We start from the raw sequence: 57,671 nt of genomic DNA, 5'->3' as shown, positions 1-57,671 counted from the left end.
CAATTTCATTGAACGCGAAATGACTCACCCCAACGGCGGGTTTTATTCGTCGCTCGACGCAGACTCTGAGCATGAAGAGGGGAAATTCTACGTGTGGACACTCGATGAAATCCGCGCTGTGTTAAAAACCGATACAGATTTCTTTGAAGCGGCGTACGGAATTACCGCGCGTGGAAATTGGGAGGGCAAAACAGTCTTGCAACGCGCGTTGGATGACGCCTCCCTCGCCGCCCGCTTCAAACTCGACGTGGAGGCTGTCCCCTCCAAACTAGCCGACTGCCACTCCCGGCTTTTATCTGCCCGCGCAAAACGAGTCCGCCCCGGCACAGACGATAAAATTCTCGCCTCGTGGAATGGACTCATGCTCGCGGCAATGGCAGAAGCGGCGAGGGCTTTCGGTGAGTCAGAACTCCAAACCCAATACGCCAAATTGGCTACACGTAATGCGGAGTTTCTTCTCTCTCAACTACGTCCCAACGGCAAACTCAAGCACAGTTGGCGCGATGGAAAAACAACCGACGCGGTCTTCCTCGAAGATTATGCCGCGTTGATTCTTGGTCTGCTTGAACTGTATCAAACCGACTTCAACGACACATGGTTTGCCTCCGCAAAAGAACTTGCCGACGAAATGATCGAACTGTTCAACGATCCCGCTGGCGGCTTCTTCGACACATCAAAACATGGCGAAACGTTGTTGCTGAGACCGAAAGACACGCAAGACAACGCCACGCCATCGGGCAACGCGCTGGCGTGCGAAGCATTGCTCAAACTTGCCGCATTCACCGACGAAGGGAAATACCGCGACCTCGCGGAGAAATCACTTGGGCTTGTGGTGGGCATGGCTGTCCGCTACCCCACTGCATTCGCGCGCTGGCTGTCGGCGGCAGATTTCGCCCTGGGGGAGGTGAAGCAAGTCGCAATCGTGGGTGAAGCGGGCGGCGAAGAGGTGTATGAGTTGGCGCGCGTCGTCCGATCCGCTTTTAGGCCGAACGTCATCGTCGCCGCATCCGCCTATCCGCCGTCGAACGATGCGCCGGCGCTGTTGAAGGAACGCCCGCTGAAAAATGGAAAGCCAACCGCCTATGTGTGCGAGGGATTCGTTTGCAAAAACCCCGTCACATCAATCGCGGAATTAAAAGAGTTGTTGTAAAATTAGCGCATGGACCCAATACTCACTGACAATCTTGTCAAACTTGGCATGGCAGTTTTGGTCGGGGGGCTGATCGGCGCGGAACGCGAATACCAAGACAAAGCCGCCGGCTTCCGAACCATCATTCTGATCACCGTTGGCTCGACGTTATTCACCATCCTTTCGCTCACCCTCGACCCCGGCAACACGCAAACGCGCATCGCCGCGAACATCGTGACGGGCATCGGCTTCCTCGGCGCGGGCGCGATCATCCGCGAACACGGCAAAATCGGCGGCTTGACCACCGCGGCGACGATCTGGCTCTCTGCGGCGCTGGGCATGGGCATCGGCGCGGGCGAGTTGGTGTTTATGCTGGTCTCTACAGGCGTTGTGCTGATCGTATTATTTTTCTTCCCTCTTGTCGAGCGGCGCATCGACCGCATCCGCGAAGCGCGCACGTACAAAGTGGTTATTGGATTGGGAAACGCAAAAGGGATCGAGAAGATTCAACAGGCGCTTGAAGAGTGCTCGCTCAAAGCCATCGAATCACACCAACAGAAAACGGAAAGCGCAATCACTAGCACATGGCAGGTGATCGGCTCGCCAAAAAACCAAAAGAAGTTTGTGGAGATGTTGATGAAAGATAAGTCTGTCAAAGAGTTTGATTACTAACTCGCCTTACGCAGTCTGCGGCTAACCTGCGCAACATCTGTTACTCAATCTTTTCACAAAAAACAGCGGCGCGCAAACTCTCTCACTTGCGCATCCTTGCCGAGAAATGACAACAGGCTCTCACACGAGAGCCTGTTGTTTTATTTTGTTTCCGCGCTGTTATTTGAATCTGCGTCTTCCGCATCCTGTTTGCCTTCGCTCAACCCCTCGCGAAAAGACTTGATGCCCCTGCCGAGTTCGCCGGCAATTTTGCCGATGCGCCCGGGACCGAAGAGCAGGATGACGATCACCAGGATGATGATCCATTCAGCGCCGCGTGGTAATCCAAGCATGTAGTACTCCTTTACTGATTTCGGCTGTATCGTACCACAGTCGCGATTAATTCACCATTATAGTTCGCGGCGATACAGTAAGCCCTCAATGAAGCGGATGGCGCGTCGCACCAGCGAACGCACGCGACCCAACCTGCGATATTGCTCGGGACGAACGTGTCCTTTACTGGGAAGCGGTCCCGTCCATTCGGCGGCTAGCGCGCCCCATGTGAGACCCGCGCCAAACCCCACCATCACGAGTTTTTCTCCCTCCTTGATCTGCCCTTTTTCGATCGCTTCCACCATCGCGATTGGGATGGAGGCAGTGGAGGTATTTCCGTACCGGTCGAGATTGACGACAAACCTCTCCATCGGGAGTTTGAGTCCGCGCGCCGCCGCTTCGATAATACGGATATTCGCCTGATGCGGCACGATCCATTTAATATCTTCCACTTTCAGTCCCGCCGCATCGAGCGCCTCCAGCGTGGCGGATGCCATGACGCGCGTGGCAAAGCGGAAGACTTCTTTGCCGTCCATTCTGATGCAATGCAAACCCTCATGGACAGTAGACTCGGTCGCCGGGAAGCGGCTCCCCCCAGCGGGTAAAGTGAGCAGGTCGCCGCCGGAGCCGTCTGAATGCATCACAGCAGAAAGCACGCCGCCGGGTCGTTCGCTAGCCTGTAAAACGAACGCGCCCGCGCCGTCTCCAAACAGAATACATGTGTTCCGATCTTTCCAGTTCACAAATCGGGAAAGAGTTTCAGAGCCAATGATCAGCGCGGTTTTGATCGATCCGCTGCGGATCGCCTGCGCGCCCATATTCAAAGCATAGATGAATCCCGTGCATGCGGCAAGCAGATCAAAGGCTCCCGCTTTGGTCGCGCCGAGTTGGTCTTGAATCAAACACGCGGTTGCGGGGAACATATACTCGGGCGTGGATGTGGAGCAAATGATCAGGTCAATATCTGTCGGGCGCACATTCGCCACCTTGAGCGCCTTGATCGAAGCCTCCACCGCCAACGTGGAGGTGAAGTCCGTTGCGCCAGCAATGCGCCGTTCGCGAATCCCGGTTCGTTCGCGAATCCATTGATCGTTCGTGTCGACGATTTTGGCAAGATCGTCGTTGGTCATCACCCCTTCGGGCGCCGCCATTCCCCATCCTGTTATGTGTGCGTAGGGCATTGCTTTCTCCTGCAAAAAACATGAGTCGCGGCATAAATAAATTTGCCGTCACCCAACATCATCGGTTTTTACTCGTAACGACTGATCGCCAGCGTGGCGTTATGCCCCCCGAACCCAAACGAATTGGATAAGGCATGTTTCACCGCAACGCCGCGCGCTTGGTTGGGAACGTAATCCAAATCGCACTCCGGGTCTGGCGTGCTGTAATTGATCGTCGGAGGCAACATCGACTCGCGGATCGCCTGAATTGTAAAGATCGCTTCCACCGCTCCCGAAGCGCCCAGCAAATGCCCGGTCATCGATTTTGTAGACGAGACCGGTATCGCGTACGCCTGTTCGCCAAAAACACTCTTGATGGCGGCGGTCTCGCTCTTATCGTTCAACGTGGTGGACGTGCCATGCGCGTTGATGTAGTGAATATCCGTCAGGGAAAGTTCCGCATTTTCGAGCGCCAACTTCATGGAAATTGCGGCGCCTGCGCCATTCTCCGCCGGCGCCGAGATATGGTGCGCATCGTCGGTTGTTCCGTAGCCGGAGATTTCACAGAGAATGGTCGCCCCGCGCGCTTTGGCATATTCGACCTCTTCCAGGATCAACATGCCCGCGCCCTCCCCCATCAGAAAACCATCGCGCGTCTTGTCGAACGGGCGGGAGGCGGTAAGCGGGTCGTCGTTTCGGGTGGATAACGCGCCCATCACGTTCATGCCGGCAATGGTGATTGGCGCCAGCGCCGCTTCGGACGCGCCCGCGATCATCACATCCGCCGCGCCGCGCCGAATCATTTCCACGGCTTCGCCGATGGCGTTGTTTCCAGACGCGCAGGCAGTGGCAAGCGACATATTCGGCCCGCGCGCGCCGACGCGAATGGCAAGCATCCCCGCCGCGCTATCCGAGATCATCATCGGGATCAGAAACGGGCTGACGCGGTCCGCGCCGCGTTCGCGCAGAATATCAGCCTGCTCCATCATCGTGCCAACCCCGCCGATTCCCGTCCCGATAAGCACGCCAATCCGGTCTCGATTTGAATCGTCGATCTTCAACCCCGCCTGATCAAGCGCCTGAGCGGCAGCCACCATGGCAAACTGCGTAAAGCGATCCATCTTGCGAGCCTCGCGCGCGCCAAATTCAGCGACCGCATCAAACCCTTTTACCTCTGCCGCGAACCGCGTCTTATGCTTGCTGGAATCAAAACGAGTGATCGCGCCCGCGCCCGATTTCCCGGCGAGCAAAGCGGACCAGGTTTCTTCCACAGTATTCCCCACAGGGCTGATACAGCCCATCCCCGTGACGACAACGCGTTTCCTCATTTAGTTTCTCCTTCGCCGGATTGCCTCCACGTTTCAGAAGGCATGCGCATTACAACACGCACCCGCTCAATTAGACACGTTCCCCACGCAGGGTCTGCACGGTCTTCCACGCCTGTTGCAAGTGCAACCGGTCATGATCTGCCATAAAACCCAACACTTCACCGAAGTTCGTCGGTCCAAAAATAGCATGACGCGCCGGGCGCGACCACAGTTCCTCCGGCAGAGATTTCACACGCGCCAACAACTCCACGCGCGCGTCCGCAAATTCGACGCCCGCCGCGCAGGCATTCTCCAACAAGTAATCGCGTTCGCTCGCCCATACGCTCGTTTCCGGCCGTGGAATAAACGCATCGGCTTTTTCCAGCATCAATTCAAGTTGCAGGGCGTGCACCTCGCGCTCGGTATCGCGCAAATGACAGGCAATCTCATTCATTGCCCAATCGCCGCGCGCCTGTTCGCGTTTCAAGTCATCCTCACGCAACAAGCCGAGAAAATGATTCAAGACCGCCGGTGTAGATTCCAGAATTCCCAACACCGCATCGCGGGATTTGAACGACGGCTCAAGCGCAGACCGTTCGCTGGATTCCAGCCAGAGACGCGCGTCACTCAACCGTCCTCGGCCCGCCTCGACACCCGGTGTGGAACCTGCTTCGCCTTCGATGAAAAATGTCTTCAACCCCAGCCGGTGCGCGGAGACAATATCGCGCGAGGGGTCGTTGCCCACCATGAGAATTGGTCCATCCGGCCAGCCCATGCGTCCCAACACCTCGGCATAATAGGCCGGGTGCGATTTGCTGAAATGAAAATCCTCGAAGGCCGAAACCAGTTGGAAACGCTCGGGGTCCAGACCAGCCCAGCGCAGACGCTGATGCGTTGCTTTGAGCGGGAACAACGGGTCGGTTGCGATCGCAACATGCACAGCGAAAGCCGCCGCCCAGTCCACAAACTCGGTTACGCCGGGCATCGGCGAAGTATGCGGTTGAAGCGATGGAAAGATCCTTTCGTAAAAATCCTCCAGAACCTCGCGCAAGTCGCTTGCGGGAATTCCCAGGGCGGGATAAAAATACAATTCAAAGACCTCGCGCAAACTTTTGCGCGGGTCTTCATTTTCGTTCATGCGGTTTACCCCGTTCATTAACGCCCGCAAAAGTTTATCGGATGGGACGTGACCGCACACGTGATCAGCCAATGCCTGAAAATAGGCGGGCATGAACGCCGGCAGGTTTGTGTTGAGCAGGGTATCGTCTAGGTCGAGCAACAGAGTCAATGACATGGAGTTTTTCAAGGTTGATCCCCCGTAAATCTCAGGGTTTGATTTCAAATTTGAACGGCAACGTGTGACATTCCCCGCACCCCACTTGCGGCTCTGGCGCTTGTTTCCGTGATTTCTCGCAATAGGCTGAAACCTGCACCCGGCGCATAAACGCCGCCGAAAGGGGACGCCCAACTTTTGCCGTAAGCTTCATATATTCGCAGGCGTTTGCCCGCGAAATTTCCGGCACAGGGCAAAATTTACACAAGTCGCGCGACCACATCTGTCCGGCAGACTTCAGCAGCCGGCATTCCTCCACGTTTCGACCACGGAAGTAATCGCTATAAAAATGCGGGCATTCTGCGCCAAAAGGTGTCTTCATGCTTGGTAGTATAGGCTCGAAATCTAAATAAACGATGAGCGAGCAGGCAGGATACTTACCTCAGCCGCTCGCTCACGTTGATGGCTTTTTCAGGAAGGGCTACACGCGGGTGGTGTACTCGCCGGTCTCGGTATTAACTCGAATCACATCGCCCACTTTCACAAATTGAGGGCACTGCACTTCAAGCCCTGTTTCTGTCTTGACTTTCTTCGTCACACCGGTAGCGGTGTCGCCCCTAATGGCGGTTTCGGCTTCGATCACTTTCAAATCCACTGTGGAGGGGAATTCCACATCGAGTGGGGCATCGTTGTAAAACGTGAGTTTCACTTCCATGCCTTCTTTGAGGTAGAGCGCGGTCTCGCCGAGCATCTTGGCGCTGACGGCGGGTTGCTCAAACGTTGTGTTATCCATGAAATGATAGAACTCGCCGTCGTTATATAAATAAGAGACGTTGTGAAAATCGAGCCTCACATCCTGCACCGATAAGCCGGAGTTGAAAGTCCGCTCGATGTTCGCGCCCGTGAGCAGATTCCGCGCTTTAATGCGGATATTGGCATTGCCGCGCCCCGTTTTATTGTGGCTGTAGTCCAGCACTTTGTAGAGTCCGCCATCCAATTCGAAGGTGACTCCTTTGCGTAATTCGTTGACGTCGATCATGCGCGCACTTTCCTTTTAGGGTTTGAAATTCTTTAGAAGCGGCGGGATTATACTACAAGAAAAAAGCGGAAATCAGTGACTCGTTTCCGATTCGGGGTTATCTTGCAATAACTGAACGGCATGAGGCAGGGCCGGGATCACGGCTTCCAAATTTTCCACCGCGCCTTTTGGGCTGCCGGGCAGGTTGATGATGACGCTCCGCTTGCGGATGCCGGCAACAGAGCGCGAGAGCATGGCATGTGGAGTGCTTTTGAGCGAGGCGGCGCGCATGGCTTCGGCAAGACCGGGCGCTTCTCGTTCGATGACCGCGCGCGTGGCTTCGGGCGTCACATCGCGCGGGGCAAAGCCGCTTCCGCCGGTGGTGAGGATCACGTCGAACTCGCCGGAGTCTGCCCATTGGGCGAGGGTCTCACGAATGGAGGATTCTTCGTCGGGGAGGATTAACTGCCTACGGGCGAGCCAGCCCTCCCCGTCGATACGACGCGCCAGCGCTGGACCGGACGAATCTTCGCGTTCGCCGCGCGCGGACCGGTCGGAGAGAGTCAGGATCCCAAATCGAAGCGTCATGCGCCGTTTTTCTTGATCAGGGTGAGCAAGTCGTCTGGCATGAATGGCTTGAGCAGAAAGTCGTTTGCCCCGTGTTTCAGGCACTCATCTTTCATGTTCAGCCCGGAGGTCATTATGATGCGGAGGTCGGCAAGCGTATCATGCCTGCGGATCGCCTCCACAATTTCGATGCCGCTATGCTGTCCGAGATGCACGTCCATCAAAAGCACATCGGGCATTTCGCGCATTGCCAGCGCGGGCACATCGGAATCGACATCGGCAGTGACCACTTCAAAGCCTTCCATTTTCAGAAGCGTTTGAAGGAGCGACACCATGGTGTGATCATCTTCGGCGAGGAGAATTTTTGACATGTTGTTTTACTTTACCATTTTTGCGGCTTTTAATTGCCGAAGTTGTTTTTCCGTTTTCCAGGGCAGAGCCGAGCACGTCGTCGACCGTTTCGACATACACAAACTTCATGGTGTCTTTGATCTCGTCCGGCACATCTTCCACATCCTGCTCGTTATACTTCGGCAAAATGATCGTCCGCAGACCGTTGCGATGCGCGGCAAGCACTTTTTCTTTGACGCCGCCGATCGGCAGAACCTGCCCGCGCAGGGTGATCTCGCCGGTCATCCCGACGTTCGGTTTGACCTTGCGCCCCGACGCCAACGACACCAGCGCGGTCGCCATCGTGACTCCGGCGGAGGGACCGTCTTTGGGCGTGGCGCCGGAGGGGATATGCATGTGGATATCCGACTTGTTGAAGAATTCATCGTCCAAGCCCAGCGCGCTCGCGCGGGAACGCACGTACGATAAAGCCGCCCGCGCCGACTCATTCATCACGTTGCCAATGGAGCCGGTCACTTGAAAGCCTTTGCCGCCGGGCATGCTCGTCGCTTCGACGAACAGCACATCGCCGCCGTACGGAGTCCACGCCAGCCCGGGCACCACGCCCGGGATCGAAATGCGGCGGTTGAGTTCCTCCGTCCCGTGAAAGATCGGATGGTCGAGATATTCCTCGATCAGACTCGGAACGATCTTCACTTTCTTCAGTTTCCCTTCGGCAATGCGCGTGCCAACCTTGCGGCACACCGCGCCGATCTTGCGCTCCAAATTGCGGACGCCCGACTCGCGCGTGTATTCGCGGATGATATTTTGCAAAGCATCGTCGGAAAATGAAATTTCGTTCTCGCGCAAACTGTTCTCGCGGATCTGTCTCGGGATCAAATATCCTTTGGCAATGGCGATCTTTTCTTTTTCGGTATACCCCGAAAGCGAAATGATCTCCATGCGGTCGAGCAACGGACGCGGGATTGTCTCCAGCGTATTGGCGGTGGTCACGAAGAAGACCTGCGAAAGATCGTAGGCAACTTCGAGATAGTTATCGCGGAATTCGCTGTTCTGCTCCGGGTCGAGAACTTCGAGCAGAGCCGAAGCCGGGTCGCCGTGAAAATCGAACGTGAGTTTATCAATTTCATCGAGCATGAAGACCGGGTTGCGCGATTCGATCCGGCGCAGCGATTGCAAGATGCGCCCCGGCATCGCGCCGATGTACGTGCGGCGATGCCCGCGAATCTCGGCTTCGTCGCGCACGCCGCCCAGCGAGGCGCGCACGAACTTGCGCCCCATCGCGCGCGCAATAGATTGACCCAGCGAGGTCTTGCCGACCCCGGGCGGTCCCACAAAGCAAAGGATCACGCCTTCGCGCTCGCGTCGAATCGTATCGTCCGACGGCGTTTTTATTTCATCTTTGCGGTCGAGCCGCAATTTGCGAATGGCAAGAAATTCCAGGATGCGTTCTTTGACGTCTTCAAGTCCGTAATGGTCCTGGTCTAAAATTTTTCGCGCGTGCGCAATTTCAAGATTATCGTCTGTGGCTTTCGCCCACGGGATCGCCACCAGCCAATCGAGATACGTGCGGATGACTCCGTATTCCGCCGCGGCAGTCGGCAGACGCGACAAACGTTCCAACTCACGGGACGCCTGCTTCGCCGCCTCCTCGGGCATTTTCGCCTCTTCGATCTTTTTGCGAAACTCATCCACTTCGGCGGCTTGTTCGTCTTTTTCGCCCAATTCTTTTTGAATGGCTTTCATTTGCTCGCGCAGGAAGTAATCGCGTTGAACTTTTTCGATCTCGCCGCGCGCCTCGTTTTGAATCTTTTGCCCCAGCGAAAGCACTTCGGCTTCGCGCACCAACAAGCCGACCAATTTTTTCAATTTCTCGGCAACCGAATCAATCTCGAGGATTTCTTGCGCGTCTTTCAATTCCATGCGCTGAAAGTTAGCGATCGTGTATGCGGTTTGCAGGGGGTCTTCCACAGAGGTGATCGAACCTGCCAACTCCTCCGGGAAAGAGGGGATCATTTGGGTGATCTGTTGGAATTGGTCGCGGGCATTACGCGCCAGCGCGTCGATCTCCAACCCTTGTTCCACATGCTCGGGGGCAAGTTCAATACGCGCCTTGAGATAAGGCTCCTCTTGCACAAATTCGCCAAGTCGAAAACGAGCCATCCCCTGCACCAGCAAGCGGATCGTCCCATCGGGGGCGCGCAAAAGCCGATGGACTGTGGCAATCGTCCCGATCCGGTATAGATCCGCTGGCGAGGGGGTTTCCAACTCGGGGTTGGTGGCCGCCACAAGTCCAACCAGTTTATCCCCGCCTACCACTTCATCGACCAAGCGAATCGAGCGCGGCTGACCGACCGTCAATGGAACTGCCGTATTCGGGTAGACCACCACGCCGCGCAATGGCAAAATAGGAAGCACATCCGGGAATTGCCCCCGCTCAGAAACCTCGACGGGTTCATCTTTGTTGCCGCCCTCTTTTTTCGGCGAGCGCGAAAACAGCGATGGCATGATCATGGAAAGCAATTCATCGTCCGTATCGCCGATCCACGTATAGAGTTCGTTGAAGTTGGAGTTCCAGCGCGAGGCAGGCATGATGTTATTCATCCGCCTTGTTGTATGGTTGATGTTTTGTTTTTGGGAGGATAATCGTAAGCAAGCCGTCTTTATATTCCGCCGACGCCGACTCCATATTCACCGGAACGATGAGTTCCACGTCGATCTCAAATTTTCCTGAAAGGATTTCCATCTGATGATAGGCTCGGCGCCCGGCCGGATCGGGGCGAACGCCTTCGATTCGCAACAATCGATTTTCCGCCGCCACGGTGAAGTCTTCATCGCGCATCCCCGCAATTTCAACCTTCACGATGAAGTCGTCTTCTGTCTCGTACACATCGGTGGGCGGATGCCACACGCTCGAGCGCACCTGCCAGTGAATGGCATGCAGGATGTCTCGGCGAACTTCGATGGTGGAGGGATAGGATTTACGAACAATCGTGGTCATGGCGCACTCCTTGCCGGAACCGGCAGTAACCGCTGAATATCATGTTTGGAGGCGCCCCCGGAGGGAATCGAACCCGCAACCGACAGCTTAGAAGGCTGGCGCTCTGTCCATTGAGCTACGGGGGCGTTGTAACTCTATTGTATTACGTCGCGCTCAAGGATGCAAATCACGCCAAGCGGTTCCCCTGAGAGACTGTTTCCTACATCACCCTTTAGAACACGGGCGCCATGGATTTCACTGATGCTCACGAAAAAACCGTGATCCAAACCTTCATCCGTGGTGTCCCCGTGAAATCCGCGCACAAAAAGACGGTGAAACTGAGACAAAGATCAGGACGCGGACGGACGGATGCCTTTATACACGCGCGGGCCAGCGAGGGTTCGCAAGATCGTTTCAGGCGGGCGGTTTAACCGCGCGCCTAAATCCTTGGAAGACATCGGTATGTTGCCGTTCGTCAGAAACAGGCGGAACACCGCCTCCACGAGAGCCGTCTGTTCGGTGAGAAAGTCCGGCTGTTTGACACAGTGCGACATCAAAGCGTTCTGGACGCCTTCCACCTGCTTCACTTCGGCGGTAATCGGGTCCACCCAGTCGATGACTTGACCCTCTTCCACATCCATAAAGGCTTCACGATGCTCGGCGCAAAGCAAAGACCGCAGGTATACATGCCAGTCGCGCTCGTTTTTCTTCCACCACTCGAAATCGATATGGAACGGGGTTTCTGCTGTCGGCTTAACAAGGCTGAACCGTTTTGCTTCGGTCATGCTATTCTCCCTCGCTCATCCGGAAATGCAGGTCGCCAACGTGAACGAACTCAGGTTTACTCGCCAACAAAGCCAGCAAGGGAGCGGGCGGCGTTCGGCGGACAATATTCACCGCAGAATACAACTCTTGCGCATGCACATGCCCTTGCGGGGTTAATTTGGAAAGCTCGCGAGTCAAATCCGCAACCAGTTTTTCAAAAGAACGCCTTGAATCCTGCTTCCACAATGTATCCACCGCGTCGAACGAAGGGATGGCGAACGCCATGCGTTCATTGAATTCGGCAGAGACGGCTTGTTTCAACATGGCGAAAACGATGCCCCCATCCGCGCCGACGATGGCTGTGCGCATCCAATCTTTGGTGGCGCGATACGTCCGCGCTTCGATGACGACTTCGCCGGGCGCATCGCCTCGGCGGATTCGCACGAGACTGCCCGGTATCAGCCCATTGGCTTTGTACCACTCGCGCAGACCGAAGACATAGCGATTCTCACGCACGACCCACGCGGGGATTCTCTGACGCGTCTTCCCATCAACCAGCGTAAACCGAACCCGGGGAGTCTCGTATGCGGTTGGGAAAAACGATCGAACGCGCGCCGAGACGGGCAAAGTCCCGGCCCGGAGATGAGGGTAGATGAGCGCGATCGAAACTTCCTTGAGGTGAGAATCGGGTTTTTCCTCCACCTCACTTAACTCATCGTCCAGTTGCGCTTCCAGATCGAGCATTTGTTGATCGAGCAAAGCGCGATCATGCTCGACGGGATGATATTGCAAGAACGCCGGCGTGTTACGCACTTCTTCGGGTTCCAAGCGTTTGAGGAACCACAACACTTCACCGGCGGGACCCACTTCGTCGAAGCGGCCGTCTTCTTGCAACGCAAGATTGAGAGAGAATTCAGCCAATTTGGGATTCACGCCGTCCGGCAAAGCAACATCCTTGAGAAGCGCGGAGGCGGGCAGCGGTTCGCCACCGGACATATCCAGCACGGCTTCCGCCAGATTGAGGTTGCCCTCGTTCACATCCACCAGCAAGGCGCGGGGGAACCACCTGCCCGCAATTCGGATCAACTGGTCGTCGTCGCCGAATGCCGCCTCAAGTTTCCCCTCGATCTCGCTTCCATGTTCTTGCATGATCGCATCGGGTTCAAAGCCTTCGTTCTCAACCGTGACGGGCTTATCGTTCAACAAATGAGTTGGCAGATTCGACGCAAACATACGACGGGCGCCATCGTCGAAGTCTACAGTGAGGACGTTAAACCCGCTTCTTTCTGGATGTATGCCGGCTCGCACCTCGGAGACTTTCCCATGCTTCCATGCCAGCGCGGGGAAGACGAGCGCCTCGCCCACCTGATGAGAATCTTTCGGGAAGTAGACCTTTCCGCTCCCCTCTTGTTGTTTGCGGACCGCGGCGCGTTCAGCGCGGTTGCGCTCGTGGATCAACACCAGCGCGAGTTCGCGCGCGGTGAGAGGGGTCTCGTGTTCAAATAAATAGTTGTGCAGGAATTCAACGTCTTGCCGGGTGATCTGAATTTCAGCCCATGTATCGAGGGATTCGAGTAAGTTGCTTACCATACCATGCCTTGAGGAATTTTTTTCGGCGCAAATCGTTTTCGCCGGGCAGTATTATACCGTACCTTAAGTGAAGATGTATAATTTCGCCATGAATTTTACGCTGGCGCAGGCATTGCGCGTTGACGAATCGAATTGCATCGCATGTGTCGGGTCGGGCGGAAAGACGACCGCGCTGTTTCAACTGGCGAGGCAATGGAAGCCGCCGGTGATCGTCACTGCCACGTCGCATTTGGGGGCGTGGCAGATTCCGCTTGCAGACAGGCACATTGTTGCGACCTCTCAAAGCGATTTGGTGAATCTCAAAAAAGATTTAGACGGGGTCATGTTGATTACAGGCGAAGCAAAGGACGACAAATTTCAACCTGTGAACCATGAAATTATTGAATCGCTTCGTGAATTATGCTTGCAACATTCCATTCCGCTCCTGATCGAGGCGGATGGCTCGCGGCAAAGACTGTTGAAAGGCTGGGCGGAGCATGAGCCTCCCATCCCTGATTTTGTTGAGCATGTTGTGACTGTTGTCGGGTTATCAGGCTTAGGCAAGCCATTGACCGAGGAATATATCCATCGTCCAGAAATATTTGCAGAATTAAGCGACACAGAAGTTGGACAGATCATCGAATCGAATTCATTGACTCGCGCCCTCTTGCATGACAAAAGTAGTTTGAAAAATACTCCCGCCCATGCGCGGCGGACTGTTTTATTCAATCAGGCAGATACTCCCGAACTGCAAGCCAGCGCAAGGGCAATGACCAAGATGTTGCTTTCTAAATATCACTCCGTTGTCATTGCAAGTCTGGAGCAGGGAAAAATCTTCGCGGCGCACGAGCCTGTCGCGGGGATCATTCTCGCGGCGGGAGAATCTTCGAGATACGGCGAGCCGAAACAATTATTGGATTGGAAAGGCGAGCCGTTCGTGCGCGCGGTGGCGAAGAGAGCGCTCGAGGCGGGGCTTTCACCGCTGGTTGTTGTCACAGGCGCAAACGCGGAACAAGTTGAATCGGCGGTGAAAGATTTGGCTGTGAAGATCGTCAGGAACAACGAATGGAAAAGCGGGCAGGCGAGTTCGATTCGGGCGGGGATTCTCTCCCTCACACCCCCTCCCAGCCTCCCCCAAATACGACATGGAAATTTTGATCATCGGGAATCATCTCATGTCGGATTTGGGGGAGGTGCCCGAGCGGAGCGAGTGGCAGAGGGGGTCGGTTCCGCAATCTTCCTGCTCGTTGACCAGCCGCAGATCACGACATCCATTTTGCAGGCGTTGACCGAGAAACACGCGGAAGGTTTGTACCCCATCGTCGCGCCGATGGTGATGGATCGCCGCGCGAATCCCGTGCTGTTTGACCGCAGAACATTCGCCGACTTATTGACTCTCGAAGGCGACACGGGCGGACGCGCTATTTTCCATAAACACAAAGTGGAATATCTCCCCTGGCATGATGACCGTCTCTTGCTTGACGTGGACACGCCCGAACATTATCAACGCTTGTTAGCAGATGAGACGTTATGATCTCAGCGATCATCCTCGCCGCGGGCGAATCGAAGCGGATGGGTCAGCCGAAAATGTTGTTGAAGTGGGGAAAGACGACTGTGCTTGAACATGTCATCTCAGTTTTTGCAAATGCGGGAGTCGAAGATATTGTTGTAGTGACGGGGGCGGCAAGGGATGAAGTTGAGAAGATCGTTGCAGTCGCGCAGACGAGTTGTCCAGCGCGCAGTGTATTCAACGAGGGATTTGTTGAGGGCGAAATGTTATCGTCGATTCAATGTGGGCTTCGTGACTTGGCGGAGAAAGATTCAAGCGCGGCATTGATCGCGCTGGGCGACCAGCCTCAAGTCCGCGAGGGAAGCGTGTGGAGGGTGTGCGAAATGTTCAAGGAAACTGGGAATCCGCTGGTGGTTCCGAGTTATCACATGCGGAGGGGACATCCGTGGCTGGTGGATGAATCGTTGTGGGGCGAGATGCTTGCCATGCGCGCGCCGCAAACGCCGAGGGATTTTTTGAACGCGCGCGCGGATCAAATCAAGTATGTTGAGGTTGACGATGAGGGAATTCTTGCCGATCTGGATACGCCCGAACAATATCGAACGCACAAACCGTAGAATTTTATTTCAAGCGCAAGATATATAAGTTCGTTTCGCGTCGTTGAAACCCCATGCGTTGATACAACAAATTTGCCGCTTCGCGTTTTGGGTTCGAGGTCAATGAGATATTGTCCGCCCCCGCCTCGCGCGCCAACTCGATCGCGCGGGTCATCATCGCTTTGGCAATTCCCTTGTTGCGATGATGTTCATCCACAACAACATCTTCGATGACGGCTCGCGCCCCTGTGGGAACGCGATAGATGATCAAAGTCAAAATCCCCGCAATTTCATGGCTTTCATTGGATGGACGCGCGACCAACAGCGATGTGACGGGAGTATTGAGGATGGCTGTTAATTCATCTCGGGTTGGGGGAATTTTTTCGGGCGCTAACTGGAGAATCAAACGGGAGGATGCCGTAAGGAGTTCGTCGGAAACTTCAGTGACCTTTTCGATCAACATCGTTTTATGCGGTCTTCGGCGTCCCAAACTTGGGGAAGAAACTCAACAGCGCGTAATATGCCACATACACAAACGACGCGGGCGCGACCCATTCAGGCACGTTGGGGTATTGCAGAAGCGCCCAAACGCCCAGCCCGGCATACAGATAGGTGAAGCCGAGCGTGAAGCGGCGCAGACGGGTGTTGCGGGAGGGATAAAGATATTTGACAGGCACAAAGACCAGAATGTTGCACAAGACAAGCAACGCAAGATTGACCCAGGGATTCAACCCCAACAGCATCATGTAGACGACGAGAAAATTCCACACCGACGGAAAGCCTTTGAAGAAGTACGTGTTGCTGTCGGACTTCGCGTCGGTCTGCGTGAATTGATACGCGGAGGTGAGCAGAATCGAAATCGCCGCCGCCATCGCAAAGCCTGCGGGCATCAAACCATCCACGCGGATCAACAACAACGCCGCGACAACGACATAATTCAAATAATCAATGATGTTGTCCATCAAGCCGCCGTCCACGCCCTGGGCATATTCCTTCACGTGAAATAAACGCGCCAACATGCCGTCGAACCCGTCCACGAGCATGGCGATGACGATGTACACGATGGCAAGTTTGAAATTCGATTCCCAGATCGCAAGCAGGGTTAGGAATCCCCACACCGCGCCCGTCGCCGTGAATAAATGAACGCTCCATGCCAAAGTTTTGCGAAGCCAAAGCGGAAGTCTCTCGAACATGCGTCACCTCAAAGAAATTAGATTGCATCCATACGTTCAAACCGCAGTTGCACTGCGTCTCGAACGCGATCTTGGCGCAATTATAAAAGAAAAGGCACGTCTTTCAACGCGCCTTTCAAAATTATTTTTCGTGGTGCGGGATGCCATCCCGCAACGCCGCAACGAGCGGGATCACATCCCGCTCCACGACAAGCCTTATTTTTTCACCAGCCCAACCTTGACCGTCTCGCCGTCGAACGAGTCATCCACACTGGATGCGCCGCTGGGCGGACTCGCAAACTGGAGACTCGACGTGAGCGTTTCGGCGGTGATGTACTCCTTGTGCGCCTCGATCGCGGACCGTAAGCCTGCGGAGGCTTCGACGAACAGTTCGATCCTGTCAGCCACGTCCAAGTCCGCGCTCTTGCGGAGGTCTTGCACGCGCCGCACAAATTCGCGCGCGAGACCTTCCTGTACGAGTTCGGGAGTCAACTCGGTGACGAGCGCGGCGACATACGCGCCATCTTCGGCAACCGCGAATCCTTCCTTCGCCTGCGCCTTGACATCCACCTCTTCAGACAAAATTTCGTAGTTGACTCCTTCAACGCTCACTTTCAACGCTTCGCCAGACATCAGCGTCTTCGCAACTTCTTCCGCATTCAAGGCAAGGATCGCCTTTTGGAGCGCGGGGAATTTGTTGCCGTATTTTTGTCCCAATTGCTTGGGCAACGGCTTGACCGTATGCGATACGGCTTCAGTCGAGGCGTCCAGCAAGCGGACTTTTTTCACGTTCAACTCGTCCACGAACAGGTCGGCATAGTTTTCGACGGCTTTGCGTTCGTTCGCATTTCCGACAGAGAACGCGGCTTCGGCAAGCGGCTGACGGACTTTGCGATTCGCTTTCTGCCGCGCGGAATGTCCGAGCGAGACGAGTTTCATCACGGTCGCCATGTCATGGTTCAGCGACTCGTCTATCATCTCAGGCATCACTTGGGGCCACTCGGCAAGATGCACCGACTCAGGCGCGGACTCATCCACAGAGCGGACGAGGTTTTGGTACAGCTCGTCGGCGAGAAAAGGCATCGCGGGCGCGACCAGCTTCGAGAGGGTGACAAGAGCCGTGTACAACGTCGAGTAAGCGGCTTGCTTGTCGGAGTCCGATTCCGATTTCCAGAAGCGGCGGCGCGAACGTCGCAGATACCACGTAGACAATTTCTCGACGAACGCCTCGACGGGACGCGTCGCGTTGGTCACATCATATTTTTCGTACGCCTCCGTCACATCGCGGACGAGCACATTCAATTCAGATAACAGCCAGCGATCCAAGTCGCTTGTTGCGATTGGCATGGTCGTTACGGTGGGTTTATCGAGATTCGCATACGTCACGAAGAACGAGTAGACGTTCCACAACGTTAGCGTGAAGTTGCGGATGACCTCGCCCACCAAATCGGAAGAGAAGCGTCGCTCTTGCCCTGGCGGAGTTGCCGTGTAAAGATACCAGCGGAACGCGTCGGCGCCGTGAACGCTCAGCACGTCCCATGGCGCAACGATATTGCCCTTGCTCTTCGACATCTTCTGCCCGTCGCCATCGAGGATCAAGCCGAGACACAAAACATTCTTGAACGAAACTTTGTCGAATAGCAGTGTGCTGATAGCGTGAAGCGAATAGAACCAGCCGCGCGTTTGGTCAACGGCTTCGCAGATGTAATCAGCGGGGAACTGCGACTCGAATTTATCTTTATTCTCGAACGGATAGTGCCACTGCGCGACGGGCATCGAACCCGAATCGAACCACACGTCAATGAGATCGGGGACGCGGCTCATTTGCTTGCCGCATTGTGCGCAATCCCAATGGACTTGATCCACGTACGGACGATGCAGATCGAGTTCGCTGAGATCGCGTCCCGCTTTTTCAGAGAGTTCCTTCACCGAGCCAACGCCTTCGCGATGCTTGTTCTCACATTCCCAGATCGGAAGCGGCGTGCCCCAATAACGCTCACGGCTCAACGCCCAATCAATGTTATTGGAGAGCCAATTGCCGAACCGTCCCTCACGCGTGTGTTCGGGAACCCAATTGATGGTGTTGTTCAAGCCGACAAGTTTCTCGCGGAACGCGCTTGTGCGGATGTACCACGACTCGCGCGCGTAATACAACAGCGGAGTTCCGCATCGCCAGCAGAACGGATAGGTGTGTTTGTACTCACCCGCCTTGAACAACAGTCCGCGCGCGCGCAGGTCTTCGGTGATCATTGGGTCAGCGTCTTTGACGAACACTCCGCGCCATGGCGTCACCTCGGAGACGAATGTCCCGTCGGGGAGAACGGTCATCAACACGGGCAAGTTGTGTTGCTTCGACATTTCCATGTCTTCCTGACCGAACGCGGGCGCGATGTGAACCAAGCCTGTGCCGTCTTCTGTCGTGACGAAATCTCCCAACACGACGTAATGTGCGGGCTTGTCGGGCGGCAGGAACGTGAACAGTGGATGATATTTCACGTCCTTCAACTTTTTGCCTTTGAACGTTTCAACGACCTTCACTTCTTCGTCACCGAACACTTTTTGCACGAGCGACTTCACGAGGATCAACTTTTCTTTTTTGCCATCGTTATCGCGTTCGACAGTCACGTACTCTTCTTCGGGATGCGCGGCAACAGCGACGTTGGACGGCAACGTCCACGGGGTTGTTGTCCACACGAGCAGTGATGTGTCGGGCTTATCCACCAGCGGCATGCGCACAAAGACCGAAGGGTCGATCGCGTCGTCGTAGCCGAGGGCAACCTCATGGTCCGAAAGAGGCGTGCCACAACGCGGGCAATACGGCACAACTTTGTAGCCCTTGTACAGCAGGTCTTTGTCCCAGAAATTTTTCAATATCCACCACACCGACTCGATGTAGTCGTTGGTGTAGGTCACGTAGGCATCTTCAAGGTCAACCCAGAACGCGATGCGGTCGGTGAGTTTCTCCCAATCCTGGATGTACGTGAACACGGATTTTTTGCACAGCTCGTTGAATTTATCGATCCCGTATTCTTCGATCTGTTGTTTGTTTTTGAAGCCGAGTTGTTTCTCCACTTCGATTTCGACGGGCAGACCGTGCGTGTCCCAGCCGCCGCGCCGCGAGACGTGAAATCCGCGCATGATCTTGTAGCGCGGGAACATATCTTTGAACGCGCGCGCCAACACATGATGCACGCCAGGCTTGCCGTTCGCGGTCGGCGGTCCTTCATAAAAAACATACTCAGGCGCGCCTTCGCGTTGTTGCGTCGTCTTTTTGAAAATGTCGCGTTGTTTCCAAAATTTCATCATGGCTTCTTCCATCGAAGTCACGTTGAGTTTGGAGTTGACTGGTTTGAACATAATGATCTCCTCTTTCACCGTCCCGCAGGTTTGAATCGCGCAACAAAGTTTTGAACGAAAACCTGCGGGACGTTTTGCACTTAAAACAAAAACTCTCATCTCTTTCCAGAGACGAGAGTTAAAACTCACGCGGTACCACTCTGATTTCACGCCAAATGCGCGACACTCATCGGCGACAAACATCGCCCTGCTTTGATAACGGAGGGCAACTCCGATTCGCTTACTTCGATTTCAGCAAAATGGCTCCGAGATGATCTTCGATTTGCTCGCTGGTGTGGCTCACACCGCGCCCACACTCGCTGACAGACTCACAAACCTACTCTTCTCTTCACTGCCTTTGATTTGGCAGATTATGCCACAACAATAATTGACCGTCAACAAAATCGTGGGGCGGATTGATAATCCGCCATTTTTATTGGATAATCGCTCTTATGCCGACTCCCCCTCTCAAACTGGATTCGCCGCCTCAGGCTGGCTCGCCCCTAGTCATCAACGCTTCTTTTCTGACGGTCAGCCTGCCTCGCCCTCCTCGGAAGTTTTATCGCCACGGATGGCAATCCTGGTCCCTCGCCGCGTGGACAGAGCCACCCCCCCTCCCCGTTCAACGCCCCGCGATACTCCATCCCCTGCAAACTGATCCGCGCTACGTGAATGAAACGTCGCCGCACAGTTCGTGGATCGGCGCAGTGGAATTAGACGAGAACGATATTTTGCTTGTCGGCGCGTTGGGATTGGAATCGCATGTTCAACTATCGTCAAAAAATTCCGAGTCACAACTCGAGGGCGCTGCCCTGAGCATGTCGAAGGGTTGGTACGAACGCGACGATGGCGAGTGGTTCATCGCGCGCGGAAGCGAAGAATTTGTCTTTGCAAAATACGCCGAAGAATTGGGCAAACGCTTCGGCAAAAAGTCAGACAAGCCCGCGCCGCGCGTCTGGTGTTCGTGGTACAGCCTGTACACCGCCATTGACGAAGCCATCCTCTTCCGCACGTTCGACGAGTTAGGCGACCTGCCCTTCGACGTTCTGCAAGTGGACGACGGCTGGCAAACCTCCATCGGCGATTGGGAGGTGAACGGAAAATTCCCATCAGGCATGAACGCGCTGGCAGAAAAGATTAAGTCCACTGGGCGAAAGGCTGGGCTGTGGCTCGCGCCATTGATCACCGTCGAGTCGTCGCGTTTATTTCGTGAACATCCCGATTGGTTCTTGCGCGATGAAAATGGAAAATTTGCGTCAGCAGGATTCAACTGGGGCGAACAACTATACGCGCTGGATGTCACACATCCTGCCATGCTCGAATGGCTTGCCGCGTTGATGAAACAAGTCCGCGCGTGGGGATTCGATTATCTGAAATTGGATTTTCTCTACGCGGGCGCATTGCCCGGTAAACGATTTGTGGATCTGCCGAGTGAAGAGGCGTATCGCGGAGCATTGAAAGTGATGCGCGAAGCCATGGGCACGGATGCGTATTTCCTCGCGTGCGGCTCACCAGTCCTGCCATCGCTCGGCTTGTGCGACGCGCTCCGCATCGGACCCGATGTTTCCGACAAATGGGAAGACCCGCGCGATGCAACCCTGCTCTATAACTTCACAACACCTGGCGTGAGAAACGCCGTCCGCACAACGGTGAGTCGCTTGTGGCTTCAGCCGTTGATTGCCGTTGATCCTGATGTGGTTTACTTTTCAGGGAAAGAAAATTCGCTTTCAGCAGAACACAAACAGCTTCTTCAAGACCTCGCCTTCATCTGCAACTTCAAAGCGACCTCCGAACTGCCGCAGTGGATATCTCCAGCAGAGCGCGAGTCCCTGCGCGAGTTTCTAACCGCGTCTCCGCAAGTGAAACGCATCAACCGCGCGACCTTCCAAATTGACGACCGCATCGTAGACTTTTCATCCGCTCTAGCATTACCCCCTCCCCCGCGTGGTCTAACCAAACTCCCCGCCTCGTTCATGGGCTGGCTGGGAAATCAACCATTCGCGTTGAATTTATTCCATCGCTTGAACAAGTCGGCTTTCAGGAAGAAGAGGCAGAGGGCGGAAATCGAATCGTAGTAGCAACTCGCTTTCCGCAAACGCGCAATGTTGCAAATTAACCAATAAATCTAGCAACAAACACGATATGGATTGTTGCCATAAAGCCAATCCCGAAGGCGTCGCGTGGCGCCGTGGCGACAGATGACATAAATTAGCAACCTGTGACACCCCTTCGGGGTTGAATGTGGTGATACATCCTTCAATACTATAATCATTTGACCCCTTCGGGGTCTGCGGGTTATTCTCGTATTGCTCGGTTTAATAGCCAATCTGCAATATGTTGCGTTACGAAAACAAATTATCCGTCTTCGCCGCCATGATGAAATCGTTCTTGTGCAAGCCTTTCACAACGTGCGTCCACCACTGAACCATGACTCGTCCCCACTCCAGCACGATCAGCGGATGATGATCCTGCTCTTCGGCAATGGCAGCGACTTTGTTGGTGAAGTCCAATGACTGGGCGTAATTTTTGAATTTGAAAATGCGCTGTAGGCGCGGGATATCATCCCGCTCCACGAGTTGCCATTCGGGGACTTGAGGAAGAAGTTCGGCGATCTCGGCTTCGGTCAGGCTGGGGTCGCCGCCGCGACAGGCGACGCATTTGAGTTCTGCTAATCTCATTCCAACGCCTTCAATAAATAAGCAACTTCATTCACCGAGGGCAAATGCACGCGCAACACTTTCCTCTTCGCTTCGATCAGCGCTTCGTAATCGCCTAATGCCTGCGCGCGGATGAGCGTGCCATACGTCAAGCCTTCGGTTGGAATATCCAAATCTTTTTCAGCATCGGCGGTGACGACGAGGAACAGCGCGTTCTTCGGTCCGCCTTTGTGGAATTGACCTGTGGAATGTTGAAAGCGCGGACCGAATCCAGCGGTCACTGCGTTGCCTGTCTTGGCGCGGATCGCGGCGCGCATCTTTTGTAAAGCGTCGGTCATTTCATCGTTGCGCGGCAGGTAGGCGTTGATCGCAACATAGCCGCCTGCCTTCGCTTTCTTCAAGAACTTGCTCAACACCGCATTCAACGACGCGCCCGTCACGGCGGTCGGCGAAAACACGCTCACGCCGTCTTTCTTCCACGCAGGCTTGCCTTCTTTCAACTTGCCTTTCTTTTGGTAATCGGCAATCATCGCCTTCGTGATCTTCTTGCTCGATTCGACATTCGGCTGATCAAACGCGTTCACGCCAAGGATCGAACATGCGGTGACGGTGGCGATTTCCCAGCGGAAAATTTCAGCGCCGATGTCGTAGTAATTAGTAATCGGTAATTGGATGACAGGATGACCTGCGTTGCGAAGTTTCGTCATGGCATCATCGTGTTCGCCTGTTTGACGCAGGTACACAAAAATTCTATCGTCGCCATACTCTTTCACATCGCCAATCGGTTCGAGCGGCACAGGCAGGATGCCCTTGCCATTCTTGCCGCTGGACTCGGCGATGATCTGCTCGATCCAATTTGCAAACGGCGACAAAGCCGCGTCAGCCACGACGGTCAACTTGTCTCGCCCGTGGAGAGCGGATTCGCCAATGACGGCTCCCAGCGCCATGCCAGGGTTGCGCGCGGCAGGGTCGTGTTCGTCGCATTGAGAGCGCATCCAATCGGCGCGGTCGAGGAGGTGATTCAAATCCACTCCGAGCAACGCGGCAGGGACGAGTCCGAAGTCGGTCAGCGCGGAGTAGCGCCCGCCGACGAATTCATCGGCGAGGAAAACTTTTCTGAACGCGTTTTTTCGCGCTAATGTTCCGAGCGAGGTATTGGGATCGGTTGTGGCAACGAAGTGCGAGCCGTCTTTCTTGCTCAACTTCCAGAAGTAATGGAAGTTTGCCATCACCTCTGCCGTGCCGCCTGATTTGCTGGCAACGATGTAGAGAGTCTTTTCGGGAAGATAATTCTTCGCGGCTTCAGCCACTTGCGCGGGGTCGGTGGAATCTAAAATGCCGACTGAAAGCGAAGGCTTCTCTCCATGCGCAGTAAACAACAGGCTCAACACTTCTGCAGTGAGCGACGAGCCGCCCATGCCGATGACCAACGCTCGATCCATGCCTGCGCTGCGAACTTCTTTGGCGAAATCTTGATATTCTTTTATTTTCTTGCGAGCCTTGTCGGTTGAGTCCAGCCAGCCCATGCGGATGGTGACTTCGTGTTGACCAGCCTTGTCTTTCGCGGGAGCCCAAAGAGTGGGATCATGCTTCCACAGGCGGGCGGGAGCCGAATCAGCCTCCAGTTGCGATAAACGCTGCGCGACTGAATCGGTTAGAGGTCCGAGAGAAGAGGCGGCGTTCTTCCTCCGCTCTTCAATGGTTGCAAGCAAATGCGTGATCGCCTCATCGAAGGCTTTGACTCCTTCGTCTTCCAATTCTTTCGTCACGACATCCATCGAGATGCCGCGCGCTTCGAGTTGGGCGATGTCGTTCTGCGCCTCGTCCACGCCGCGCATGAGCGTGAGCGCCGCCGTGCCGTGATCTTTGAAGGCGTCGAGCGTGGCGGGCGGAATGGTGTTGACCGTTTCGGGACCGATGAGGTTGTCCACGTAATACGTGTCGGGATAGGCGGGATTTTTCGTGCTAGTGCTCGCCCACAACGGACGTTGCACGCGCGCGCCTTTGTACTTGAGTTTTTCCCAGCGAGAGCCAGCGAATGTTTTGTGATATTCATCGTAAGCAAGTTTTGCATTTGCGATCGCGGCTTTACCTTTGAGCGGGGAGCCTTCGGGAAGTTGCGGATCAACTTTCGTGTCCACGCGTGAAACAAAAAACGACGCGACCGACGCGATGTGATCAATGGATTGTTTCGCATTGACGCGGTCTTCGAGTCCGCTGAGGTAGGCGTCCATCACTTCGGCGTAACGTTTGAGTGAGAAGATCAACGTGATGTTGATATTGATCCCCGCGGCGATGGATTTCCGAATCGCGGGGATACCTTCTTTGGTAGCGGGGATTTTCACCATGAGATTCTTACGCGCCACTCGCGCCCACAATTGCTGTGCCTGCGCGATGGTCTTTTCGGTGTCGTACGCAAGATCGGGCGTGACCTCGATGCTGACGTAGCCGTCGCCGCCGTTGGATTCTTCATACAACGGCAGGAACGCGTCGCACGCGGCTTTGATATCTTCGATGACGAGTTGCCAAAAGATCTTCTTCGTGTCCCAGCCCGCCCACGCGAGCGGAGTAAGCGCGGAGTCGTAATCGGTTGATTTGGCAATGGCGTTGTTGAAAATGCTCGGGTTCGACGTGACGCCGCGAATGTCGCCGCGTTCGATCATCGCTTTGAATTCGCCGTTTTCCAGAATTTTGCGCTGGATGTTGTCGTACCAGAGGGATTGTCCGAGGGATGTGAGTTTAGTAATAGGGCTCATGGTCACTTCTCTTTGTTGTATTCTTCAAGTTTTTGTAAGCCAAAATAAATGACAAACAATATAACAATAAATATAAGTCCGCCAACCAATTTTCCATCGTACTCCAGTTTAAAATACCCTTTCAAGATATATGTCGCCGCAAGCGTGATAACGATTGATGGAATAGCCGCATACTTCAGAGCCTTGTTTGTTCGGTTTACGTCCGCAACGTATTTCCCTGTTGATCGAACCTTTTGCCCTTCAAGAACTGGCGCAAATATTTCTACGAATTCCTGTGCATTTGTCATATCATCTAAAGGGATGCCTTTATTTCCAAACATAAATGCAGCACCTGTAAAGTCTGTAAAATTTTCATAGTCAAGGGCAACGGTAGGCAAAAATAAGCGTTTCATCTCAACTTCAGCATTACCGATAACTATCAAGGTTGATCTTCTACCAATTGAATAGAGCCCCATCAGAACGAAAAGAACGCCAAGCACCAAAATGGCATTATCGCCAGTTACATATCCGACTACCAAAGCTGCGCCTCCTAACGAAATGATTAGCAAACCAAGAAAAACGATTGAAAACCAATTGTGTTTTGGCTTAAAGACAATCTCGTTCATAAAATACTCCTGCCATTCTCGGTTTCCAATTTATGAATCTTCCCCACTCAATTTCATGATCCACGCTTTCGTCGGCAAGGATCTTCATCAAGCAGATTCGGCGATGGGGTAAACAACATCTGCCCGCAAGACTTCACGCGCGAAGTTTAGCGCGGCTTGGATGCCCTCGCGAGTCAAGCGCGGATGAGCCGCCAGCACCTGCTCGAACGATTCGCCCGACGATATTTTTTCCAGAATCAAATCCACCGTGATGCGCGTGCCTGAGACGACAGGCTGTCCCATCATGATTTTTGGGTCTGAAACCACATGTTGTTGTGTCATCATACACCTCCGAATTTCGCTACGCGACAATTATACGTTCCTATCTTCCTGCTTCATCTTCCAATTTACGAATCTTCCCCACTCTCCTCGCCAACCTCTCCCCTCCCTCCTTATTCCCCTGATACTCTGCGCCTAAAAACGCGAGGATAAGCGCATTGGCAAGTTCAGGTCCGATGACGCGACCGCCGAGGCAAAGGACGTTCATATCGTCGTGGGATACTCCCTGCGCGGCGGAGTATGTGTCATGGCAAATGGACGCGTACACGCCTTTCATCTTGTTCGCGGCGATGCACGCGCCGATGCCCGATCCGCAACACAGGATTCCGCGTTCCGCTTCGCCGCTCTGGATGGCGCGTCCCACTTTCTCGGCGAAATCGGGAAAGTCCACGCTCGCTGTGGAGTCTGTACCTTTGTCAATCGGTTCATGCCCCGCTTTGCGCACGGCGTCAAGAACAGTTTGTTTGAGCGGGAAGCCCGCATGGTCAAATCCAATGGCGATTTTCATTTTGGTTACAACCTTTTTTACCACGAAGGACACAAAGGTCACTAAGGTTTTAAGTGGCGCAACGTGGTGATTTCATTCAGACTTTCTTTCAACCAATCCTTACGACAAAATCCTTCAAAACCAAACTCAAGAGCCAACACCAAAACCATCACTCAACCCACCTTCGTGCTCTTTGTGTCCTTTGTGTTTAAAGCGCCTTAGCGCGCGCCACAACATTCTCCACCGTAAACCCAAACTTCTCAAAGATGACCTTATACGGAGCGGACGCGCCGTAGTGGTCAATACACAGCGTGGACTTGGCGTATCGCTCCCAGCCGAGGCTGGCTCCTGCTTCGACGGCGAGTCTCTTCGTGATGTTTTTCGGCAACACAGATTCTTTGTATGCTTCGTCTTGTTTCTCGAACAACTCCCAAGAGGGGAATGAAACCACGCGTACGCCTTTCCCTTCCTCATGAAGTTTCTGCGCGGCGTCGAAGATCAAACTGACCTCCGAACCTGTTGCCATCAAGATAATTTCGGGGGTTCCATAGTCTTGCAACACATACGCGCCTTTAGACAAACTGGAAGTTTGTCGTACGGGGAGCGTGGGCAATGCTTGACGAGTGAGAACCAGCGCGGTCGGTCCGTTGCGGCGCGAGATGGCAACCTTCCACGCCTCGCGGACTTCGTTCGCATCGGCGGGGCGAATCGTCACCATGTTGGGAATCGCTCTCAATGCGGCGAGTTGCTCAATGGGCTGATGAGTCGGACCATCTTCGCCAAGTCCGACCGAGTCGTGTGTGTAGATAAAAATCGAAGGAGCGTGTGAAATGGCGGCGAGGCGAATGGCAGGCTTCATGTAATCGGAGAAGATCAGGAATGTGCCGCCATACGCGATCACGCCGCCGAACAAATTCATGCCATTCAATGCCGCGCCCATCGCGTGTTCGCGCACACCGAAGTGGAAGTTGCGTCCCTCGGGCGATTCTTTTTGGAACGATGGGCTTCCGTCTATCATGGTGTTGTTCGAGGGAGCCAAATCTGCCGAGCCGCCGATGAGTTCGGGCAGGATCGGCGCGAGCGCGTTGATCAACTTGCCCGACGACGCGCGCGTCGCCATGCCCTTTGCGTCGGCGGGGAATGTTGGAAGGTTCGCATCCCAACCATCGGGGAGTTTGCCAGCGATGCGGCGATTCAACTCAGAACCCAACTGCGGATTCAACCGCCCGTACGCTTCGAGTTTCATCTTCCAATCGATCTCGCGCTCGCGCCCTGTTTCCACGGCTTTGCGGAAGAACGCCAACACATCGTCGGGGATGAAGAAGTGCGGCTCAAGGGGCCAGCCCAAATTTTCTTTTGCGGCATTCAGTTCCTCATCACCCAGCGGTTCACCGTGCGCTTTGGATGTCCCTTGCCTGTGCGGCGCGCCGAAACCGATGATGGTGCGACACATGATGATCGAGGGGCGCGGGTCTTTCTTCGCATTCTGAATGGCTTTGTCAATCATCTCCACATCGTTGCCATCGTCAATTTTTTGCACATGCCAGCCATACGCTTCAAAACGCGCGGCGCGATTTTCAGTGAACGCTAAATTTGTAGAGCCGTCAATCGAGATGTGATTATCGTCGTACAAATAAATGATCCGCCCCAATTGCAGATGTCCCGCCAGCGACGCGGCTTCCGATGAAATACCCTCCATCAAGTCGCCGTCGGTGACGATGCCGTAAATGTACGATTGAATGAGATCATAGTTGGGTTTGTTGAATAGCGCGGCTAAATGAGTCGCCGCAATTGCCATGCCCACGCCTTGCGCGAATCCCTGCCCGAGCGGACCGGTCGTCACTTCGACGCCGGGCGTGAGTCCATGCTCAGGATGACCCGGCGTGATGCTCCCGAACTGGCGGAAGTTCTTGATGTTGTCGAGGCTCACGTCGTACCCGGTCAAATGGAGGAGCGAATACAAAAGCATTGAACCATGTCCGCCCGAGAGAATGAAGCGGTCGCGTCCCATCCACTTTGGGTTGCGCGGATTGTGCCGCAGGTGCCGCGTCCAAATGGTGAAAGCCATCGCCGCCGCGCCCATCGGAAGTCCGGGGTGACCCGAGTTGGCTTTCTGCACGGCATCCGCCGAAAGGAATCGTAATGTGTTGATCGCGCGTGTTTGAAGATCGTTTGTCATAGTATCCCTGACGATTTTATTTCTTCAAATTGTACCATCGTAGTTTTAGCGCATGATAAACAAATCTTAACTCGACCTGAAAAGCAAATCCGCGTAGAATTGAATCGAACATGAACGCAACTCAACGACGATTCGCATACGCTGTCATTTTGATTCTCGGACTCGTGTGGATTTTTCTCAGCGCGGATAAAAACGCCGCTTCTTTCGCAGGGACAACTGCCGCGCCCCATCAAGGTTTTCTCGCTCCCGACTTTTCTTTGCCAACCACCGATGGCAAAACAATTCGCCTCTCCGATCTACGCGGGCAAGCCGTGTTGATCAATCTTTGGGCAACGTGGTGTCCGCCGTGCCGCGCGGAGATGCCCGCGATAGAAAAAGTGTATAACGAATATAAAGACGAAGGGCTTGTTGTCCTTGCGATCAACATGACTTATCAAGACGACGCCTCTGCTGTTATGCCGTTCATCCAAGAGCACGGACTCACCTTCCCCATCCTGCTCGATGAATCTGCTGTGGTTGGTCGCGCGTATCAACTCCGCTCACTCCCTTCCTCGTTCTTCATCACCCGCGCAGGAATCATCAACGAAGTCGTCATCGGCGGACCGATGGCAGAGGCGTTGTTGAGGACGAGGGTGGAGGAAATATTGAAGTGACATTCCGTCCTGAGTCAATCGTAGTGTCAGGCTTTTAGCCTGACACCCTCTTGATGTTGATGAATGGCGGGTTGAAAACCCGCCCTACAAGCACTAACGCAAAAGGTCTAACATTTTATGGGGCACGGATGCCTTCCGTGATTTTACAGATAATTCCGTGCGATCCGTGAAATCCGTGTACAAAAATCTTAAGCCATGATCGAATCCTTCCGCACCCTCTTCGCCCCTCCCCGCGACCTCATCCTCCTCGTCGCCGCCCTCTGGATCGGACTCGCCCTCGCCGAAAAACGGACAGAGCGTCACGGCGTCTCGAAAGACGCGCTCAACAACCTCGTCTTCTACAGTCTGTTCGGCTACCTCCTCGGCGGGCGGATTCTCTTCGCGCTGGCAAATTACTCCGCGTTCGCCGATTCGCCGCTCAACATCTTCTCCCTAAACGTTGACTTGTTCGACTCAACAAGTGGTATCGTTACGGGGCTTCTCATCGGAATCATTTACGGCAAAAAACAAAACCTCTCACTCTGGAACGCTCTCGACGCCCTCACACCCGTCCTCGCCGCCCTCGCCATCGGGCTCCACCTCTCCCACCTCGCCGCAGGGACAGCCTTCGGCAGTCCCACCACTCTCCCCTGGGGCATTGACTTATGGAACGCGACGCGGCATCCAACTCAAATCTACGAGTTGATCGCATCGCTGATTATTTTTGGCATCATCTGGTTTCGCAAATCAGAATTATCCCCCGGCGCGCTTTTTCTCAATTTCACCGCGCTCACTGCTGGGGCGCATCTCTTCCTCGAAGCCTTCCGCGCCGATAGCACATTGATCCTCGGCGGAATTCGACTGGCGCAGGTTGTCGCGTGGGTGGCGTTGACGATCGTGTTCATAACCAGCGAGCAGAAATGGCAAAACGCGCCAGATCGCAAATGATTCAAGAACGTTTGCCAATGTAACTCAGCGTCCCATGTTGTTTCAGACAGGGTTTCTTACAAAATATTTGCGGTTCATCAAACTGGTAAAATTGCGAACAAGCATTTACCGAAACGATTCGATTTATGAGAACATCCATCCTGAAGACTGCGTTGCTGAGTTTCCTCCTCGCCGCCTGCCAGCCAGCCGCTTCGCAGACCGTCACAGTGATTGACGGCGACCAGATCCTCGCGCTTTACACTGACGAACGCATCCCGGTTTCTATTCTTTCCGATGCGGGAATTTCTCTCGCGCCGGAAGACAGCATTCTGGTCAACGGCATACCTTTGGCGGGCGACCGCCCACTCGCGGAATTTCCTATTACTCTTCAAATTCGCCGGGCGGTCCCAGTCGCCATCTCCACTCCTCAAGAGCAATATATGTTTCAAACCTCCGCCTTTACAATTGGCGAAGCCATGCATGAAGCAGGGATACAGATTCACTCCGGAGACGCTCTCAGTCAATCGATCCAACTTCCAATCTCCAATCTCCAATCTCCTCTAACCATTTATCAAACGCATCCTCTCGTCATTACCTCGAACGGTAAAGCGATCACAACCGCCTCCCCCGCCCAAACGATCGGAGAAGCGCTGGCTGGGGCTGGGATTCCCCTGATCGGAGGCGATTACAGCATCCCGTCGGAAAATGAAGCGCTACCGGCGGATGGGCAGATCAAAGTGGCGCGAGTCTCCGAGTCGGTGATCCTCGCGCAAAAGCCGATTCCCTACACGAGCGAATTCGTCGCCTCGGCGGATGTGCCGCTCGATCAGACTCAAGTCTTGCACCCCGGCGAAACCGGGCTGACCGTTCAACGTATCCGCATCCGCTACGAAGATGGAAACGAAATTTCGCGCATCACCGAAGAAGAGACCGTTGTGCGCCAACCTGAAAACCGCGTGGTCGGATACGGAACGAAGATCGAGATCAAGACGGCGGTTGTGGATGGCGTGACCATCGAATACTGGCGCGCCGCGCAAATGTATGTGACTTCTTATTCGCCGTGCCGCTCGGGCGGAGACCGTTGTTATCACGGAACCTCCAGCGGGGCAACCGTGCAAAAAGGCGTGGCGGGCATGAAATACGATTGGTACTTGAGCATGGGCGGGCAACAACTCTTCATCCCCGGCTACGGCTTCGCAACCGTGGCAGATGTCTGTGGAGGTTGTATCGGCAAGCCATGGATCGACGTTGCCTACAGTGACAACGATTTTATGCCATGGAGTTCGTGGGTGACCGTATATTTCCTCACGCCCGTACCCCCAAATATTATTTATGTGTTGGAATAATTTGTGAACCGCCCGCAGAAAACCGCCTTAATGCTGTTATTCATTATCGCCATCTTGTTATCAAGCGCGGTGTATTCGCTCTACACCAAGAAATGGAGCGCCCCGCTCGGACCTTCGTTGCAGTTACCGACGTGGACTCCCTTCGCGCTCCCCGCCACGTGGACTCCAGATCTCCGCGCGACGAAAACGCCACTCTCCGCCATTACAGTTGATTCAGCCAATTCAGCCGCCACCCAGCCCGCGCAGTGTAGTGAAACGCCGATCATGCACATTCTTCTTATCGGCAGTGACGCCCGCGCCGACTCGTACAACTACGGGCTTGCCGATGTGATCCGCCTTGCGCGTGTAGACTTCGTGAACGAAACTGTCACCATCCTCGAATTTCCGCGCGATTTGTGGGTGGAGATCCCCGACATTGCCGACAATCTCGACGGGCAGACACATGAAAAATTAAATCAAGCGTACCTCTACGGGAATCCAGGCTTTAAATACACAAACGATCCCGCGCAAGGACCCGGTCTGCTTGCCCGCACGCTGGCGCTCAACTTCGGCGCGCGCATCGATCACTACGCGGCGATCAACATGAAAACGTTTGTCAATATCGTAAATGCGGTCGGCGGCATCGACGTCTACCTGCCCGAACCTGTGGACGGGCGAACCGGGGAAGACTTGAGCGATCGGCTGGTCTTCCCCGCCGGGCAACTTCACTTGATGGGCGACCGCGCTCTCACGCTGGCTCGCATCCGCATCGAGGGAGGGTTCGCCCGCGCAGAGAATCAAAACCGCGTGCTATGCGCGTTGCGCGACCAACTGACCAGCCCGGAAGTTATAAAGGATATTCCAGAATTGGTACAAGCCTTCAGGGATAACATCCAGACCGATCTCAGCCCGGCGCAGATCAGCGACCTGGCTTGCCTCGGCGCGCAAATCCAAACGAGCAACATTCGCTTCGTGGGTTTCCCTCAAACCCTTTTCGTGCAAACGCGCGAGTTCGACCCGGTCTTCGGCAAGAACATTTCGATCCTCAAAACGGATTTTGAGATCCTGCGCGAATATGTCCATCAGTTCAACGAAGGCGCCTGGCAAACTGCCAGCGTGTCCGCCGAAGCCTCGAGCGAGGAGGTGCCGTTTTGCCCATGAACATTCCTCCGCTCAATGTTTCCGCCGTTTTGAAGCGATTTGGGCTTCGCGCGAATAAATCGCTCGGACAAAATTTCCTGCAAGACCCGCGCGCCCTCGAACTCATCGCGCAAACGGCAGAAATTCAACCGACCGACACGGTGTTGGAAGTCGGTCCCGGTCTGGGTAGCCTGACGCGCCACCTCGCCGCATCTGCCCGGGAAGTGGTAGCGGTCGAACTGGACGAGCGATTGCTTCGCCCGCTTGAAGAGATCACCGCCCCCCATCGAAATATCCGCGTGGTACATGGGAACATTCTTGACATCGCGCCCGACGAGTTGGTCCACCAACCCGAATATCTTGTGGTGGCAAATATCCCCTACTACATCACCTCAGCGATCATCCGTCACTTGCTGGAAAGCAAAAACAAGCCGCGCAGGATCGTGCTTACCATTCAAAAAGAAGTGGCAGAACGGATTTGCGCCCAGCCGGGCGATCTGAGTCTGTTGGCATTAAGCGTGCAGGTTTACGGAATCCCCCGCCTTGCGGCAAAAATTCCCTCCAGCGCGTTCTTTCCCGCGCCAGGCGTTGATTCAGCTATATTGACGGTGGAGATTTACCCGACCCCGTACATCGAAGAACCATCGCTCGGTCTATTTTTCAAGCTGAGCAAGGCGGGCTTCGCTCAAAAACGAAAAACGTTGCGAAACTCTCTATCCGCGGGGTTGCGCAAATCCACCACAGAGATCGTCGAACTCCTCAACCGAGCCGGCATCGACCCAATGCGCCGGGCGGAAACTCTGAGCCTGGACGAATGGCGAACACTTTGCGCGCTATATGGAAAACACAAAGCGGAGCGATAAGGGCTCCGCTTTGGCTATGAACATAAAGAACTTTACAAGATCACTGGCTCCTGCTGAGCAATTCCTTCTTCAACTGTTCCACCGAGGAATATTTGCCAAAAACAGCGGGCACTTCACTGACGCGAATTGCTAATCGGTTTTTGCTTTTCGAAGCCTGCTCGCGGTCATTGAGCGGATAGAAATAATCGAGGGATTGTTGCAATCTGGAGTTGATCTTCTCCTGGAACGCAACGCGAGTCTCCGGCGAAAGCACAACAACAAAATCAGAGGGGCTAATATGCCCAAGGAAATCGTCAGCGGAACCTGTTTCTTTCAAAGCGTTCGAGATCATCAGGCTGATGGCGCGCAACACATCGTCGGACGCGACAAATCCATACGCTTCCCTGAAAACCTGTAAATTGGCGATGGAAATATGCAAGAGCGATAGCCCGGACTTGTGCACCACATCGGACAACTTTTCATCCACAAGGGCGCCTTCGGGTAGACCGCTCACAGGGTTCGTCAGCGACGCCTGACTCACGCGCTTAAGAGAATTTCGCACGCGCAGGCGCAGTTCCTGCACATCGAACGGCTTGGTGATATAATCGTCCGCGCCGACCTCGAGACCTTGCAAGATGTCGGAACGGTCGCGCTTTTCAGTCAGGAAAATAATGGGGATTTCATTGGTACGGCGGTCTTCGCGCACCCGGCGGGCAACTTCAAAGCCGTCGATATCCGGCAGACGAATATCGAGGATAATCAAATTTGGCAGTACCGTTTGCGCGGCGCGCACGCCGTCCTCCCCCCAATTGACGGTAAAGACTTCATAGCCTTGAACGCGAAAATAGGCGTTCAACATTTCGGCAATGTCGAGATCATCCTCGACGATAAGGATCTTCGATTTGGCTTCAGCCACAACGCCCCCGATCAGGCAATCGGTTCTTTTTGAATGACGAACTCGCAAACGGCATCGCCAACGGCAACACACTTCGACTCGTTGACGCGAAACTCATTGCCGCCGGACACCCACTTGAGCGCTTCCTGTAATAAACCTGTGGCAAGGTAACACACCGGCTTATCCGCGTTCTTGCGCCCCCAACAACACGGGCATTTATGGATGGTGTAAATGAATTCGGTATCTTTTTCTTCCACCGTGCTGTGCTGGTCGCTTAACTGCGAGAAGATCTTCGCCACCGCCGGAATGCCGATCTTTAATTTGGCTTGCAGTGGAAGCACCACAAAAGCAAGGTCTGCCGCGCCGGCGAGAGCGCCAAAGTTTTTCAACGCGTCTGAAAAGGTGGCGCGACCGGCGCGCAGCGCCAGCCCACGCCCGCCGCGCGGACCGTACATATCCTCCAACGCGCTGCCGATGGCGGAGAGTTCGCCGAAATCGAAACCCTTATCCAGATTATCGGCAGGGTAATTGTCGATGTAGTTATTCATACCCGCGAGGTTGAGGATGGCATTCAAGCCATTCTTGCCCATCACTTCCTCGAGCGATTTGATCGTGATCAAACCAAATTTATTGGGGTAATATAGACCGGCTTTTTGAACAGGGCTCATTAGATTCTCCGATTAGATCAGTTTCGCAAGATCTTCCGCGGCGCGACGCATGTCCAGAAAGATCAAGCCCAACTTAGCCTGCTCGCGCGCCAAGGCGGTCAGCACAGCCTCTTGCCCCACCGACATCAATAGCACATAACCTTTTTCGCCTTTGATATACACTTGCTCGAGCGAACCGCGACCCAATTCGGTGGCGATCCGCTCGCCGAGCGAAAGCATGGCGGCAGACATGGCAGAAACGCGGTCTTCTTCCACGCCTTGAGGCAGGGCAGAGGCAATGCTCAAACCATCAACGCTAACAACCGCCGACGCTTCAATGTCCGGCGACGATGCTTGCAATTCACGAAGACGATCCACCATTTGTTGAGTGCGAGATTTGGACAAGACAGCCCTCCAAGGGCGCCAACCTGCTTGATGCAGATAGGGGCGATTCAAACTTACAGATATTTTAGATTACGGGGTAAAAAGTGTCAAGCCAGCCGCTTCAAACTCATGCAAATTTACAGAAGTGCAAACATTCAAATGCTATAATTTCCAAAGACTACTATGAAAAAAATTTCCTCTCTTGTCTTTGCCCTGGCGGTTTTGATCAGCGCCAACATGCAACGCCCCGTGTCTGCGCACACAGAATCTGAAAGCGAAAGCGGAGCAGTGTTATGCGCGCCGGATGTCTACCTCGTTGACCCCGGTGATTGCCTGCCCCTCGGACCATCCAACTACCTCGCGGAACTTTCACAACTGGGGTTGACGATTCCTCCGCGCCCGCTCGCATCGAAACACCCGGACCTCAGCCTGACCCAACTCCCCTACTTCTACTTCCACCTCGACAACGATCTTGTTCCGATCCTGAACGGACCTGCCGGCGCTGAAACCGGCAACGCCTATATGCCGGGCTTTGTGTACGTCAGTTATGTGGATCGCGTGGATACCGGGCATGGAATTTACTACATGCTCCAGGATGGCAGTTGGATACGGGGAAAAGGGTCGCGCGTTTCTGAAATCTCCTCGTACCAGGGGCTTGAGTTCACAGCCACTCCCAAGCGACCCTTCGGCTGGGCGTTTGAATATATTCCAATCAAACAAGCGCCGGGGTACAGCGCTCCTGAAACAGGAAATTTCATCAACCCGTTCGCAGAACTGATACAGGTTTATCAAACTCAAAATGTAGATGGCGTGGACTGGAACATGATCGGACCAAATCAATGGGTGGAGGCGCGTAAGGTGGCTATCGTCACTCCCAACACCAGCCCGCCCGCAGGCGTGACGACCGGTCGTTGGATAGACGTAGACCTTGCCGAGCAAACCCTTGCCGTATACGACAATTTTGAAATTGTATTCGCCACCGTCATTGCCAGCGGGCTTGAACCCTTCTGGACGCGCCCCGGTACGTTTCAGATCTATTTGAAAAAAGAAACCGAAAACATGCGCAACAACGACCCGACCGATTTTTACTACCTCGATAATGTGCCCTGGACAATGTATTTCGATAAAGCGCGCGCTCTGCATGGCGCATACTGGCGCACGCGCTTCGGCTACCCTCAATCGCATGGATGCGTAAACCTCTCCGTCGGCGATGCGCATTGGTTATATAACTGGGCAAACGAAGGCGATTGGGTATATGTTCACGACCCATCGGGATTAACTCCCACAGATCCCGCGTTATATCACGACTGGGCATATTGACACTTCATTATTCTGCATGGTAAACTCTCGCCCGCTGTTAGATTGGTCTCGTGGTGTAGCGGCCTAACATGCGGCCCTGTCAAGGCCGAGATCGCGGGTTCGAATCCCGTCGGGACCGCCAAGAATATAAAAGAACCGACCACCAGGTCGGTTCTTTTGTTTCCAAAATTCACATCAGGCGCGCTAGACATGGTCAATACTTTGTTTGACCGACCCCCTGTTAGACCTTCGGTCCCGCCTCAGTCACTTCCTTCGGCGTTTCACCCGCATACTTAGCAAAGTTATCAATGAATTTTTGAGCGAGTTGTTTGTACTTCGCCTCATGTTCCGATCGATCTTTCCACGAGGAAGCGGGGTCGAGAACTTCGGCTGGGACTTCGGGACAAGTGGTAGGAACCTCGTATCCGAAGACCGGGTCGCGGCGGTACTCCACCCCGTCAAGTTTGTCCGTCAAAGCCGCATTCAACAACGCGCGCGTGTGTTTGATCGAAATACGCTTGCCCACGCCATACGGCCCGCCCACCCAGCCGGTATTCACCAGCCAACATTTCACATGATGCTTTTCGATCTTTTGCCGCAACAACTCCGCGTATTTCGATGGATGATGGACAAGAAACGGCGCGCCGAAACAAGCGGAAAATGTGGCAACCGGCTCTTTCCCCAAGCCCGCTTCGGTCCCTGCCAGTTTGGCTGTGTACCCGGAAATAAACTGGTACAACGCCTGATCCACCGACAACCGCGCAATCGGCGGCATGACACCGGTCGCATCCGCGGTGAGGAAAATGATATTTTTTGGATGCCCGGCTTTCTTTTCAGGAACGGCATTTTCAATGAACGTCAACGGGTACGAAGAGCGCGTATTTTCGGTGAGAGACGAATCGTTGAGGTCAATCGCCCGGGTAGCCGGGTCAAACACCACGTTCTCCAGAATCGTCCCAAACATGTGGGTGGTCGCGTAAATTTCCGGCTCGGCTGACTGCGAGAGTCCGATCACTTTGGCGTAGCAACCGCCTTCGTAATTAAAAACACCGTCATCACTCCAGCCATGCTCGTCGTCTCCAATAAGCCGTCGCGTTGGATCGGCAGAGAGGGTCGTTTTGCCAGTGCCGCTCAAACCAAAGAATAACGCCACATCATTTGGATCGTCCGGGTCTACGTTCGCCGAGCAGTGCATAGACATCACGCCACGCAACGGCAAGAGGTAGTTCATCAGCGTGAAGATCGACTTTTTCATTTCGCCGGCATAGCGCGTGTTGCCGATGATCGCCAGTTTGCGCTCGAGATTCAACAGGACAAAAGTCTCGGAGCGCGTTCCATCGCTTGCCGGATCTGCTTTGAAACTCGGCACATCAAGGATGGTGAAGCCAGGCATAAAGTTTTTGATCTCGTCTGAAGTTTCAGGCAGGATGAACATGTTCCGAATGAAAATACTGTGCCACGCCTCCTCCGTCACAAAGCGGACGTTCAAACGATACTTCGGGTCGGCGCCGGCGTACACATCTTGCACGAATACATCGCGCCCTTTTAGGTATTCGGTCATACGGTTATACAGCGCGTCGAATTTCGCGCCCTCAAATGGACGGTTACCGCCCCACCAAACGATCTTTTCCGAATCAACATGCTTCACCACGAACTTATCGTTGGCGGACCTGCCCGTGTGCTGACCGGTATGGGCGACGAAGGGTCCGCCCTCCGTCGTTGCGCCTTCGCCGCGAAAAACCGCCTCCTCGTACAGCCCTTCGGTGGGCAGGTTCCAGTAGGCGGTTCGTAAGCCGTCGATGCCGTGATTAGACAAATCGTAGTCTGCGCGACGGGTCAATGCCGAGTTTTCGGCTGGAGTTGTTCCGTTTCGTGAGTTGCTCATTAAGTCACCTCGTAAAGAAAGGGTAAATTGGGGGAAGTGAAGGGAGCGCCTTCACGTTAATGATAACACCGTCCCGGCGCCGGGGAATTGAGTTTCTTCCTATCAAAACCTGTCAAACTACTGACAGGCGATCGACCCCGGCTGTGGGTCTGTTCCCTGCGACCAGATGCGCTCAAACTCCCGCATATACAAGGAAGCGATGTCGGGGTTGTCGAGGATGATCACGTTCTCGTCGTTGCTTTCCTCGGCGCTCGTGGAAAAATTCAACGAGCCGGTGATCACAAAGCGTTCGTCTACGATAATAACTTTATTGTGCATGAAATTCGGGTTGCCGTCGCGCCGAACCGCGATGCCCGCGCAAGTCAGCGTATCAAACTCCGACGCGTCGGTGTCGCTTCCGACGTTTTCATACACGCCTGCCACGCTCACCCCGTTGCGGGCGCGTTCGATCATGGCATTGGCAAGCGGGAAGTCGGTAAAGCTAAAGGCTAAGAAACGAACGCTCGATTGCGCAAAATTCACAATGGGGATGATCGCCTGCTCCAGCGCACCATCCTCCGAAGTGAAGACCACCCAAATCTGCGTCCCGTTCACATTAACCGATTGCTCGCTCAACTGCGAGGGCGATTTGGGGCCAAATTGCCCATCCCACATCTCTTGAAATTCGCGCTCGTAGATCGCCGCCACGGCGGGCGAATGGATCACCACCACGTTATTTTCCTGCTTGAAGATTCCGTTTTGCGTGAGGTTGGTCGAACCAGTCCACACGGTTTGATAATCGAAGATGATGAATTTGTTGTGCATCAACGCCGAACGGTTGTCGGCGCGTACTTCGATCCCGCTGTTCTGCAATACCGCGAATTGACCGCGACCCGGTTCTTCGTCTGCATCCAGCCCGTGCTCATCGTCGGTCACCCAGCGCACATCCAATCCGCGCTGACGGGCGGCGATCAAGGCTTCGGCAACAGGCGTGAGGTCAAACTCGAAGGCGGCGATGTGAATGGCATTCTGCGCGGCGTTGATCTTTTGGATCAGCGCGCCCTCGATGGAATTTTGCCACTGCGCCGGGTCGTTGATATTGGAACGATCGGTAAAATAAACTTCCCACCACAAGCCGCTTTGGGGTTGCGCGGTTGCCGGAGGGGCGATCAAGGTGTCCACTGGCGGGGCAAATTCACTTGGCGATTGAGGCGGGAATCCCGTCGCAGTCTCTGCGCCGGGTAAGGGAACGTTCCCGGCGTCGTAGCCGGTCAGGGTGGTGATGAATCCGATGATGACGATCAGGATTAACCCGAGGAGTGTTCCCAGTGTGTTTCGTTGTGATGTCCTTCGCCGATTCGACATGAATGCCTATTTCGGGAGGCTCAGCAATTCTTTTAAGTTCAAGATCAGTTGGTGGGGTGTGATCGCCTCGTCGTCAACGAGGCTCAGCAGTTTCCCCAAATCAACGGGAACGTCTTTGCCGCGCAGAGTCTTCCAGTGTTCGGACATTTTATTTTTCAAGTCCGGGCGGCTTGCGGCATCGTACTTCCCTGCCGCCCAATTACCCGCGCCGCGCAGAAATTGACGCAGGGCTTTCATGCGCGGTTCCATAGCTTGCTCGGCGGTTGTATCGTCCATGCCATTGGTGTCTTGCGCGATCTGCGCGGCAAGTTCGATGCCCCAATTCATCAACTCGGTGGCGGGAGCTGTCTCCAGCATGTCAAGCATCGACACGTTGCCGGTCACCACTTTTTTTGCGATTTCCACGCGGGTTTTGATATCGGTCACGCTGACTCCAGCGCGAAAAAATCTTGAGGGTTGCCCAGCGGGAATCGTTGCGCGGCGGGATCGATCCTCTTGACCAGCCCCAGTAAGACATCCCCGCTTCCCGCCTCGACGTATACCTGTATGCCGCTCCCCATCAGCGCCCGCGCCGATTCGGTCCAACGCACGCGCGATTGCATTTGCGCTTTGAGGTCTGCGCGCAATTCGTCGGCAGTGGTCATTGGCTTGGCGTGGACGTTTCCGATCACGGGGATCTTGGGGTCGGTGATCGCGCTGGCGTCAACTGCGGCGTTCCACTCGGTTTGAATCGAATCCATCAACGGCGAGTGCGCGGCGATGCTCACTGCCAGCGCAACCGCTCGTTTCGCGCCGGCGGCTTTTGCCCCAGCCATGGCTCGCTCCAACGCGGGCTTGTGACCGGAGATCACCACCTGCCCCGGACAATTATCGTTGGCAACTTGCGCAATCTCACCGGCAACACTGGCTTCGGCGCAAACTTTTTCCAGCGTTGGAATATCCACGCCAAGGATTGCCGCCATGCCGCCTGGGTTCACTTCCCCGGCGCGCTTCATCAATTCGCCGCGCGTACGGACGAGTTGTAGCCCGGCGCCAAAAGGTAACGCCTCGGAGGCGGTCAGCGCGGATAGCTCACCGAGAGAATGTCCCGCCAGTGCAGCAGGTTGAAAGTAAGGGTGAAGATGCGCGAAGGTCATCCATGCGGCTATGGAGTGAAGGTACAATGCCGGCTGTGTGTTGACCGTCTCGTCCAGTTGCTCTTTCGGTCCGTCCCACATCAATTGCGACAGGGAGAACCCGAAGAGCGCGTCGGCTTCGTCGAAGAATTGGCGGGCGATAGGGTATTGCGCGGCGAGGTCTTTGCCCATGCCCACAGATTGGGAGCCTTGACCGGGGAATAGAAATGCAGTGGTTTGAGAATCGAGTTTCATAGGGCTTAAAACACAAACGGGTCGTGATGGTCACGACCCGCCGGTGGTTTACTCGGACTTTTTCTTTTCTTTCTTGACTTCGACAACTTCACGCCCTTCGTAAAACCCGCAGTTCGGGCAGACCGTGTGCGGCAGGCGCAGGGAACCGCAATTCGCGCAGGAGGTGAGGTTGCGGGGTTGCAAGGCATCGTGGGCGCGGCGCATGTTTCGGCGGCTTTTCGAATGCTTGCGTTTTGGATGTGGAGGCATTGGTCTTTCTCCTTGATAAATTCAGTAGCGCCGGCTTGAGCCGGCGCTACGGTTTTGACGACAGCGGGCAGATTATAGCGGGTGGGGATAGGCGCGTCAAGGATGGGAATAGGGCTTGTGTTTGATATCGCGCGCGAATACGAAAGCCGTTTGTAAGGGGTTTCATTCGCCTGCAAAACGCATCCGAGCAAAAGTTCATCGTATAATTCAAGCGTGGTGGAACCCATGCAACCCAATCACACAAGGAGTTGGACACAATGTCGACAACGCTTATCGCAATCATAATCATCGCGATCGTAATGGCGGTCATCGGAATCTCCATGAACAGATCGCGCGCCCGCCGCGAACGCAATTTTCGCGGAGGCGAGGACAGCCTCAATACTTCCGAGAAGCGCGGCGAGAAATAATAGGGCAATCGCATTTGGATTTTTTGTCCGCTAATCCTTGCGAATTCGCGCTAATCTTTCTCGGAAAAATTCGCGCAGATTGGAGAGAATAGCGGATTCGAAGGCAAAACACCGTGTTTTGAGCCTCGAGATTTTCTAATGCGATTGCCCTACGAGAAATAACAAGCCGCGAAGAACTCCATAGTAAAATCAAGGCATGGAGTTTCAGATCGCAGTCGCCAAAGTCAATAAATATGCCACATCTGAAAGCGGGGACACGCTGGAAGTTGTTGAACGCCCCAATGGAGGGTTGTCGATTGTGCTTGCCGACGGGCAGACTTCCGGGCGCGGCGCCAAAGCGGTTTCACAAATGGTTGTCCGCAAAGTGATCGGCTTGCTCGCCGAAGGCGTCCGCGATGGCGCGGCGGCGCGCGCGGCATCCGACGCGCTCTTCACCGACAAACAAGGGAAGGTCATCAGCACGCTCAACATCGCCTCGCTCGACCTGCACAGCCGCACCATCGTCCTCACCCGCAACAACCCATCCCCTCTTTATATTTGTCGCGGCGAATCGATCGACCGCTTCGACGCGGAAAGCACTCCCTTGGGAGCCTCGCGCGACGCGCGCCCGCTCATCACCGAATTACCCATCGAGGTGGGGCTGACCATCGTAATGTATACCGACGGGCTGACTCACGCCGGCGAACGGCGAGGCACTCCAATGGAAGTCGGCGAAGCGATTCGGTCTGTGCTGGAAGATCAAGATCCCAGCCCCCAATCGCTGGCCGATTCGCTTTTGGCGCATGCGGTCCGGTTGGATGACGACCGCCCGGCAGACGATATCAGCGTGGTGGTGGTGAAATTTTCATCGAACACCGGGGATAACGTTCGCCGCATGACGGTTCGACTGCCGATCCACGGAATTGCCGCATGAACCCTCTACCGTGTTGGGGATACAGTTGCAGCGCAACCGCGAGCGAACAAACCCCGGGAAGTTATTAATGTACTCTCTACCGTACATCTGCACCGCTAAGTGTCGCCATGTCGCCATGCGACACCTGCAAAGAACGCAAAGAAAACCTTTTTAACTTGGCGGACTTAGCGTGCTTTGTGGTAAAAGTCTTCTCATGTATGGTAGAGAATTAATGTACCAGCCCTTAGCGGTTCAACTGTGTCATGCGCGCAGTCGCCAACGCATGAAAAAGTTCAGCCAATAGTGAAATAAAAATGGAGCCTCCGAGTAAGCCCCCGGTGATCGGTGTTGTTGGTCCGTGCGGTTCGGGCAAATCCACCTTGATCGCCGGGCTTGAGAAACACGGCTTTACCTGCCGGCACATCGCGCAGGAACATTCCTACGCGCAAGCCATGTGGCAGATCATCGCCAAACCGGATATTCTCATCTACCTCCACGCTTCATTTGAAACCAGCACGGCGCGACGAAAACTCGACTGGCTCGAAAAAGATCACACCGAGCAACTCCGCCGCCTGACCCATGCGCGCGAACACGCCAGCCTGCTCATCGAAACCGATGAGATGACGCCGCAAGAAATTTTGAACACAGTTTTGGATTTCCTCCACAGGACGCCTTCATGAAACTCCGCATCGCTTCTCTCCTCCTGTTCGGCCTGTTCGCGCTTTCCTGCGCATTTCTCCAGCCCACGCCGCCCCCCACACCCGAAGTTTCCCCAACTCCTGATCTGCTAGACACGGCATGGGACGATCGCTCCATCTTCAAAGATGGATTAGTCCCATCCGCTCAACGAGCGCTGGACGAAATGGACGGCGCAACGGTTTATCACATCGAATTGGAGATTGCCGACACCCTCTCCCACGTGAACGGTTCGGAGGAAGCGCGCTACACCAATACAGAAAGCGAACCGTTAACCGAAGCGCGCTTTAGGCTGTTCCCAAACATCCTTGGCGGCAAGATGGAGATAGCCAATCTACTTGTGAATGACGCAACCGCAACGCCGCGCTACGACCTGCGCAACAGTTTGATGATCGTCCCGTTCTCCGCGCCGCTTGCGCCGGGTGAAAGCGTTGTAATCAGCATGGATTTCACGGTGGAAGTTCCCCGCACAGTAGAGCTGAACTACGGTGTGCTCGCCTACGATCAGGATGTGCTTGCCCTCGCCCATGCTTACCCAATGGTTTCCGTGTTCGATGACGAGGGGTGGAATGCTGAAATCCCGCCACAAGAAGGCGATGTGACCTACGCCGACGCGTCTTTTTTCATCGTTAAAGTTACCGCGCCAAAAGGCGTGACGGTGGTCACGTCCGGGCGGCGAGTCGGCTTCACGGAGGCTGAGCAAACGCACTCGGTGATCGTTGCGAGCGGTCCCGCGCGCGATTTCTATCTAGCGGCGAGTCCGACGTATGTGGAAACCTCCATCAACGCGGGAGGCGTCCTCATCCGCAGTTACACAACGGCAGAGTTTAGCGAAGGTTCGCAATCTCTGGTTGAAACAGCCGCGCGGGCGATCGAAGTTTTCAGCGAACGCTACGCGCCCTACCCCTACACCGAACTTGATTTTGTCTCGACCCCAACGCTGGCGTTAGGCATCGAGTACCCGGGCATGATCGCCATCACCTCCTGGATCTACGATACGCAAAACGGCGCCGCCAACGAATACCTCGAGGCGACGGTCGCGCACGAGGTGGGGCACCAATGGTTTTACAATCTCGTTGGAGACGATCAATTGGACGACCCCTGGCTGGATGAGTCGTTGACCCAATTCATCACCTTGCAATATTTTATCGACACGTATGGCGTCGCTGGCAGTGAGGGATTCAAGAGTTCGCTCGAATTCCGCTGGGATATGATCGCGCGCGAAACTATCCCGATCGGGTTGCCCGTCAATCAATACGATGGGGCAACCTACAGCGGAATTGTCTATGGTCGCGGACCTTTGTTCTTCATTGCGCTGAGAGATATGATGGGCGAGTCGGCTTTCGACTCATTCTTGAAAGAATATACCCAATCGCTCGCATGGAAGATTTCCACCCCGGAAACACTCCAAACGATGGCGGAGAAAAACTGCGCCTGCGAGCTGGACGATATTTTCAACGAATGGGTGTATCCATAGGCGGATGGTAGTATAATAACCGCCGCGTGGCGACCAAGCCTTAGACGGCGAGTGCGCCACATTTTTATGGATGGAGAGAACACCCGCATGCTTCGTAACTTAACCAACAGGCTTTTACTCATCGGACTTGTGCTTATGCTCGCGCTCTGGGTAGACACAAATGAAAATGTCCAGATTCCCAATCCTTTTAAAGACGACGGCTCCCCCCTGTTTCAAATCGACGTGAAACCCCGGCTCGGTCTCGACTTGCAAGGCGGCTTGCAGGTTCTGCTCGAAGCCGATATTGCCGACGATGTGAAAGTGTCGCGCGAGGAAATGGAAACTGCTCGCAATATCGTTGAAAACCGAACCAACGCCCTGGGCGTCAGCGAGAACGTTATCCAATTGGCGGGCGAACGGCGCATCGTGGGTGAATTCCCCGGCGCGGAAGATACCGACGCAATCCTCGATATTATTCAACAAACGGGCTTGCTCGAGTTTGTAGACACCGGGAGCTACGCTCCCCCGGAAGGCAGTACTCTGCAAACCGATTTTGTCCCCGGCGCATCCACCCCGCAAACTCCCGCAGATGGCGCGACGGTCTTCCACACGATCATGACCGGCAAAGTGTTGCAGGGCGTGAATGTGGGCGTCACCCAAACGGGCGAACCGGCGATCGATTTCGTTCTTAATTCGGAAGGAGCCGCCCTATTTGCCGAACACACAGCGGCGAATATCGGTAAATATCTCACGATCGTCCTCGATAAACAGGTGATTAGCGCGCCGATCATTCAAAATGCGATTACAGGGGGCCAGGGTTCGATCAGCGGCAGTTTCACGCCGGAATCGGCGAATGCGCTGGCGGTGCAGTTGCGCTATGGCTCCCTCCCTATCCCGTTGAAAGTTGTCGAAACGCGAATCATCGGTCCCACCCTTGGCGAAGACTCGCTCCAGAAAAGCCTCGTAGCTGGGCTGATCGGCTTCCTCATCGTTGCCCTCTTCATGATCATTTACTATCGCCTGCCCGGCCTCGCGGCGGTTTTGTCCATTTTGGCATACGCCGCCATTTTGTACGCTGTCTTTAAATTGATCGGCGTCACCCTCACTCTGCCCGGTATCGCCGGCATCATGTTAAGCACTGGTTCGGCTTTGGATGCGAACATCCTGATCTTCGAACGGTTGAAAGAAGAACTCCGCTCCGGCAGAAGCCTGCGGCAAGCGTTCGACCAGGCATGGAAGCGCGCCTGGCCCTCCATCCGCGATTCAAACGTTGCCGCCCTCATCACAGCAGTCATCCTGTTCTGGTTCGGGAGTTCCTTCGGCGCCACGATCGTCAAGGGTTTCTCCTTCACGCTTGCCATCGGCGTGATCATCAGTTTGTTCTCGTCGCTTTATATCACCCAATCTTTTCTGGCGCTTCTATTCAACATCGTCAAACCGACAAACTACGAACGCTCGATGGGCATCTAGGATTTCCTCATGAATATTCTCGGCAAACGCTACATTCTTTTCGGCTTTTCTCTCTTGATCATCATCCCCGGCTTGGTCATCATGTTCACCCGCGGGATTCCTCTTTCCATCGACTTCAAAGGCGGGAGCCTGCTCGAAGTGAAATTCGACGCCGCGCAACCGGCGCCGGGCGAAATCCTTGAAGTCTACGAAACTTCGGGAATCAAAGACTCGCAAGTGCAAACTAGCGACACCGGCAGTTTTATCATTCGATCCGAGTTTATGCAGAACGAAACCCGCGACGCCGCGCTCACCGCGCTCACAGCCAGGTTTGGAAAACTCGAAATCGTTCGCTTCGACAGCGTAGGACCGAGCATCGGCGAGCAGGTCACATCGCGCGGAACGCTCGCAGTCATCGTATCTTCGCTACTCGTGGTGCTCTTCATCGCATGGTCCTTCCGAGGCGTGCAAAACGCCTTCCGCTATGGGATCTGCGCCATCCTTGCCATGATCCATGATGTGGCGATCATCTTTGCCATCACCGCCTACGGCAGTCTGCTGTTCGGCTGGGAGATCGACGCGCTCTTCCTCACCGCCTTGCTAACCGTGATCGGCTTTTCCATGCAAGACACCATCGTGGTGTTCGACCGCATCCGTGAAAACATGAGCATTTACCGCCGACTCGATTTCGAGACCCTCGTCAACCACTCCATCGTGCAAACCCTGCAACGCTCCATCAACACCCAGTTGATGACCGTCGAATTCCTACTGCTGGCGCTTATCATGTTCGGCGGCGCCACCCTTCAAGAATTTGCGTCAATCTTGTTGATCGGGCTGATGAGCGGAACCTATTCATCCATCTTTATCGCCGCCCCCATCCTTGTTTTATGGGAAAACCGCGAATGGGAAAAGTGGTTCAAACCCAAAGCGCTCGCCAACTAGAACGAAATCAAAAACAAACCCACCCGAGATCAATCGTTCGAAGGTGGGCTTATTTTTTGGGCGGTAATTCACGAAAAAAAAACGCCGATCAAAGCAAAGATCAGCGTTTTCTGCGCCCGGGTAGGTTTGGGGCAAATTATATTTATCGCCTACGCAACCACACAAGGATATTTAACAGAAGAGAACGAAAAGTTGTCCGCCTCACGGTGAACATGGGTAGTGGGTAATCCCTCTCCTCATAGGACTTCAACCGCATTAGCAATCGGACAACATCCTGGTTTGGCTTGGTTCGATACATGGTCCGCGCGTGCTCTGGAATCATTGGATATGCATACCGCCTACAGGACGCCTGAACAATAAGGATGTTACAAAAAACATCCCGCCATAATCACAGGCGGGATTGTTAGACAAACAAACGCTTCATTCGCAGGGACGGTTGCCCCGCCAGTGGCTGGCTGACCTACCCCCCCAACTCCACCGCCAGCGTATCGTAATAGGTACCGGCGCCAAAGCCGTCGATGAGAATGTGGTCAAGCGGCTGTAATCTCGGCAACTCCCTGAGAAAAGCGATCATGTTCGACGCCGCGCTCACATTCCCAAAGTCGCTCAACAACCACGGCATCGGCAGGACGATCCCGTCGTTTTGCAGGTGTTTTTCCTTGAGCTTATTGATCTTGTAGTTGGCGTGGTGCACGATCGCCACAGCGAACGACTTTCCGGCAATACCCAACTCTTCCACCCGCGTCTGATACGCCGCGTACACATCGCGCACCACCTGCACACCCGTCCGCACGAACAACTTGACCATGCCCATCGGCCCAGCCATGGCAATAGAGGACCCATCGTGAGGCTCGTGCATCAAACCCGCCACACGGATATTATTTGCCGATGGTTCGGTCACATCCACATTGTACCCATCCGCTTTTTGTTTGGAATGGGGGTAATACATTTGCACTTGCAACACGCCGTCTTTGTCAAACGCCTCATGCGATTTACCGGCAAGAAACTTCATCGTCTTACCGGGGATGACGCCCACCACCCCGGCGGCATTCCCAAACAACTGTAGCGCGTTGGCGTCATGCGAAGAACCCACAAAGCGGCTCAGTCCCTCGATACCGCCGACCAACACCTTTTTCCCGTACAACGATTCGGCAATATTTTGATTCAATTGAAGGTTTTCCGGCAACGTTGGGTTCAACGCCAAATGGAGCGAACTGGTTGACCCATCGCACGCTTTATGGGTGGCGACCTTCAGGGCGCTCTCCGGAATCCCCGCGGCTTTTGAAATCTGATTAAGGTAATCCGGCGAAAGCGGCGCGCTCATGCCAATAAGCACACCGGCCACCTCGGAAGGATTCCAGTTGCACGCTTTGATCGCCTCGCTTAGAAATTTCGCTCCAACTTCGATCTCGAGTTGCGCGTGCTGTTCAGGCGTAAGATTGAGGGGAATGTGATGGCGACTGCGAAACCCCAGATCGGAGAGGTTCAACTTTTCGTCGATCGGCAGGGGGTGACCCAGCCGCTCTTCAATGAAAAAGTGAAGGTTGTCGTTGCTAAAACTTTCTCCCCAGGTTCCATAGACGCCGCCAATTCCAATCGACGGATTGCTGACCGGCTCCATTCCGAAGGGAATGCCAGCGCCTATTTCAATTACGCCTTTTGTAATATTTGGGCGGTCGTAAAACGATTCGGATTTTGTTACTTCAAGTGTCATCTCAAGGCTCCTTACTATCTATGTAGCGCAAACCCCTGTTGTACTCGAAAGTTTCGGGGTTTTGATTAATTCTTGCCAAGAAAAAAAGACCCTCATACGAGAGTCTCTTCTTTGTGCTGGGGAGCCTGGATTCGAACCAAGATACCATCCTCCAGAGGGATGTGTCCTGCCGTTGGACGACTCCCCAATTCAATTTTCCAGCGGGCGGTATTGTAGCATGGCGGGAAAGTTCGGGCAAGCCTTATTTGCGCGCGGTGCGCCGCGTGTTATCTTCCACATCGAGCATGATGAGCAGAACTTTTGACACAGCCTGCAAGCCGAAGAAGTAGAAGACGCCTGGGAGAAGTTGAGTTATGAGTGGAGAGAACATGTTCAATCCCATCAGGAAGCCCATGCCTTTGTCGCCCATCATGCCGTTAGTATATTGGGAAAGGAACAACAAGATTTGAAACGACCACGTCAACACATAGACCGTGAGCGTGACCCACGAGAGAATGTCTGCCCAGCGCGACAGTTTGAGAACTCCGTCACGGTCGAAGTACGCGCCGAGAAATTTTTCTTGCTTTTCGTTTGATTCAGTCATATCAGCCTCCAAGTGAGATTATAAGCGGATTTGATTCACAGTATTTTTTGTGTAGGGCGTGCGCCAAAGGCGTCTAACGCGCCAGTTTGCGTAAAAGCGACATGAATGTCGCGTTACGGAAACCTGCGGAACGTTTTACGCTTTGTTATAATTGCCAGACGCCGCAAGCGGGAAAAAAGTTTCCCAAGCCGAATCAGGCTGAACGTCGAAGTGAAGCGAGTATTTCATCCAAGAGAAGAGATCGAGAATGAGTCCCGAAGAATCTACACCCTCTGATTTTATCCGCGAAGCCGTCAAAGAAGATTTGAAAAACGGACGCTTCAACTACGTCCGCACGCGCCTGCCGCCTGAGCCGAACGGCTACCTGCACATCGGACACGTCAAGGCGTTTATGATTGATTATCTTGTCGCGAAGGAAAACGGCGGCGAGTTGGTGTTGCGGTTCGACGATACGAACCCGACCAAAGAAGAGACGGAGTTCGTGGAGGCGATTGAAGACGACGCGCGTTGGCTGGGCATCGAGTGGGCAAAGGTAACGTATGCGTCGGATTATTTTGACTTGCTGTACGAATGGGCGCAGAAACTTGTGTTGGCTGGCAAAGCATACGTGGACGATCAGACTCCCGAAGAGGTGAGCAAAAATCGCGGCACGCTGACCGAGGCTGGAAAAAATTCTCCGTTCCGCGAGCGCGACGCGGAAGAGAACATGGACTTGCTCGAACGCATGAAGAACGGCGAGTTCCCCGATGGCTCGCGGATTTTGCGCGCCAAAATTGACATGGCGCATCCGAACATCAACATGCGCGACCCTGCCATGTATCGCATCATCCACGCGCCGCATCACCGCACAGGCGACAAGTGGAAAATTTATCCGATGTACGATTGGTCGCATGGACAGAACGACTCGATGGAAGGCATTACCCACTCGTTGTGTTCGCTCGAATACGAAGATCATCGTCCGTTGTACGAGTGGTTCTTGGAACAACTCGATGTGTTCAAACCGCGTCAGATCGAGTTCGCGCGGCTCAACATGAATTACACCGTGATGAGCAAACGCAAACTTCGCCGCTTGGTCGAAGAGAATCATGTTTCAGGCTGGGACGATCCGCGTATGCCCACGTTGCGCGCGATGCGTCGGCGCGGATACACGGCAGAAGCCATTCTCGATTTCATTCGCCGCGTAGGTGTGGCAAAAAATTACAGCGTCAGCGATGTGTCGTTGCTTGAAGCGTGCGTGCGCGAAGACCTCAACAAGACTTCGCTTCGCCGCATGGCAGTGATTCGTCCACTGAAAGTGATTATTGATAATTACCCCGATGCTCTCGTCGAAGAGATGGACGCGGTCAACAACCCCGAAGACCCGAACGCTGGGACGCGCAAAGTCCCGTTCTCGAAAATCATTTACATCGAGCAGGATGACTTCCGCGAAACGCCGCCGCCGAAATATTATCGTCTGTTCCCTGGCAACGAAGTGAGATTGCGCTACGCATATTTCATCAAATGCACGCATGTTGTGAAGAACGACGCGGGCGAAGTGATCGAGGTCCACGCCACGTATGACCCGTCCACGCGCGGCGGCGACTCGCCCGATGGTCGCAAGGTGAAATCCACCATCCACTGGGTATCAGCCGTCCATGCGAAAGAAGCGGAAGTCCGCATGTACGACCGACTCTTCTCGAAGGAAAATCCCGAAGAAGGCGAAGAGGGATTCCTCAACTGTTTGAATCCGAACTCGCTTGAGATTCTCACGGGAAACGTGGAGCCGTCTCTCGCCGCGCCTGAGGCTGGTTCGCGCTATCAGTTCGAGCGGCTTGGATATTTCTGTGTGGATAAAGATTCAACGCCCGAAAAACCCGTGTTCAACTTGACGGTGAATTTGAAGGATGCGTGGGCGAAGATCGAGAAGAAGGGAAGTTGACAAGAAGGTTTTCCAACACAAACGCGCATTAGGATCAGAGGAGAAACTCATGGCTAGTTGGCTACAGCAAGCTTTTCAAGAAAACACCATCTTGTGGCTCTTTTTGTCATCAGTTGTTGGCGGCATCATTGGCGCTTCAACAAAATTCATCTTTGATGTTGTGCTACCTCAAAGGGTGCAACGAGGACGAGAAGCAATAATAGCCAAAAGAAAATATGCATCTCCGATTCTTCATACCGCAATAGCGTTACGAGACAGAGCTGAAAACATCATTAAAAACATACACGTAATCGAAGAAGAATCCTGGTTTCCTGCAAACGACAACACAGAAAAGTATTACTACATGAGCACTCTTTTTGTCGTGGGTCAGTTTTTTGGGTGGGTACAAATCTTAAGACAAACAATCGTGTTTCTAGATTTTACGACAACGACAGAAACGCAAAAATTTGAAGGATTTCTAACCATGATTGAAAATGGATTTACCAATCCATCGTTATTAACCCAGGCCAAGACTGGTATTCCTAAACACTCCAAAGATAAATGGATTCACAAATATCAACTCCAAGCAATAGCCGCGTCAATGATCGCACGCGATGATCATGAGTATCGAATCATAGACTACGCAACATTTTGCAAAATGTACACCAAGCACAGTGACAACGATTTCAAAGACTGGTTTTTTCATTTGAGCCAGTTGTTTTTAGGTTTGAAGGCTGATGATGAGAGACTTAAGCGTATTACAATAATCCATGCTATTCTAAATTCTTTTATCAGTTACGTTGATCCTAAACATTTACAAGCCGATATAGATCCATTCTACTGGGACAATCTTTCAGCTCAAGAAGTTCAGAAAATCAAGGGTATGATAGAAAGTGTCTAAATCAGGTCGATTCAAGATATTTTATGGGGGTTTCATCCTTGACAACACCTCCCCCTCTCATGTAAACTCCGAGCGCAATCAAATCCCAAAGAAAGGAGCGCACGACCGATGATGTTACGCACGAAAAACGATCCGATCCAAAACTTCATACCTTCTCGAAGTGCGCCCTGTGACCGCCCCTAGACGGTCTCTTCCTGTGTCCTCCCAGCCACGGTGCACCTCGCATCGTGGCTTTTTTGTTGCTACTTTCAGACAATGGACGATAGACCATAGACCATTTTCATCGTCCATTGTCCAGGGTCAATCGTCAACCCACAACTTGGCAACCTGAAACTTGAAACTTGGAACCTGAAACATGAATCTCTCCTTCTCCGCCTACTACCGCCTCCTCGCCTCTCACATCCGCCCCCAGCGTGGACGATTCACCTTGCTTGCCATTTTGTTATTCGGCAGTATCGGCTTGCGGATTTTCGCTCCTCAAATTATGCGAAAGTTTATTGATTCCGCATTGGCTGGCGAAGCATTGCAAACCCTCACATGGACCGCGCTCGCCTTCATCGGCATCGCGTTGATTCAACAAGTCGTTGCGATCGGAGTCACATGGCTGGGCGAAAACGTCGCATGGACAGCCACCAACGCCCTCCGCGCCGAACTCGCCGAACATGCCTTGCATCTCGACATGAAATTTCACAACGACCACACGCCTGGCGAACTCATCGAACGCATTGACGGCGACGTGACCGAACTGGCGACGTTCTTTTCGCAGTTTGCGTTGAACCTCATCGCCAACGGATTTCTCCTCGTTGGCATCCTCATTGCGTTGTTCATCGAAGATTGGCGCGCGGGGCTGGCGTTCACGGTCTATTCGTTCCTCACCATTTTCATCCTCGGCAAAGTGAAAGACATCGCCGTGCCTCATCAAAAAGCGCGGCGTGAAGCCGAAGCGCAATATTACGGCTTCATCGAGGAACAACTCTCAGGCACCGAAGACATCCGCTCCAGCGGCGCGGTCGGATTTTCCATCCGCGAATTGTTCCGTCATCAAGGCGAGATCCTCAAGCACAATCGCAAGTCGCATTTCAAAAGATGGATCATCGAAAACGCGATGGGGCTCGCCCTCACCCTCGGCACACTGCTCGCCATCGTCAGCGGTTACTGGCTGTTCACCGCGAGCGTCATCACCATCGGCACGGTCTATCTTTTCGTGCATTACATCAACCTGCTCGAAGAACCGTTCTGGGCGATGACTCACGAGATCGAAAGTTTTCAAACCATCGGCGCGTGTGTCGAGCGATTGACCGAGTTCAAGGCGTTCAAGCCTGAGACTCGCAACGAAGCGGGCTTGGATGTGGACTCGCATCCGATTCAGTTGACATTCGACGATGTGACGTTTTCCTACAATGGCGACGACGCCGTCCTCACACGCCTCTCTTTCGACCTTCGGGCTGGTTCTGTTTTGGGTCTGCTTGGTCGCACGGGAAGCGGAAAGACCACCATCGGACGGTTGATCTTCCGTTTGTATGACGTGAACAGCGGCGGCATAAAAATCAACAACGCCGACATCCGCGACCATCACCTCCACTCGCTTCGCCGCGACATCGCCATCGTGACTCAGGATGTGCAGTTATTCAAAGCCTCCGTCCGCGAAAACCTGACCTTCTTCGACCGCGCGATCTCCGATGAAAAAATCATCGCCACCCTCGAAGAACTCGAACTCGGCGACTGGTACGCGAGTCTGCCTCAAGGGTTGGACTCCGTCCTTGAAACGGGATCAAGGTCGCTGTCCGCGGGCGAAGCGCAATTGCTCGCCTTCACGCGCGTCTTCCTGAAAAATCCAGGCTTGGTGATCCTCGACGAAGCCTCCTCCCGCCTCGATCCCGCCACCGAAGTCAAACTGGAGAACGCGATTGACAAACTGCTGAAAGGTCGCACCGCCATCATCATCGCCCACAAACTCGACACCCTCCACCGCGCCGACAACGTGTTGATCCTCGAGAAAGGCAACATCCTCGAATACGGCGACCGCAAAGCGCTGGCATCCGATTCAACATCAAGGTTTTATCAGTTGCTCCAAACTGGAATGGAAGAAGTTCTGGCATAGACATCAACCTCAATTCTCTAATTCTCCAATTCTCTGATGTCTGCAACCAATCTCTAATCTCCAGTCTCTAGTCTCCAAAGGCTTTCAAAATGACCGAATCAACCCTCACCCAACAAGAACTCAACACCCCCTCCCTCCCCGCGTGGAAAGTTATCTGGGAGATGATTCGATTCCGCCCGTGGCTCGACTTCATTGACCTCCTCAGCGTGGGAGTCTTCCGCTTTTGTATGCAAGTCGCGCCCGCGCTCATCATCAAAGCCTTCTTCGACATGCTCACAGGCACAGCGACATTGACCTTCGGCATCTGGGGGATCGTCGCGTTCCTCGCGGCAACATGGCTCGGACGTGTCGTCGGCGGTTACGGCTTTTACTACGCCGACGTTCCCATCTTCTCCGAGATGAACACGCTGATAAGAAAAAATCTGCTCACGCACATCCTCAAACGACCAGGCGCGTCGCAACTCCCCGATTCCGCTGGCGAAGCCGTCAGCCGCTTCAAAACAGACGTGGATCAAATTCCGTTGTTCGTGATCCTCGTCAACGACATCCTCGTCGGCGTCGGCATCATCGCCTATTCGATTTACTTGATGGCGCAGATCAGCGTATCGGTCACGATCATGGCGTTGATTCCGCTCATCATCGTCGGCATCGTCGCCAACATCGCCACCAAACGGATCGAACATTATCGCGCCGCCTCGCGTCAAGCCGCGGGCAACGTCTCTGGATTCATCGGCGAATTTTTCGGCGCAGTGCAAGCCATCAAGGTCGCCAACGCCGAAAGAAACATCACGAAACATTTTCACAAGATCAACGACGAGCGCCGCGTGTTCGCCGTCCGCGAAAAATTATTCGACGACGTGCTCGGCTCGATCTATCGCAACACGTCCACGCTCGGCACGGGCGTCATCCTCATCCTCGTCGGTCAGACCATGCGCACGGGCAACTTCACCCTCGGCGATTTTTCGCTCTTCGTCTACCTCCTCAACAGCATGGGCGACCTCACCACCTTCGCGGGCATGTTGTGGGCGCGCTACAAACAACTCGAAGTCTCCGTCAAGCGGATGTATCGCCTCATGGAAAACGCGCCGTTGACCGCCCTCGTCGAACACAGCACAGTGGATTTTTCCGCGCCGTTGCCAGATGTGACGTACGCGACAAAAACCGCTTCAGACCGACTGGGCGAGCTGGTCGCAAGCCATTTGACTTATCACTACCCCTCTTCGACGAACGGCATCGAGAACGTTTCGCTGAAAATCAAGCGCGGCTCGTTGACGGTCATCACTGGTCGCATCGGTTCTGGCAAGACGACTCTGCTCCGCACATTGCTCGGACTCCTCCCCGCCGACTCTGGCTCCATCAAATGGAACGGAGACATCATCACAGACGCGGGCAACTTCTTTATCCCTCCGCGTTGTTCGTACACGGCACAAGTCCCGCGTTTGTTCAGCAACACCCTGCGAAATAATATTTTGCTCGGCATGAACAAAAGCGATGACGAAATCTACGAAGCGACAAAACTCGCCGTGATGGACCGCGACCTCGAACAACTCGACGACAATCTCGAAACGATGGTCGGCGCGCGCGGCGTCAAACTTTCTGGCGGACAAATGCAACGCACCGCCGCCGCACGCATGTTCATCCGCGAGCCCGAACTCGTCGTCTTCGACGACCTCTCCTCCGCCCTCGACGTGGAAACCGAACGTCAACTCTGGGAGCGCATCTTTGAATCAGGCAAAGAAATGACCTGCCTAGTCGTATCCCACCGCCGCCCGCTCCTCCGCCGCGCCGATCACATCATCGTGCTAAAAGACGGCAAAGTAGAATCCGAAGGCACGCTTGATGAATTACTAGTCACAAGCCAGGAAATGCGCGAGTTGTGGAAGTTGGAAGAAGCATAATGTCGTTGCGAGGAGGCTCGCGCTGAGCGGAGCGAGTGATAACGAGCGCAGACGAAGCGTAGCCGACGAAGCAACCCCTTCCCGCGAGGAGATTGCTTCGCCACGAAGAACAAAAGCGTGGCTCGCAACGACATGAAACATGAAACAACATTCAAATCCCGAAGGGATGCAACGATTGTAGAAAATCAAATACACGAGTCCAAATCCCGAAGGGATGCAACGATTATAGAAATCGAACACACGAATCCAAATCCCGAAGGGATGCAACGATTGTAGAAAATCAAATACACGAGTCCAAATCCCGAAGGGATGTAACGATTATAGAAATCACGCGCATGAATCCAAATCCCGAAGGGATGACATAGAATCGCGTGATCCATGACACCCCTTCGGGGTTGAACAATTCAACCGTTGCGCTCTATAATCATTTGACCCCTTCGGGGTCAAGCGCGTAGTGCGCTTCGTGTTCTTCGTGGTAAAAGGTTTTTATGAACACCTCAAATGAAATGATACGCAACGCACGAGAAAGATTCAACAAAGCGATTAAAACCAAAGACGCGGCGACGATTCGCATGCTGCTCGCGCCGACGTATCACATCGTCACAGGTCGCAGTGACCAATTTCACGGCGCGGACGAAGAGGCGGCGCGTTGGGCGTCTGTGTTCCAATCCGATCCGACGGCGATCTACGTCCGCACGACGCGCGAAATCACGGTCAACGAAGCGTGGGGCTTGGCGGAAGAACTTGGCAACTGGAAAGGCAGTTACACCATCGACGGGCAATTGGCGAACGCCTCAGGAGTGTATTCCGCTAAATGGCAAAGAAAGACAAACGGAGATTGGGTCTTGCAAGCGGAAATGTTCACAACCATCGAATTCGATGAAGGTTGTGTACCGCCTGATGAAATTTAGTACCGCGACATTCATGTCGCGTTTGCACAGGGCGACATTTTGAACATTAACAATTTATTCTGACATATACTAAGCGTGCCGAAACGGGAGGCGGCGGACATGAAAAAGTATCATCTCCAAATCACAGAGGCGGAGCGAGCCAGTCTGAACCGCTGGCTAAAGAACC

52 protein-coding genes, 3 tRNA genes and 1 other annotated feature (1 of these 56 running past the window's edge) are annotated in these 57,671 nt (G+C 54.1%); of the genes, 23 read left to right on the top strand and 32 right to left on the bottom strand.

Going from position 1 to position 57,671, the window contains the following annotated elements; all coding sequences use genetic code 11:
- Both AC16KF_RS08185 and AC16KF_RS08180 read left to right on the top strand, forming a co-directional pair.
- Positions 1 to 1,150 carry part of the coding region annotated (locus tag AC16KF_RS08185; protein ID WP_484036815.1) for a thioredoxin domain-containing protein on the top strand (this coding region is incomplete at its 5' end). Its footprint begins 226 nt before the window's first position, so 1,150 of the 1,376 annotated nt are shown.
- A gap of 9 nt (positions 1,151 to 1,159) precedes the next feature.
- Entirely contained in the window at positions 1,160 to 1,801 is a 642-nt protein-coding gene (locus AC16KF_RS08180) for an MgtC/SapB family protein (RefSeq protein ID WP_484036814.1), read from the top strand.
- A 140-nt stretch (positions 1,802 to 1,941) separates the two neighbouring features.
- Here AC16KF_RS08180 and tatA read toward each other — a convergent pair whose 3' ends face one another.
- From tatA to AC16KF_RS08120, 12 genes are all read right to left on the bottom strand, one after another.
- Complete coding sequence (tatA, locus tag AC16KF_RS08175) at positions 1,942 to 2,133, bottom strand: twin-arginine translocase TatA/TatE family subunit (RefSeq protein WP_484036813.1); 192 nt, start codon at positions 2,131 to 2,133, stop codon at positions 1,942 to 1,944.
- 57 nt (positions 2,134 to 2,190) lie between these two features.
- Positions 2,191 to 3,294: a beta-ketoacyl-ACP synthase III gene (locus tag AC16KF_RS08170; protein ID WP_484036812.1), complete on the bottom strand. Its 1,104-nt coding sequence runs from the start codon at positions 3,292 to 3,294 to the stop codon at positions 2,191 to 2,193.
- Between the two features lie 68 nt (positions 3,295 to 3,362).
- On the bottom strand, positions 3,363 to 4,601 hold the full coding sequence (gene fabF / locus AC16KF_RS08165; protein WP_484036811.1) for a beta-ketoacyl-ACP synthase II: 1,239 nt from the start codon (positions 4,599 to 4,601) through the stop codon (positions 3,363 to 3,365).
- A 70-nt stretch (positions 4,602 to 4,671) separates the two neighbouring features.
- A complete protein-coding gene (locus AC16KF_RS08160) occupies positions 4,672 to 5,874 on the bottom strand; it encodes a DinB family protein (RefSeq protein WP_484036810.1) in 1,203 nt (400 codons plus the stop codon).
- A 460-nt stretch (positions 5,875 to 6,334) separates the two neighbouring features.
- Complete coding sequence (gene efp / locus AC16KF_RS08155; protein WP_484036809.1) at positions 6,335 to 6,892, bottom strand: elongation factor P; 558 nt, start codon at positions 6,890 to 6,892, stop codon at positions 6,335 to 6,337.
- Positions 6,893 to 6,964: 72 nt separating this feature from the next.
- Entirely contained in the window at positions 6,965 to 7,459 is a 495-nt protein-coding gene (locus AC16KF_RS08150; protein ID WP_484036808.1) for a MogA/MoaB family molybdenum cofactor biosynthesis protein, read from the bottom strand.
- Positions 7,456 to 7,809: a response regulator gene (locus AC16KF_RS08145; protein WP_484036807.1), complete on the bottom strand. Its 354-nt coding sequence runs from the start codon at positions 7,807 to 7,809 to the stop codon at positions 7,456 to 7,458. The genes AC16KF_RS08150 and AC16KF_RS08145 overlap by 4 nt, the downstream gene beginning before the upstream one ends.
- Entirely contained in the window at positions 7,781 to 10,297 is a 2,517-nt protein-coding gene (lon, locus tag AC16KF_RS08140; protein WP_484036818.1) for an endopeptidase La, read from the bottom strand. The genes AC16KF_RS08145 and lon overlap by 29 nt, the downstream gene beginning before the upstream one ends.
- Positions 10,298 to 10,385: 88 nt before the next feature.
- Positions 10,386 to 10,790 carry an Hsp20/alpha crystallin family protein gene (locus tag AC16KF_RS08135; RefSeq protein ID WP_484036806.1) on the bottom strand — a complete coding sequence of 135 codons (405 nt, stop codon included), beginning with the start codon at positions 10,788 to 10,790 and terminating at the stop codon, positions 10,386 to 10,388.
- A gap of 52 nt (positions 10,791 to 10,842) precedes the next feature.
- Positions 10,843 to 10,915 (bottom strand) — tRNA-Arg (locus AC16KF_RS08130).
- 204 nt (positions 10,916 to 11,119) lie between these two features.
- Positions 11,120 to 11,554, bottom strand: a complete 435-nt coding sequence (locus AC16KF_RS08125) for a hypothetical protein (protein ID WP_484036805.1) — start codon at positions 11,552 to 11,554, stop codon at positions 11,120 to 11,122.
- A 1-nt stretch (position 11,555) separates the two neighbouring features.
- Entirely contained in the window at positions 11,556 to 13,124 is a 1,569-nt protein-coding gene (locus tag AC16KF_RS08120) for a hypothetical protein (RefSeq protein WP_484036804.1), read from the bottom strand.
- Positions 13,125 to 13,212: 88 nt separating this feature from the next.
- Between AC16KF_RS08120 and yqeC the strand changes: the two genes are divergently transcribed.
- Entirely contained in the window at positions 13,213 to 14,637 is a 1,425-nt protein-coding gene (gene yqeC, locus AC16KF_RS08115) for a selenium cofactor biosynthesis protein YqeC (protein WP_484036803.1), read from the top strand.
- Positions 14,634 to 15,230: a nucleotidyltransferase family protein gene (locus AC16KF_RS08110; protein ID WP_484036802.1), complete on the top strand. Its 597-nt coding sequence runs from the start codon at positions 14,634 to 14,636 to the stop codon at positions 15,228 to 15,230. The genes yqeC and AC16KF_RS08110 overlap by 4 nt, the downstream gene beginning before the upstream one ends.
- 4 nt (positions 15,231 to 15,234) lie before the next feature.
- On the opposite strand, the gene AC16KF_RS08105 is transcribed toward AC16KF_RS08110, so the two are convergent.
- From AC16KF_RS08105 to ileS, 3 genes are all read right to left on the bottom strand, one after another.
- A complete protein-coding gene (locus tag AC16KF_RS08105; RefSeq protein ID WP_484036801.1) occupies positions 15,235 to 15,672 on the bottom strand; it encodes a GNAT family N-acetyltransferase in 438 nt (145 codons plus the stop codon).
- A gap of 4 nt (positions 15,673 to 15,676) precedes the next feature.
- A complete protein-coding gene (locus tag AC16KF_RS08100) occupies positions 15,677 to 16,402 on the bottom strand; it encodes a CDP-alcohol phosphatidyltransferase family protein (RefSeq protein WP_484036800.1) in 726 nt (241 codons plus the stop codon).
- A 195-nt stretch (positions 16,403 to 16,597) separates the two neighbouring features.
- On the bottom strand, positions 16,598 to 19,738 hold the full coding sequence (gene ileS / locus AC16KF_RS08095; RefSeq protein WP_484036799.1) for an isoleucine--tRNA ligase: 3,141 nt from the start codon (positions 19,736 to 19,738) through the stop codon (positions 16,598 to 16,600).
- A gap of 104 nt (positions 19,739 to 19,842) precedes the next feature.
- Positions 19,843 to 20,079, bottom strand: a binding site (T-box leader).
- 90 nt (positions 20,080 to 20,169) lie between these two features.
- On the opposite strand from ileS, the gene AC16KF_RS08090 reads away from it, so the two are divergent.
- Complete coding sequence (locus AC16KF_RS08090; RefSeq protein WP_484036798.1) at positions 20,170 to 21,792, top strand: glycoside hydrolase family 36 protein; 1,623 nt, start codon at positions 20,170 to 20,172, stop codon at positions 21,790 to 21,792.
- A 267-nt stretch (positions 21,793 to 22,059) separates the two neighbouring features.
- Here AC16KF_RS08090 and AC16KF_RS08085 read toward each other — a convergent pair whose 3' ends face one another.
- The 6 genes from AC16KF_RS08085 to tkt all read right to left on the bottom strand — a co-directional run bounded on the left by AC16KF_RS08085 (position 22,060) and on the right by tkt (position 28,719).
- Positions 22,060 to 22,395, bottom strand: coding sequence for a 4a-hydroxytetrahydrobiopterin dehydratase (locus AC16KF_RS08085; protein ID WP_484036797.1), 336 nt, complete (start codon positions 22,393 to 22,395; stop codon positions 22,060 to 22,062).
- Positions 22,392 to 25,130 (bottom strand): bifunctional transaldolase/phosoglucose isomerase, encoded by a 2,739-nt coding sequence (locus AC16KF_RS08080; protein WP_484036796.1) that lies wholly within the window; start codon positions 25,128 to 25,130, stop codon positions 22,392 to 22,394. Before AC16KF_RS08080 ends, AC16KF_RS08085 begins: the two co-directional genes overlap by 4 nt.
- Before the next feature lie 2 nt (positions 25,131 to 25,132).
- On the bottom strand, positions 25,133 to 25,735 hold the full coding sequence (locus tag AC16KF_RS08075; RefSeq protein ID WP_484036795.1) for a hypothetical protein: 603 nt from the start codon (positions 25,733 to 25,735) through the stop codon (positions 25,133 to 25,135).
- 87 nt (positions 25,736 to 25,822) lie between these two features.
- Positions 25,823 to 26,056 (bottom strand): DUF433 domain-containing protein, encoded by a 234-nt coding sequence (locus tag AC16KF_RS08070; protein ID WP_484036817.1) that lies wholly within the window; start codon positions 26,054 to 26,056, stop codon positions 25,823 to 25,825.
- Between the two features lie 40 nt (positions 26,057 to 26,096).
- Entirely contained in the window at positions 26,097 to 26,561 is a 465-nt protein-coding gene (rpiB, locus tag AC16KF_RS08065) for a ribose 5-phosphate isomerase B (protein ID WP_484036794.1), read from the bottom strand.
- 187 nt (positions 26,562 to 26,748) lie between these two features.
- Positions 26,749 to 28,719 carry a transketolase gene (tkt, locus tag AC16KF_RS08060; protein ID WP_484036793.1) on the bottom strand — a complete coding sequence of 657 codons (1,971 nt, stop codon included), beginning with the start codon at positions 28,717 to 28,719 and terminating at the stop codon, positions 26,749 to 26,751.
- A 110-nt stretch (positions 28,720 to 28,829) separates the two neighbouring features.
- Here tkt and AC16KF_RS08055 point away from each other — a divergent pair, with 110 nt between their 5' ends.
- The 5 genes from AC16KF_RS08055 (at position 28,830) to rsmA (ending at position 33,606) form a co-directional block, all read left to right on the top strand.
- Positions 28,830 to 29,372: a peroxiredoxin family protein gene (locus AC16KF_RS08055; protein WP_484036792.1), complete on the top strand. Its 543-nt coding sequence runs from the start codon at positions 28,830 to 28,832 to the stop codon at positions 29,370 to 29,372.
- Positions 29,373 to 29,567: 195 nt separating this feature from the next.
- Complete coding sequence (locus tag AC16KF_RS08050; protein ID WP_484036791.1) at positions 29,568 to 30,299, top strand: prolipoprotein diacylglyceryl transferase; 732 nt, start codon at positions 29,568 to 29,570, stop codon at positions 30,297 to 30,299.
- A 125-nt stretch (positions 30,300 to 30,424) separates the two neighbouring features.
- Complete coding sequence (locus AC16KF_RS08045) at positions 30,425 to 31,624, top strand: G5 domain-containing protein (protein WP_484036790.1); 1,200 nt, start codon at positions 30,425 to 30,427, stop codon at positions 31,622 to 31,624.
- A gap of 30 nt (positions 31,625 to 31,654) precedes the next feature.
- Positions 31,655 to 32,764, top strand: coding sequence for an LCP family protein (locus tag AC16KF_RS08040; RefSeq protein ID WP_484036789.1), 1,110 nt, complete (start codon positions 31,655 to 31,657; stop codon positions 32,762 to 32,764).
- Complete coding sequence (gene rsmA, locus AC16KF_RS08035) at positions 32,761 to 33,606, top strand: 16S rRNA (adenine(1518)-N(6)/adenine(1519)-N(6))-dimethyltransferase RsmA (RefSeq protein WP_484036788.1); 846 nt, start codon at positions 32,761 to 32,763, stop codon at positions 33,604 to 33,606. The genes AC16KF_RS08040 and rsmA overlap by 4 nt, the downstream gene beginning before the upstream one ends.
- A 40-nt stretch (positions 33,607 to 33,646) precedes the next feature.
- On the opposite strand, the gene AC16KF_RS08030 is transcribed toward rsmA, so the two are convergent.
- Genes AC16KF_RS08030 through AC16KF_RS08020 form a run of 3 tightly spaced genes read right to left on the bottom strand, consistent with a single transcriptional unit; the run spans position 33,647 to position 35,508 of the window.
- On the bottom strand, positions 33,647 to 34,501 hold the full coding sequence (locus AC16KF_RS08030) for a response regulator (protein ID WP_484036787.1): 855 nt from the start codon (positions 34,499 to 34,501) through the stop codon (positions 33,647 to 33,649).
- Positions 34,502 to 34,512: 11 nt separating this feature from the next.
- Complete coding sequence (locus AC16KF_RS08025) at positions 34,513 to 35,148, bottom strand: V4R domain-containing protein (RefSeq protein ID WP_484036786.1); 636 nt, start codon at positions 35,146 to 35,148, stop codon at positions 34,513 to 34,515.
- Between the two features lie 12 nt (positions 35,149 to 35,160).
- A complete protein-coding gene (locus AC16KF_RS08020) occupies positions 35,161 to 35,508 on the bottom strand; it encodes a roadblock/LC7 domain-containing protein (RefSeq protein ID WP_484036816.1) in 348 nt (115 codons plus the stop codon).
- A gap of 186 nt (positions 35,509 to 35,694) precedes the next feature.
- On the opposite strand from AC16KF_RS08020, the gene AC16KF_RS08015 reads away from it, so the two are divergent.
- Together AC16KF_RS08015 and AC16KF_RS08010 are read left to right on the top strand one after the other, a co-directional pair.
- Positions 35,695 to 36,831, top strand: a complete 1,137-nt coding sequence (locus AC16KF_RS08015) for a L,D-transpeptidase (RefSeq protein WP_484036785.1) — start codon at positions 35,695 to 35,697, stop codon at positions 36,829 to 36,831.
- Between the two features lie 44 nt (positions 36,832 to 36,875).
- A tRNA-Asp gene (locus AC16KF_RS08010) sits at positions 36,876 to 36,952 on the top strand.
- A 99-nt stretch (positions 36,953 to 37,051) separates the two neighbouring features.
- On the opposite strand, the gene pckA is transcribed toward AC16KF_RS08010, so the two are convergent.
- The 5 genes from pckA to rpmF form a co-directional block, all read right to left on the bottom strand.
- Positions 37,052 to 38,695 (bottom strand): phosphoenolpyruvate carboxykinase (ATP), encoded by a 1,644-nt coding sequence (pckA, locus tag AC16KF_RS08005; RefSeq protein ID WP_484036784.1) that lies wholly within the window; start codon positions 38,693 to 38,695, stop codon positions 37,052 to 37,054.
- A 117-nt stretch (positions 38,696 to 38,812) separates the two neighbouring features.
- Positions 38,813 to 40,039: a phospholipase D-like domain-containing protein gene (locus AC16KF_RS08000; protein ID WP_484036783.1), complete on the bottom strand. Its 1,227-nt coding sequence runs from the start codon at positions 40,037 to 40,039 to the stop codon at positions 38,813 to 38,815.
- A 6-nt stretch (positions 40,040 to 40,045) separates the two neighbouring features.
- Positions 40,046 to 40,465, bottom strand: a complete 420-nt coding sequence (locus tag AC16KF_RS07995) for a hypothetical protein (protein WP_484036782.1) — start codon at positions 40,463 to 40,465, stop codon at positions 40,046 to 40,048.
- The gene (gene fabD, locus AC16KF_RS07990; protein WP_484036781.1) at positions 40,462 to 41,409 is read right to left on the bottom strand and encodes an ACP S-malonyltransferase; all 948 of its coding nucleotides are present in this window, start codon (positions 41,407 to 41,409) and stop codon (positions 40,462 to 40,464) included. Before fabD ends, AC16KF_RS07995 begins: the two co-directional genes overlap by 4 nt.
- 48 nt (positions 41,410 to 41,457) lie before the next feature.
- Complete coding sequence (rpmF, locus tag AC16KF_RS07985; RefSeq protein ID WP_484036780.1) at positions 41,458 to 41,658, bottom strand: 50S ribosomal protein L32; 201 nt, start codon at positions 41,656 to 41,658, stop codon at positions 41,458 to 41,460.
- Positions 41,659 to 41,915: 257 nt separating this feature from the next.
- Between rpmF and AC16KF_RS07980 the strand changes: the two genes are divergently transcribed.
- The 6 genes from AC16KF_RS07980 (at position 41,916) to secF (ending at position 47,500) form a co-directional block, all read left to right on the top strand.
- The gene (locus tag AC16KF_RS07980; RefSeq protein WP_484036779.1) at positions 41,916 to 42,065 is read left to right on the top strand and encodes a hypothetical protein; all 150 of its coding nucleotides are present in this window, start codon (positions 41,916 to 41,918) and stop codon (positions 42,063 to 42,065) included.
- A gap of 196 nt (positions 42,066 to 42,261) precedes the next feature.
- The gene (locus tag AC16KF_RS07975; RefSeq protein ID WP_484036778.1) at positions 42,262 to 42,978 is read left to right on the top strand and encodes a PP2C family protein-serine/threonine phosphatase; all 717 of its coding nucleotides are present in this window, start codon (positions 42,262 to 42,264) and stop codon (positions 42,976 to 42,978) included.
- Positions 42,979 to 43,271: 293 nt separating this feature from the next.
- Entirely contained in the window at positions 43,272 to 43,637 is a 366-nt protein-coding gene (locus AC16KF_RS07970; protein WP_484036777.1) for a nucleoside/nucleotide kinase family protein, read from the top strand.
- The gene (locus AC16KF_RS07965; protein WP_484036776.1) at positions 43,634 to 45,130 is read left to right on the top strand and encodes a M1 family metallopeptidase; all 1,497 of its coding nucleotides are present in this window, start codon (positions 43,634 to 43,636) and stop codon (positions 45,128 to 45,130) included. The genes AC16KF_RS07970 and AC16KF_RS07965 overlap by 4 nt, the downstream gene beginning before the upstream one ends.
- 87 nt (positions 45,131 to 45,217) lie before the next feature.
- Complete coding sequence (secD, locus tag AC16KF_RS07960; RefSeq protein ID WP_484036775.1) at positions 45,218 to 46,579, top strand: protein translocase subunit SecD; 1,362 nt, start codon at positions 45,218 to 45,220, stop codon at positions 46,577 to 46,579.
- Positions 46,580 to 46,588: 9 nt separating this feature from the next.
- Positions 46,589 to 47,500 (top strand): protein translocase subunit SecF, encoded by a 912-nt coding sequence (gene secF / locus AC16KF_RS07955; RefSeq protein ID WP_484036774.1) that lies wholly within the window; start codon positions 46,589 to 46,591, stop codon positions 47,498 to 47,500.
- A gap of 460 nt (positions 47,501 to 47,960) precedes the next feature.
- Here the strand turns inward: secF and AC16KF_RS07950 are convergent, their stop codons facing one another.
- The 3 genes from AC16KF_RS07950 to AC16KF_RS07940 form a co-directional block, all read right to left on the bottom strand.
- Positions 47,961 to 49,214: a 3-oxoacyl-[acyl-carrier-protein] synthase III C-terminal domain-containing protein gene (locus AC16KF_RS07950; protein WP_484036773.1), complete on the bottom strand. Its 1,254-nt coding sequence runs from the start codon at positions 49,212 to 49,214 to the stop codon at positions 47,961 to 47,963.
- A gap of 116 nt (positions 49,215 to 49,330) precedes the next feature.
- Positions 49,331 to 49,401 (bottom strand) — tRNA-Gln (locus tag AC16KF_RS07945).
- 54 nt (positions 49,402 to 49,455) lie between these two features.
- Entirely contained in the window at positions 49,456 to 49,797 is a 342-nt protein-coding gene (locus AC16KF_RS07940) for a hypothetical protein (protein ID WP_484036772.1), read from the bottom strand.
- A 247-nt stretch (positions 49,798 to 50,044) separates the two neighbouring features.
- Here AC16KF_RS07940 and AC16KF_RS07935 point away from each other — a divergent pair, with 247 nt between their 5' ends.
- The 5 genes from AC16KF_RS07935 (at position 50,045) to AC16KF_RS07915 (ending at position 57,505) form a co-directional block, all read left to right on the top strand.
- Positions 50,045 to 51,715: a glutamine--tRNA ligase/YqeY domain fusion protein gene (locus AC16KF_RS07935; protein ID WP_484036771.1), complete on the top strand. Its 1,671-nt coding sequence runs from the start codon at positions 50,045 to 50,047 to the stop codon at positions 51,713 to 51,715.
- A 49-nt stretch (positions 51,716 to 51,764) separates the two neighbouring features.
- Complete coding sequence (locus AC16KF_RS07930; RefSeq protein ID WP_484036770.1) at positions 51,765 to 52,595, top strand: hypothetical protein; 831 nt, start codon at positions 51,765 to 51,767, stop codon at positions 52,593 to 52,595.
- Between the two features lie 355 nt (positions 52,596 to 52,950).
- Entirely contained in the window at positions 52,951 to 54,696 is a 1,746-nt protein-coding gene (locus tag AC16KF_RS07925) for an ABC transporter ATP-binding protein (protein WP_484036769.1), read from the top strand.
- 89 nt (positions 54,697 to 54,785) lie between these two features.
- Complete coding sequence (locus tag AC16KF_RS07920) at positions 54,786 to 56,594, top strand: ABC transporter ATP-binding protein (RefSeq protein ID WP_484036768.1); 1,809 nt, start codon at positions 54,786 to 54,788, stop codon at positions 56,592 to 56,594.
- Between the two features lie 488 nt (positions 56,595 to 57,082).
- Positions 57,083 to 57,505 carry a YybH family protein gene (locus AC16KF_RS07915; protein WP_484036767.1) on the top strand — a complete coding sequence of 141 codons (423 nt, stop codon included), beginning with the start codon at positions 57,083 to 57,085 and terminating at the stop codon, positions 57,503 to 57,505.
- The last annotated feature ends 166 nt before the right edge of the window (positions 57,506 to 57,671 follow it).

The sequence above is a fragment of the Candidatus Defluviilinea gracilis genome (genome assembly GCF_057138825.1).
Note: the sequence above shows the minus strand (reverse complement) of the source record. Positions and strands in the feature narration are given on the sequence as shown.

Excerpts from the sequence above, each read along its gene's own strand:
- AC16KF_RS08180 (WP_484036814.1), top strand. The coding sequence starts at position 1,160 with ATGGACCCAATACTCACTGACAATCTTGTCAAACTTGGCATGGCAGTT.
- tatA (WP_484036813.1), bottom strand. The coding sequence starts at position 2,133 with ATGCTTGGATTACCACGCGGCGCTGAATGGATCATCATCCTGGTGATC.
- AC16KF_RS08170 (WP_484036812.1), bottom strand. The coding sequence starts at position 3,294 with ATGCCCTACGCACACATAACAGGATGGGGAATGGCGGCGCCCGAAGGG.
- fabF (WP_484036811.1), bottom strand. The coding sequence starts at position 4,601 with ATGAGGAAACGCGTTGTCGTCACGGGGATGGGCTGTATCAGCCCTGTG.
- AC16KF_RS08160 (WP_484036810.1), bottom strand. The coding sequence starts at position 5,874 with ATGTCATTGACTCTGTTGCTCGACCTAGACGATACCCTGCTCAACACA.
- efp (WP_484036809.1), bottom strand. The coding sequence starts at position 6,892 with ATGATCGACGTCAACGAATTACGCAAAGGAGTCACCTTCGAATTGGAT.
- AC16KF_RS08150 (WP_484036808.1), bottom strand. The coding sequence starts at position 7,459 with ATGACGCTTCGATTTGGGATCCTGACTCTCTCCGACCGGTCCGCGCGC.
- AC16KF_RS08145 (WP_484036807.1), bottom strand. The coding sequence starts at position 7,809 with ATGTCAAAAATTCTCCTCGCCGAAGATGATCACACCATGGTGTCGCTC.
- lon (WP_484036818.1), bottom strand. The coding sequence starts at position 10,297 with ATGCCATCGCTGTTTTCGCGCTCGCCGAAAAAAGAGGGCGGCAACAAA.
- AC16KF_RS08135 (WP_484036806.1), bottom strand. The coding sequence starts at position 10,790 with ATGACCACGATTGTTCGTAAATCCTATCCCTCCACCATCGAAGTTCGC.
- AC16KF_RS08125 (WP_484036805.1), bottom strand. The coding sequence starts at position 11,554 with ATGACCGAAGCAAAACGGTTCAGCCTTGTTAAGCCGACAGCAGAAACC.
- AC16KF_RS08120 (WP_484036804.1), bottom strand. The coding sequence starts at position 13,124 with ATGGTAAGCAACTTACTCGAATCCCTCGATACATGGGCTGAAATTCAG.
- yqeC (WP_484036803.1), top strand. The coding sequence starts at position 13,213 with ATGAATTTTACGCTGGCGCAGGCATTGCGCGTTGACGAATCGAATTGC.
- AC16KF_RS08110 (WP_484036802.1), top strand. The coding sequence starts at position 14,634 with ATGATCTCAGCGATCATCCTCGCCGCGGGCGAATCGAAGCGGATGGGT.
- AC16KF_RS08105 (WP_484036801.1), bottom strand. The coding sequence starts at position 15,672 with ATGTTGATCGAAAAGGTCACTGAAGTTTCCGACGAACTCCTTACGGCA.
- AC16KF_RS08100 (WP_484036800.1), bottom strand. The coding sequence starts at position 16,402 with ATGTTCGAGAGACTTCCGCTTTGGCTTCGCAAAACTTTGGCATGGAGC.
- ileS (WP_484036799.1), bottom strand. The coding sequence starts at position 19,738 with ATGTTCAAACCAGTCAACTCCAAACTCAACGTGACTTCGATGGAAGAA.
- AC16KF_RS08090 (WP_484036798.1), top strand. The coding sequence starts at position 20,170 with ATGCCGACTCCCCCTCTCAAACTGGATTCGCCGCCTCAGGCTGGCTCG.
- AC16KF_RS08085 (WP_484036797.1), bottom strand. The coding sequence starts at position 22,395 with ATGAGATTAGCAGAACTCAAATGCGTCGCCTGTCGCGGCGGCGACCCC.
- AC16KF_RS08080 (WP_484036796.1), bottom strand. The coding sequence starts at position 25,130 with ATGAGCCCTATTACTAAACTCACATCCCTCGGACAATCCCTCTGGTAC.
- AC16KF_RS08075 (WP_484036795.1), bottom strand. The coding sequence starts at position 25,735 with ATGAACGAGATTGTCTTTAAGCCAAAACACAATTGGTTTTCAATCGTT.
- AC16KF_RS08070 (WP_484036817.1), bottom strand. The coding sequence starts at position 26,056 with ATGACACAACAACATGTGGTTTCAGACCCAAAAATCATGATGGGACAG.
- rpiB (WP_484036794.1), bottom strand. The coding sequence starts at position 26,561 with ATGAAAATCGCCATTGGATTTGACCATGCGGGCTTCCCGCTCAAACAA.
- tkt (WP_484036793.1), bottom strand. The coding sequence starts at position 28,719 with ATGACAAACGATCTTCAAACACGCGCGATCAACACATTACGATTCCTT.
- AC16KF_RS08055 (WP_484036792.1), top strand. The coding sequence starts at position 28,830 with ATGAACGCAACTCAACGACGATTCGCATACGCTGTCATTTTGATTCTC.
- AC16KF_RS08050 (WP_484036791.1), top strand. The coding sequence starts at position 29,568 with ATGATCGAATCCTTCCGCACCCTCTTCGCCCCTCCCCGCGACCTCATC.
- AC16KF_RS08045 (WP_484036790.1), top strand. The coding sequence starts at position 30,425 with ATGAGAACATCCATCCTGAAGACTGCGTTGCTGAGTTTCCTCCTCGCC.
- AC16KF_RS08040 (WP_484036789.1), top strand. The coding sequence starts at position 31,655 with ATGCTGTTATTCATTATCGCCATCTTGTTATCAAGCGCGGTGTATTCG.
- rsmA (WP_484036788.1), top strand. The coding sequence starts at position 32,761 with ATGAACATTCCTCCGCTCAATGTTTCCGCCGTTTTGAAGCGATTTGGG.
- AC16KF_RS08025 (WP_484036786.1), bottom strand. The coding sequence starts at position 35,148 with ATGAGCCCTGTTCAAAAAGCCGGTCTATATTACCCCAATAAATTTGGT.
- AC16KF_RS08020 (WP_484036816.1), bottom strand. The coding sequence starts at position 35,508 with ATGGTGGATCGTCTTCGTGAATTGCAAGCATCGTCGCCGGACATTGAA.
- AC16KF_RS08015 (WP_484036785.1), top strand. The coding sequence starts at position 35,695 with ATGAAAAAAATTTCCTCTCTTGTCTTTGCCCTGGCGGTTTTGATCAGC.
- pckA (WP_484036784.1), bottom strand. The coding sequence starts at position 38,695 with ATGAGCAACTCACGAAACGGAACAACTCCAGCCGAAAACTCGGCATTG.
- AC16KF_RS08000 (WP_484036783.1), bottom strand. The coding sequence starts at position 40,039 with ATGTCGAATCGGCGAAGGACATCACAACGAAACACACTGGGAACACTC.
- fabD (WP_484036781.1), bottom strand. The coding sequence starts at position 41,409 with ATGAAACTCGATTCTCAAACCACTGCATTTCTATTCCCCGGTCAAGGC.
- rpmF (WP_484036780.1), bottom strand. The coding sequence starts at position 41,658 with ATGCCTCCACATCCAAAACGCAAGCATTCGAAAAGCCGCCGAAACATG.
- AC16KF_RS07980 (WP_484036779.1), top strand. The coding sequence starts at position 41,916 with ATGTCGACAACGCTTATCGCAATCATAATCATCGCGATCGTAATGGCG.
- AC16KF_RS07975 (WP_484036778.1), top strand. The coding sequence starts at position 42,262 with ATGGAGTTTCAGATCGCAGTCGCCAAAGTCAATAAATATGCCACATCT.
- AC16KF_RS07970 (WP_484036777.1), top strand. The coding sequence starts at position 43,272 with ATGGAGCCTCCGAGTAAGCCCCCGGTGATCGGTGTTGTTGGTCCGTGC.
- AC16KF_RS07965 (WP_484036776.1), top strand. The coding sequence starts at position 43,634 with ATGAAACTCCGCATCGCTTCTCTCCTCCTGTTCGGCCTGTTCGCGCTT.
- secD (WP_484036775.1), top strand. The coding sequence starts at position 45,218 with ATGCTTCGTAACTTAACCAACAGGCTTTTACTCATCGGACTTGTGCTT.
- secF (WP_484036774.1), top strand. The coding sequence starts at position 46,589 with ATGAATATTCTCGGCAAACGCTACATTCTTTTCGGCTTTTCTCTCTTG.
- AC16KF_RS07950 (WP_484036773.1), bottom strand. The coding sequence starts at position 49,214 with ATGACACTTGAAGTAACAAAATCCGAATCGTTTTACGACCGCCCAAAT.
- AC16KF_RS07940 (WP_484036772.1), bottom strand. The coding sequence starts at position 49,797 with ATGACTGAATCAAACGAAAAGCAAGAAAAATTTCTCGGCGCGTACTTC.
- AC16KF_RS07935 (WP_484036771.1), top strand. The coding sequence starts at position 50,045 with ATGAGTCCCGAAGAATCTACACCCTCTGATTTTATCCGCGAAGCCGTC.
- AC16KF_RS07930 (WP_484036770.1), top strand. The coding sequence starts at position 51,765 with ATGGCTAGTTGGCTACAGCAAGCTTTTCAAGAAAACACCATCTTGTGG.
- AC16KF_RS07925 (WP_484036769.1), top strand. The coding sequence starts at position 52,951 with ATGAATCTCTCCTTCTCCGCCTACTACCGCCTCCTCGCCTCTCACATC.
- AC16KF_RS07920 (WP_484036768.1), top strand. The coding sequence starts at position 54,786 with ATGACCGAATCAACCCTCACCCAACAAGAACTCAACACCCCCTCCCTC.
- AC16KF_RS07915 (WP_484036767.1), top strand. The coding sequence starts at position 57,083 with ATGAACACCTCAAATGAAATGATACGCAACGCACGAGAAAGATTCAAC.